Origin of the sequence: Gaiella sp. (assembly GCF_035710885.1) — a bacterium.
Lineage (GTDB): Bacteria > Actinomycetota > Thermoleophilia > Gaiellales > Gaiellaceae > Gaiella.
Genome location: NZ_DASTCS010000076.1, coordinates 55,769 through 113,439, shown reverse-complemented (window position 1 = coordinate 113,439; position 57,671 = coordinate 55,769). Strand labels below are relative to the sequence as shown.

The window sequence follows — 57,671 nt, the reverse complement described above, 5'->3', positions numbered from 1 at the left end:
TTGCGCGTGCCGCGCGGCTGGGACGAGTTCAGCCTGGTCGCGCAGTTCATCACCGACCAGATGGCACCGCGCGTCTACGGCACCGGCCTCGGCCGCACCGTCGGCAATCCGGGCAACCAGTTCTACTTCTACCAGCAGTTCCGCTCGAACGGCGGTGAGTTCTTCAACCCGCGGACGATGAAGGCGCTGATCAACAACGCGATCGGCGTGCGGACGATGAACCAGATCCTCGCGCAGAACAAGGCGTCGCCCCCGGGCGTGGAGAAGCTGGACGTCGTCTCGGCGTGGGTGCAGTGGCTCGAGGGCAAGACGGCGATGATCTTCTCCTGGCCGCCGACGGGGCGGATGTCGGAGAACTACGCGCAGCGCGACAAGGCGTTCGCGTTCATCCCGAGGTCGAAGATCGCGGGCAAGGTCGGCTACGCGGTCGTGCCCGGCCAGAACGGCGAGCACGCCGGCTCGTTCATCAAGGGCGTCATGGCGACGTCGAAGCAGCAGGAGCTGGCGTACCTCTTCAACCAGTGGGCGACGAGCCCGTCGGTGTCGCTGCAGCGGGTGCAGCTGCCCTACACGTTGCGTGACCCGTACCGGATCTCCCACTACCGCTCCAAGCAGTTCGCGCGCCGTTGGCCCGCGGCCAGCCAGTACCTGGCGAAGCTGGCCGAGGGCGCGAACTTCTCCGTGCTCGACCCGATCTACACCGGCTCCCAGGACTACGCCAACGCGCTCGACCGCGGCATGTCCAAGATCTACGCGGGCGGGAACGTGCAGCAGACCCTCAACGACGTCGCGAAGGAGTGGGACACGATCACGGAAAGGCTCGGCGTCGACAAGCAGCGCGCCGGGTACCAGAACTTCCTCAACAACTACCTCGGCTCGACCAAGAACAACACGCCTGCGCGGAAGGGCCAGGCAGTCAAGATCTGACGCAAGCCGTCTCGGTGGCGTCGACGACTGCCGCACAGACCACGAGGAGGCGGCCACGGGCCGCCTCCTCCTGGGTGGACCGGAACATCAAGTGGATCCTCGTCGCGCCCGCGATCTTCGTGATCCTCGCGCTGACCGTCTTCCCGCTCGTGTTCTCGATCTGGACGAGCTTCGTCCAGTACGACTTCTCGCTCGGCGAGGAGCATCCGTGGGTCGGCCTCGACAACTTCCGGATCAACTGGGAGGATCCGGTCTGGCGCCGCTCCCTCTACATCACGGGGGCTCTCGCAGCCGGTGCGACCCTGATCGAGCTCGCCCTCGGCCTGATCCTGGCCCTCGCGATGCTGCGGCCGTTCCGCGGACGGCGTGTGCTGATGGTGCTGTTCGTGATCCCGTTGTTCGTGAGCCCGGTCATCGTCGGGATGTTCTTCGACCTCTTCCTGCGCAGGCCGCAGGGACCCGCCAACCAGATCGTCAGCTGGCTCGTCCCGGGCCAGACCTCGATCGACTTCACCTTCGACTCGCCATGGACCTACGTCTCGATCCTCGTCGCGGACGCGTGGCAGTGGACGCCGTTCATGTTCGTGATCCTCCTCGCAGGCCTCGCCTCGATCCCGGACGAGATGTACGAGGCCGCCGACCTCGACGGTGCCAGGCCGCGGCAGGCCTTCTTCTTCGTGACGCTGCCCCTGCTGGCGCCGATCATCCTCGTGGCGGTCACCTTCCGCTTCATCGACGCCGCCAAGCTGTTCGACATCATCTTCACGCTGACGCGGGGCGGGCCGGGGACGGACACGTACACGACGACGTACTACCTGTATCAACAGGGGTTCCAGCTGTTCCACCTCAGCCAGGGCACCGCCGGCTCGTGGATGTTCATGCTGATGCTGACGTTCATTGCGTTCTGGCTCGTCAGGCGCCTGCTCAAGCCGGTGACGGCGTGAGCTCGCAAGCATCGACCAGGCGGTCGGACGACTCGGCGAAGGTCATCCTCGGCTGGAGGCTGCGGGTCGGGTGGCTCCGCTTCCTGGTCATCGGGGTCTGGCTCGTCTTCCTGCTCGTGCCGCTCTACTGGGTGGCCGTCGCGTCGATCAAGCCCCAGGGCGACCTGCTCGCGTCGCCGCCGGTGTGGTGGCCGGACGAGCCGACCGACCTGCACTACGCCGAGGCGCTCAACAAGTTCAACGGCTGGAAGGGGCTCAAGAACTCGCTGATCATCGCGAGCGTCACCACCGTGCTCGCCGTTCTGATCGGGACGGCGGCCGCGTACTCGATGGCCCGCTTCCGGACCGGCGGGAAGCACCTCGCCTTCTGGTTCCTGTCCGGCCGCATGCTGCCGCCGATCGCGATCATCATCCCGATCTTCCTCCTCTACAGCCGCTACTCGGAGGAGTGGCTCGGGTACGCGCTGATCGACACGCGCACCGGACTCGTCCTCCTCTACACGGTCTTCGCGCTGCCCTTCACCGTCTGGATGATGTACACGTACTTCCGGCAGATGCCCCCCTCGCTGGAGGAGGCAGCGCTCGTCGACGGGTGCACGCGCATCCAGGCGCTGCGCAAGATCGCCTGGCCGCTCGCGGCGCCCGGCGTCGTCTCCGCGGCCGCCTTCGCCTTCATCTTCTCCTGGACGGAGTTCCTGTTCGCGGTCGTGCTCGGACGCGACAACGCGGTGACGCTCCCGGTCGCCCTCGCGGGGATGGCGACGTCCTTCCAGGGCAACCTCTACGGCGAGGCGAGCGCGCTGACGATGGTGTCGCTGATCCCGGCCCTGCTGCTCGGGATCCTCCTGCAGCGGCACCTCGTGCGCGGGCTCACCCTCGGGGCCGTCCAGGGCTGATCCAGACGAGGAGGGCCGGATGAGCGAGAACCGCTACCAGCAGGGCATGGGCAGGCCGGAGATCGACATCGGCGCCCGCGGCGCGGAGCGCAAGCCGGTCGGCGAGCGGACCACGCTCGTCACGGGCGGCGCCGGCTTCATCGGCGGAAACCTCGTGCGCGCGCTGCTCGACACGGGACGGAAAGTCGTGGTGCTCGACGTGCGCGACTTCATCCCGGAGGCGCGCTTCACGATCGGGGACACCGCCGCCGACGTGCCCTTCGAGCTCGCCTCGATCGGCGACCAGGCGCGGGTGCTCGACGTGTTCCGCGTCCACCGTCCGGACGAGGTGGTGCACGCGGGGATGATCCTCGACCCCGCGTACCTGGCCACGAACCGGACGACCGCGTTCCAGGTCAACGTCGGAGGCGTGATCAACCTCGTCGAGGCGATGATCGCCTTCGGTGTCCCCCGCATCGTCAACTTCTCGTCGATCGGCGTGCTCCCCCGGGTCATGTACGAGCCGATCGACGCCAACCACCCGATCCTGCTCGCAGACGCCGGGCCGGGAACCGACTTCTACGGATCGACGAAGGTCGCCGCCGAGGCGATGCTCTTCGCGTACAACCAGGCGCTCGGGCTCGACTTCCGCACGATCCGGCCCTCGGCGGTGTACGGGCTCGGCATGAACCAGTTCGTGGGGCCGATCAAGGCGATGGTGGAGAACGCGGTGCGCGGCGAGCCGGCGCACTTCGAGTTCGGCGGCGCCCACCCGCGCGCGTACACCCACGCCCGGGACATCGCGGGCCTCGTGGTCGCGATGCTCGACGCCCCCGGGGACGCGGACCGGATCTTCTACGGCTCCACGGGCGGGGAGATGGTGACCACGACGGAGGTGGCGCAGATCGTGCGCGAGCTCGTCCCCGGCGCCGACGTCGAGATCGGCGAGGAGCTCTCCGAGGCGGAGAAGCCGGTCGTCGCGCTGCGGGCGGAGCTCTCGATCGAGAACGCGCGGGCGCAGCTCGGCTGGGAGCCGCAGTACGCCTCGATCCGCGACGGCATCGCCCAGTACGTCGAGGACTATCGGGCCTTCGTCGAAGCGACCGGATGACGTTCGACATCGCCGTTCTCCCGGGCGACGGGATCGGCCCTGAGGTCGTCGGAGAGGCCGTACGGGTGCTCGAGCGCGTGGCAGAGCTCTCGGGCGGCGAGGTCGACCTCCGCCTCGAGGCGTTCACCGTCGGCGCGGGCGCATGGCGGCGCAGCGGCGAGGCGATCGCGGACGACGTCTACGCCTCCTGCGACGCGGCGGACGCGATCCTGATGGGCGCGGCGGGTCTCCCGGATGCGCGCCACCCGGACGGCAGGGAGGCCGGCACCGACGTCATCTTCCGGCTTCGCTTCGGACTCGACCTCTATGCGGGGATCCGGCCGGTGCGCCTCTACCCGGGCGCCCCCACGCCGCTGCGTGACGCGGGCGTCGGGATCGACTACGTGATCGTGCGCGAGAACGTCGAAGGGCTCTACGCCGGCAGGCACGGAGGCAGCCGCGTGGAGGGCGAGGTCGCCGCCGACACGAGCATCGTCACGCGGGCCGGCACGCGCCGGATCGCGGAGACGGCCTTCGGGCTCGCCGAGGCCCGCGCGGAGGACGGACGGGGGCGGCCGCCGCTGGTCACGTGCGTCGACAAGGCCAACGTGCTCGCTTCGTACGCCTTCTTCCGCGAGGTCGCGTCCGAGGTCGCCGCGCGGCACCCGGAGGTCGCCTTCGAGGCCGTCTACGTCGACGCGGCCGCCCTGTATCTGGTGCAGCGCCCCGCGACGTTCGACGTCCTCGTCGCCGAGAACATGTTCGGCGACATCCTCTCCGACCTCGGTGCGGGCACCGTCGGAGGGCTCGGCCTCGCGCCCTCCGCGGACGTCGGCGACGCACACGGGCTCTTCCAGGCCGCCCACGGCTCCGCCCCCGACATCGCCGGGAAGGGGATCGCGAACCCGCTCGCCACGATCCTCTCGGCCGGGATGATGCTCGACTGGCTCGGGCGGCGACGGGAGGACCATGCTGCCCTTCGCGCGTCGGTCTGGATCGAGGACGCGGTCGGAGCCGCGCTGCGTGACGGCTCGGGGCTGACGGGCGACCTCGGCGGCACGGCGGGCACGGTGGAGGCCGGGGACGCCGTCCTGCGCGCGCTCGACGCCGTCTCAGCGGCCGCATGACCGACGACGAGATCCGGGCGCTCGTCGACGACCCCGAGCTGCGGCCGGGCGTGCCGGCAGTCGAGCTCGCCGCGGCGTGCCTGGGCCGGCTCGAGGAAGCGCACTCCATGCACGCGATGATCACGATCACTCCGGAGCTCGCGCTCGCGCAGGCTCGGGAGGCGGACGACCGGCGCAGCCGTGGAGACCCGCTACCCCTCGACGGCATGCCGATCGTGCTCAAGGACAACATCGACGTCGCCGGCGTACCCACGACGGTCGGCTCCCGGCTGTTCGCCGACCGGGTGGCGACGGAGGACGCCGGGGTCACCCGCCGCCTGCGCGCCGCCGGCGCAGTGATCCTCGGCAAGGCGAACATGCACGAGCTCGCGTTCGGCGCGACGTCCGCGAACGAGGCGTTCGGCCCGGTCGTCAACCCCGCTGCGCCGGACCGGATCCCCGGCGGCTCGAGCGGCGGGTCGGGCGCGGCGGTCGCCGCGGACCTCTGCGTCGGCGCGATCGGGACGGACACGGGCGGCTCCGTCCGGCTGCCGGCGTCGCTCTGCGGGGTGTCCGGAATTCGGCCGACCTACGGCGCCGTCTCGAACCGGGGCGTGCAGCCGATGGCGGCCTCGCTCGACACGGTGGGACCGCTGGCGCGCGCGGTCACGGACGTACGCTCGTTGCTGGCCGTCGTTGCCGGATTCGATCCCGAGGAGCCGGCGTCGAGCGACCGTCCGCTCGCGCTCGACGGCACCGCCGAGCTGAGCGGCGTGCGCGTCGGCGTCGTCGAGGCGTTTCTCGCGGCGGCCGACCCGGGGGTGGCGTCGTGCGTCCGGTCGCTCGCCGTGGTGCTCGAGGAGCTCGGCGCGTCGCTCTCCGAGGTCGAGCTCCCGGGCTGGGAGGACGCGGTCGACGCCTGCTCCCGTCTGATCCGGGGCGAGGCGCTGACCCTCTACGGAGAGGCGCTTGCGAGCCGTCCGGAGGCGCTCGAGGGAGGCACCAGGCGGCGCCTCGCGCTGGCGGCCGACCTGAGGAGCGCAGACCTCGAGCGACTACGCGACGCCCAGGTGCGCTGGACAGACCATCTCGACGACGTCTTCTGCGCGGTCGACCTGCTCCTGACGCCGACGATCCCGGTCGAGGCGCCTTTCGCCGCCGGCGCGGACACGGTGGAGACGACCAACGCCGTCGTCCCCTACACCTTCGTCTTCGCGTTCGCGCACGTCCCGGCGCTGTCGCTCCCGTGCGGGACGAGCGCGGGTGGGGCGCCCGTCGGCGCCCAGCTCGCCGCGGCGCGCGGGCGCGACGGGCTCGTCCTGCGGGCGGGGGCCGCCGTGCAGGCGGTGACGGACTGGCATCGCAGCCGTGCGCCGTGGCCGTTCGCCGGGGTCACAGTGGCCGACTGAGGTGGAAGACGGCGACGGGAGCTACGCCGGGTCGACCCGGACGACCTCGTACGGGGCGAGCGTGAGCTCGAGCTCCCCTGCCGCCTCGACGCTCTCGGCGGGGCGCCTGAACGCCGCCGGGTCGGACGAGGCCTCTGCCGCGGTCGACTCGTTCAGCCTTCGTAGCGCCAGCCTCCCCTCGGTGGGGGCGACGACGACCTCCTGCTCGCGGGGCTGCAGGTTGGCGACGAGCAGGCGCGTGCCGCCGTCCTCCGGCCGGACCGCGAGGCCCACGGCCGCGAGCACGTCGCTCGACTCGCACGCCAGCACCTCGGCGCCCTCCCACTCGGTTGCGTCGGCGAGGGGGTGGTAGAGCGGGAACACCTCGCCCGGGGCCGATCGGAACGCGTCGGGCAGCTCGGTGCCGACAGCGCGCTCGAGCACGCCGCGCCAACCGGTGGTCTCGTAGTAGGTCACCGACGACGCCCCCGCCTCGGCGACGTACTTGATGCTCCCCGCCGTCCATGCCGCGCCGAGGAGCGAGGACTGACGGACGTCGACGGAGTCGGGAAGCTCGCCGGGGACGTCCGGCGGCGGGGCGCCCGCCGCGTGGAAGTTGAGGCGGCGGCGCATGGTGATCGGCGAGACGACGACCGCCTTGTCGCCTGCGATGGCACGCGCGCTTCGCACGGTCTCCGCCTGCGCGTCGAGGTTCTCGACGATGTCGACGTCGGTGAAGGCATGGATCTGCGGCGTCAGCGAGTAGCAGATCCCGTCCCACGTCCCGTGCCGGGGCCGCGTGCGGTTGATCTCGGTGAAGTAGATCTCCGTGCCGCCGACGAACGCGGCGTCCGGAAGCGCCTCGCCGAGCGCGGCTCTGACCGTGTCCATCAGGGCAGGGCGCGTGGTCTCTGCGGGCGTCGCCGTGCGCGAGTCTGCGTTGATCACGAGCACCCGCGCCACCGGCGGCCCGCCGTCGAGCGCGCCCGTCAGAGCCTGGAGCTCGGCCGAGTGCGTTTCGAGCGCGTGCAGCGAGACCTCGAGCCTGGATCCGGTCGCCGCAGCGGTCTCCTGTGCGGCCGCGAGCGCGTCTCCCCAGTCGCCGCGGTCGAGATGCACCTCCGCACGCACGTGTGCCGGCGCCAGCGCGCCCAGGAGCTCCCGCTCACCGGCGTCGGGCCGGTGGTGATCCCGGTCCTGGCCGAGGCCGATCGCGGGGACGCGGGTGCCGGTCGGCTCGCCGACCGACAGCCGGACGGGGCCTTCGCTGCCCGCGCCCGCGGGGACGTCGACGGGGGTGATCACGAGGCGCTGACGCCGCTGCTGGCCGGCCTCGAGCGGTGCGGGCCGGCCCAGGGCGATCGGCGTCGAGTACGTCTTGAAGTTCGCATCGGTCCAGTTGCGGTGGTCCTCCGTCTCCCACAGGTCGCCCTCGAGCTCGAGCAGGAGCCGCCCGCCCCCCGGGAGCTCCATCTCGAGCCGGTCGTAGGCGGGGAAGAGCGCGCGGTAGGCGCCGTCCACGAACGCCTGCGCGCCGATCTCGTCGGGGAAGGCCCCGTCGAGCTCGCCGTCCGGGGTCCTGGCGCGAAAGCGGGCGCCCTTCGTCTCGCGCCACGGGTGATGGACGCAGATCCCGATCCGGTTGTACGGGAGAACCTTCTCGGCGCGCCCGTCGAAGACGACCTCGACGCGGCCGTTCTCGTCGCCGGTGATCCTCCCGTGCCAGCTGAAGTCGATCTCCCGACGTGCATGGCGGGCGTCGAACTCGACGCGGAAGCTCGCGTCGGCCTGCTCCACCTCGAGGCCCGAGACGGCGGCCGGCACGGTGTCCCAGTCGACGTCGCGCACCGCTGCGTAGACGCGGCGCACGAGCTCGGTGTCGCCGATGCGCAGGTAGCGGAGGTCGATGCCGTCGAGCAGCGCGGTCACGGGCCCGGCGTGCAAGGTGCGCATCTCGGCGATCGGGGCGGCGGAGCCGTGCAGGAGCCTGAGGCGCTCGGCGGTCGTGGTCATGGCTGTCCTCCTCGGGCGTCGAATCGGGCGAGCTTCTCGATGAAGAGCGGGTTGTCGACGACGGCCGGGTTGGCGAGGTCGGCGGGAACGCGCCCGGCCGCGGCGGAGAGGAGCGCCGCGCAGGCGGACTCGACGCAGCCGCGGACGAGCTGGTCGGTGTACCCGAGCGAGTGCGGCGCCCCGACGACGTTCGGCAGCTCGAGCAGCGGGTCCTCCGCGGGCAGCGGCTCGGGGTCGACGACGTCGAGGCCCGCGCCCGCGAGGCGTCCTTCGCGAAGCGCCTCGACGAGGGCGCGCTGGTCGACGATCGCGCCGCGCGCGACGTTGACGAGGAACGCGGTCGGCTTCATCAGTCCGAGCCGCCGCGCGTCGAGCAGGCCGCGTGTCTCCTCGGTCAACGGGCAGGCGACGACGACCACGTCGGACTCGGCCAGCAGGGTCTCGAGCGGAACCTGCCGCACGCCTTCCTCCACCACCGGCGTCCGCTGCGTGACGAGGACGTCCATCTCCCACGGCGCCATCAGGCGCACGACCTCGCGCCCGATCCGTCCGTAGCCGATCACGCCGAGCGCCCGGCCGGTGAGGCCGAAGCCCTGCGGGAGGAAGCGCCCGGGGCCCCAGTCACCCTCGTGCAGCGTCCGGTCGCGCTCGTGCAGGCGGTGGCTGCACGCGAGCACGAGCGCGACGGCAGCGGAGGCCATGGGCCGGGTGGTGCCCTGCGGGGTGATCGTGACGGCGATGCCTCTCCTCGTGCACGCCTGGAGGTCGACGAAGTCGAGGCCGACGCCGTGGCGCGCGAGCAGCACGAGCCGGTCGACCCCGTCGAGGCTGCCCTCGGTCACCGGCGCGGAGTAGTGGTAGAGGCCGTCGAGCCCCTCGAGGAGACCCGGCGTCAGCGGACGGGCGTCCTCGGCGAGGAACGCCCAGCGGATGCCGTCGACCTCGAGCGGGGACAGGTCGTACGGTGCGAAGACGAAGCTGCCGTCGGGCGTGCGGGTGCCGCGCTCGACCCCGATCAGGAACGTGCTCCGGTCGTCAGGCATGCCGTATGATCGATTCTCGCAAAACGACCAGGAGGTGCGTGGAATGACCGGGCGTGTCGTCGTCGGCGAGCTCCCCGTCGGCGGTTCGGAGCCGCTCATCTCGAGCGCGGTCAGGTGGGGCGACCTCCTCTTCCTGTCCGGCCGCGCCCCGATCGACACGACCACGATGGAGGTCGTCTCCACGGACTTCGGCGTTCAGGCGCGGAACGTGATGGACCAGATCATGGATTCCCTCGCCGAGGCGGGCACGGGGCCCGAGCACGTGCTGCGCGTGCAGTGCTACCTCCTCGACCCGGCTCACTTCGACGAGTGGAACACCGTCTGGGCCGAGTACTTCGCGGCCCCGCGGCCCGTGCGGACGACGATCGTCACCGGCTTCACGGTCCCGGGGATGCTGATCGAGGTCGAGGCGACCGCCGGCATCCCGTGAAGGCGGTCGTCATCGGAGGCGGGATCTCCGGGCTCTGCTGCGCCTACTACCTGCGCCGACGCGACGTCGACGTCACGGTCGTCGACCGTGCGCGGGTCGGGGCGCGCACAGCCTCCTCATGGGGCAACGGCGGCTGGATCGCGCCCGCGCAGGCGGGCCCGCTGCCGGAGCCGGGGCTCACGGTCTACGGCCTGCGGGCCCTCGTGCGGGCCGACTCGGCCCTCTACTTCCGGCCGAGCTACCTGCCCCGGCTCACACCGTGGCTGCTCCGCTTCTGGACGTACTGCAACGAGCGTGACTACGACCGCGGCACGGCCGCCCTGGCCGCCCTCGGCCAGCCCTGCTTCGAGCTCGTCGACGGGATGGTCGCCGACGGCATCGAGTTCGAGCTCTGGAAGCTCGGCATGGTCTGCGCCACGGAGAAGGAGGAGGACGCCCGGAAGGTGCTGCGCAGCCTCGAGGGGATGCGGCGCTACGGCTACGACCTCCCGGACGACGTGCTCGGCGAGGACGAGATCCACGAGCTCGAGCCGTCCCTCAACGACCGCGTGAAGGCGGGCTTCCACCTGGCCGAGCAGTGGAACGTGAAGGCGGACACGCTCGTGGAGGGGCTCGCGACGCGGCTGCGGGAGATGGGCGTCGAGTTCCTGGAGGGCGCCGAGGTGATCGAGTTCGACGGCACGGGCACCGTCGTCCGCTCGGTGCGCACGGGCGCGGGCGACGTCGGCGGTGACCAGTTCGTGCTCGCCGCGGGCTCGTGGACGACACCGCTCGCCGCCAGGCTCGGGGTGAAGATCCCGATGGAGCCCGGCAAGGGCTACTCCTTCCTGCTCGCCCCGAAGCAGATGCCCAGGCACGGGATCCTCTTCGCGGACATCCACGCGGGGGTGACGCCGCTCGGCGACCGCGTCCGCATCGGGGGCACGATGGAGTTCTCCGGATACGACCTCGCGATCGACGAGCGGCGCATCTCGAACCTGTTCGACCTCGCCCGGGGCTACATCGACCTCGAGAAGCCCGACTACGAGGAGCCGTGGGCCGGTCTCCGCCCGATGACCGTCGACGGGTTGCCGATCCTCGACTGGGCGCAGCCGTACCGGAACGCCTACCTTGCGACGGGCTACTCGATGCTCGGCATGACGGTCTCGGCGCCCGCGGGCGAGGCGATGGCCGAGATGATCGTCACCGGAGCGCGGCCCGGGGTCTTCGAGCCGTTCCGGGTCGACCGCTTTCCGCGCGCGATCGCTCGCCGCCCCGGCGGCTGACGGCGCGCTCAGGCTCCGGGCGGGCCGAGGATCCGGCCGCCGTCGACCGTGAGCACCGTGCCCGTTACCCAGTCGGCGTCGCGGTCGACGAGATGACCGACCCAGCGGGCGATCTCGTCGGGTTGGCCCACGCGCCCCAGCGGGACGAGCTTCTCGAGCTCGCGCAGCCTCGCCTCGGGGTCCGAGACGGCGGTGTGGATCTCGGTCGCGACCGGGCCCGGCCGCACGCAGACGACGCGGACGCGGTCGGGCGCGAGCTCCGCCGCCATGTTCATCGTCATGTGCTCGAGGGCCGCCTTCGTGAGCCCGTACACGGTCTGTCCGCGCCGGTACATGCCGGCTGCCGCGGAGGAGACGTTGACGACCACCGCGGCGGGTGACGAGCGCAGCGCCGGGAGTGCGGCCCGGACGAGGAAGTACGGCGCGCGCACGTTGACCGCGACGTGGTCGTCGAACTCCTCGAGCGTGAACTCGTCGACGGTCTTGAGCCGGAAGCTCGCCGCGTTGTTGACGATCACGTCGACGCGCCCGCGCTCCGCCAGCACGCGCTCCACGAGCTCCTGCGGCGCCTCGGGGCGTGCGAGGTCGGCCGGGAGGGGGAACGAGCGCCCGCCGGCCTCGGCGATCGCGGCCGCCACGTCGTCGAGACGGTTGCGCCGCCTGCCGACGAGCCCGACGTCGAGCCCCCGCTCCGCCAGGTGCCGGGCCGTGGACTCGCCGATGCCGGAGCCCGCTCCCGTGACGATGGCGACGCGCTCGTCCAAGCTGTACGACGATACTACGACCCGTGCGCGTGGCGATCGTCGGTGCGGGCCTGATGGGAGCCCAGATCGGGTGCGAGTACGCGCTCGGGGGTCACGAGGTGCGGCTGCACGCGCGGGATCTCCGGCGCGCGCAGCAGCGCGTCGACGAGGGATTCGCGCTGGTCGACAGGCACGCGCTCTTCACCGCGGACGAGGTGCGCGCCGCCGCCGCTCGCGTCTCGACCGCCGCCGACCCGGGCGACGCGGCTAGCGGCGCGGACCTCCTGGTCGAGTCGCTCCCGGAGGACCTCGAGCTGAAAACGGCTGTCCTCCGCGCAGCGCTCGCAGAGGCGCCGGAGGCCCACGTCGCGACGAACACCTCGTCGCTCTCGATCGCGGCGATCGGCGAGGCGATCGGCTCGCCCGAGCGCACGGTCGGGACGCACTACCTCAACCCGCCGCTCCTGATGCCGCCCGTGGAGGTGATCGGCGGGGAGCGAACCGCCCCGGAGACGGTCGAGCTGGCACGGAAGACCCTGATCGCGCTCGGCAAGCTGCCGGTCGTCGTGCGGCGGGACGTGCCCGGGTTCGTGTGGAACCGGCTGCAGTTCGCGCTCGTGCGCGAGTGCGCGTGGCTCGTCGAGCACGGGGTGGCGAGCGCCGAGGACGTGGACGTGGTGATGCGCGAAGGGCTCGCGCGGCGCTGGCGCCGCGTGGGTCCGCTCCGAGCGGTGGCGCTCGGGGGCATCGACACCTGGAACCGCTCGGGCCGAGGCATCGTCCCCGACCTCTCGAACGCACGAGAGCTGCCGGATCTCGCGACCGTGGCGATCACCGAGGGGAACGTCTCCGACGATGCCGGCGCGCGAGACGCCGCCCTCGCGCGAGAGCTGCGCGAGGAGCGCGCCCTGGGAGCGGCGCGATGAACGCCGACCATCCCGCGGGCGTCGTCACCGACGTCCGCTGCCGGCTCTTCGAGGCGCCGACCGAGGGCGCGGGCGTCCGCTACGCGAACCCCCTGCGGGGATGGGACGCCGCCCGGGACGAGCGCAGCTTCGCGTTCCCCCGCTGGCTCGTCGTCGAGGTCGAGACGTCGACGGGGATCGTCGGCATCGGCGACGCCGCGCTCGCCGCCGACCTCGTCCCGCCGATCGTCGAGACGCGGCTGGCGCCGCTGATCCGCGGCCGGGCGGTGGCGGAGATCCAGGAGACGTGGCAGCTGATGTACCGCGCGACCATGGCCTGGGGCCGCAAGGGGCTCGGCATGGTGGCGATCAGCGCCGTCGACCTCGCGCTCTGGGACGCACTCGGCAAGGCGCTCGCCGCGCCCGTTCACGACCTGCTCGGCGGACGCCGCGCCGAGACGATCCGCGTCTACGCGAGCCGCCTCTACGGCTCGGACTCGCTCGACGACCTCGCCGCGGAGGCGCAGCGCTACGTCGACGAAGGCTTCACCGCCTTCAAGCAACGGTTCCTCTGGGGCCCACCGGACGGACGGCGCGGGATGCGTGCCAACGTCGACCTCGTGCGCACGGTGCGCGAGGTCGTCGGCGACGACGCCGACCTCATGGCGGACGCGTACATGGGCTGGAACCTCGACTACGCCCGCGCCATGGTGCGCCTGCTCGAGCCCTACGACCTACGGTGGCTCGAGGAGGCCCTGATCCCCGACGACCTCGACGGATACGCGGCGCTCACCCGCGAGAGCCCCATCCCGATCGCCCACGGCGAGCACGAGTTCACGCTCGCCGGCTTCGCGGAGATCGCGCGGCGCGGCGCGGCGCGCGTCCTGCAGTTCGACACGAACCGGGTGGGGGGGATCACCCAGGCGGTGAAGGTCTGCGCGCTCGCGGAGGCGTTCGGGCTGGAGGTCGTCCCTCACGCCGGCCAGGCGCACAACTACCACGTCGTCGCCAGCCAGCCCGCATGCCCGATGGCGGAGTACTTCCCGCCCCACGCGATCGAGGTCGGCAACGAGCTCCCGCACTGGCTCTTCGCGGGCGAGCCCCTCGCAGAGGGAGGCCGCGTGCGGCTGAACGGCAAGCCCGGCCTCGGGATCGAGGTGCAGCCGCGTAGCCCGGTCCGCGAGATCACCCGTTAGCCGGGTCCGGCGCGTCCGGGCGGACGAGGCCCTCCGCCTTCAGCTCCGCCCAGAGGCTCCCCGGGATCGGCGCCTCGAGCCGCTCGACGTTCTCGTGCACCTGCTCCGGCCGCACGGCGCCGGGGATCACCGAAGCGACGAGCGGGTGGCCGAGCGGGAACCGCAGCGCGGCCGTGCCCAGCGGCACTCCGTGACGCCCGCACACCGCCCGCAGCCTCTCGACGCGCTCGGCGACCTCCGGCGGGGGGACGTCGTAGCCGTACGTCGCTCCGGCGAGGGGCGGCGCCGCGAGGATTCCCGACGCGAAGACCGCCCCCACGATCACGCCGACGCCCCGGTCGCCGCAGAGCGGCAGCTCCTCGTCCAACGCCTCCTGGTCGAGCAGCGTGTACGGCATGGCCAGGATCACGTAGTCGAGCTCCACGCGATCGAGCAGGACGGGGACCATCCCGAGCTCGTTGACACCGGCGCCGACGGCCCTGATCGCGCCCGCGGCTCGGAGCGCGTCGAGCGCCTTGGCGCCGCCCGTCGCGAGGTCGTCGAGATGACGGGCCAGCACCGGCGGGTCGGGGTGGTGGCGGAGGTCGAGGTCGTGGATCGCGACGAGCTCGACCCGCGAGCGGCCGAGCCGTTGCAGCGAGCCCTCGAGGGCGCGGTGGACGCCGTCGTAGCCGTAGTCGAACTCCTGCTCGAAGGGGAGCCCTCCCACGAAGGGGCCGCGCCCTGCGGGATCGGGCGCGTCCGAGGGCCGCAGCACCCGCCCGACCTTCGTCGAGACGATCACGTCGCCGGGAGGCACGCCACGCAGAGCGCGCCCGAGACGGTGCTCGCTGAGCCCGGCGCCGTAGTGCGGCGCCGTGTCGAAGAAGCGGATCCCCGACTCCCACGCCGCGCGGAGGGTGGCGTCCGCGACGTCCTCGCACAGCTTCTCGAAGAGGTCGCCGAGCGGAGCGCAGCCGAGCCCGAGCTCGGGGAGCTCCACGTCGGTTCGGCCGAGGCGCCGCGTCAACCCTCGACCCGCCGGTAGTCCCCCCGTACCGGTCGGATGAGCGCGCGCATCCTCACTCCGCGCGCGAGCGCGTTGCTCCCTCCGACGCGCACAGCACGACGACCCGCCCCGCGCTCAGGCGTCATCGCCGATCTCCGCGAGCAGCGCCTCGTACTCCACGTCGTCCATCGCGAAGCTGTGCTCCGCGGACGGGAAGACGCCGTCGCGGACCTCCTGTTGAAACTCGCGGAGCGCACCGTCGATCGTCTCGCCGACGTTCACGTAGCGCTTGGCGAAGCGGGGGAGGAAGCGGTCGAACAGGCCGACGAGGTCGTGCAGCACGAGGTTCTGGCCGTCGCAGCCCGGCCCGGCCCCGATCCCGATCGTGGGGATCTGCAGCCGCTCGGTGATAAGCGTGGCGACCCGGTCGGGGATGGCCTCGAGCACCACCGCGAAGCAGCCGGCCCGCTCGAGCGCGTCGGCGTCGCGGACGAGCTGCGCTCCCGCCGCCGCGCTCTTCCCCTGCACCCGCCAGCCGCCGAGCTTCGAGATCAGCTGCGGGGTGAGCCCCATGTGGCCCATCACCGGGATCCCGGCCCGCACCACCGCCTCGATCATCGGCACGACGTCCTCGCCGCCCTCCATCTTCACGACGTCCGCCCCGCCCTCCTTCACCATCCGCATGGCGCTCGTCACCGCGTCCGCAGTCGACGCGTGGTAGGCGCCGAGCGGAAGGTCGCCGACCAGGATCGACCGCTTCGCAGCCCGGCTGATCGCCTTCGCGTGGTGGATCATCTCGTCCATCGTCACCGGCACGGTGCTCGGGTAGCCGAGTGCGGTCATGCCGAGCGAGTCGCCGATGAGGATGAAGTCGATCCCGGCGCGGTCGACGAGCAGCGCCGTCGGGAAGTCGGTCGCCGTGACCTGGAAGACCTTCTCGCCCGCGGCCACCGTCGCCTGGACGTCGAAGATCGTGAGCTTCTTCGGTTCGCCTGCCATGGCCTTCCTTTCACTCTGTGGTCGTCGCCCAGCGCTCTCGGAGCGCCGCGAGCTTCGCCCGGAACCCGGGCCGGTCGAGGACGCCCGGGTTGGCAACGTGGCGCGGCACCTCGCCGCGCAGCACGGCGAGAGCGCTCTCGCACGCGCCGGAGCCGTTCAGCGCCACGAGCTCGTCGGTCCACGCGATCGCGTGCGGCGAGAGCACGACGTTCCCGAGACCGCTGAGCGGCGAGCCCGCGGGCAGGGGCTCCTCCTCGAACACGTCGAGCGCCGCACCGGCGATGCTCCCCTCGGCGAGCGCGCGGGCGAGCGCCGCCTCGTCGACGATCGGCCCGCGGGCCGTGTTGACGAGGTAGGCGGTCGGCTTCATGAGGCCGAGCTCGGCGGAGCCGATCAGGTGGCGAGTCTCCGGTGTGAGGGGGCAGTTGACGCACACGAAGTCCGCCTCGCGGAGGAGCTCGACGAGGTCGACGTGCTCGATGCCGAGCCGCGCCGCCTCGTCCTCCCCCACGTACGGGTCGAAGGCGAGGATCCGCGCGAAGCCGAGCGGCCGCACGAGCTCCACCAGCTCCGCGCCGATGTTCCCGACCCCGATCGTCCCGAGCACCTTCCCGCGCAGCCCGAGGCGGGGCGCATCCTTCTCGTCCCATCGCCCGGTGCGCACCAGCCGGTCGCCGACCAGCACGCGCTTCGCGAGCACGAGCACGTACGTGAGGATCGCCTCGGCCACCGGCCGCCGCACCGCGTCGCGTGTGATGGACACCAGCACGTCGCGCTCGGTGCAGGCGTCGAGGTCGATCATGTCGACGCCCACGCCCCAGCGGGCGATCGTCGCCAGCCGCTCGACGGACGCGAGCGTCCGCGGCGTGACGGGCTGCCACAGCGTGATCGCGGCGTCGCAGTCGCCCACGTCCGAGGCGGTCAGCTCGGCCCGCGGCTCGCCGATGGTCGTGAGCTCGAGGCCCGGCACCGGCTCGAGCAGGTCGCGCACCGCCTCGGCAAGCACCGAGGAGCCGTCGGCCTCGGTGAGATCGCTGCCGATGCCGACGCGGAAGCGAGGGCTCAAGCCCCTCGGGCGCGGCGCACGGCGCCCCGCGTGACAGGCGTCACGCAGCCGCCTCCTCGAGCGTCCAGTCCGACCCGTCGACCACGAGGGTCTGGCCGACCTCGGGCGCGACCACCTGGCGCCGGCCGGTCGTGTCGTACTTCGGCACGAGCTCGAGGAAGCGGTCGACCTCCGCGTCCTTTGCCAGGTAGTGGCACGCGACCGCGATCTCGAGGCCGAGCATCTCGGCGGTCCGCGCGGCCTCGTCGGCGTCCATCTCGCCGGTCAGGAACGTCGCCGGGCCGGGGATCAGATGCGAGAGCTCGCGCGGGAGGGTGCAGCCGAGCAGGCCCACGGTCGGCCGGTACAGCTCCCCGATCAGCCGCATGTCGAAGATGCACGTGTCGCCGTAGTGGTAGATGCGCACGCCCGGCTCGGTCTCGACGATGAACGCGATCGGGTTGCCGACGACCTGGCGGCCGTCCGACAGCGTCCCCGACGACCAGTGGTGGCACTCCACGGGCCGGATCGGCAGGCCCGCCGCCTCGACGACGATCCCCCAGGTCGTCGCCGAGACCTGGTCGGGCGAGACACCCTCGTCGATCAGCATCGCGCGTACAGCCGCGTCGCACACGACGGGCGCGCCGGTCCGCTTCGCGATCGCCGCAGTGTCGCCGTAGTGGTCGAAGGCGGCATGGCTGACGAGGATCACGTCGGGTGTCTCGAGCTCGTCGGGCGCGCAGGGGGCCAGCGGGTTCTGCGAGAGGAACGGGTCGATCAGGATGCGGTGCGTCGGGCCGACGATCTCGAAGCTGGCCGCGCCGTGGTAGGTCAGCCGCGTGCTCACTCGAGGCCCCGCAGGGACTCCCAGCCCTTCACGAGTTGCACGAACGCGCGGTTCAACGGCACCTCGATGCCCTGCTCGTCGGCCGCGCGCACCACGGCGCCGTTGATCACGTCGATCTCCGTCTTTCGCCCCGCCTCGAAGTCCTGCAGCATCGACGCCTTGGAAGGCCCCGCCTTCTCGAGCAGCGCGTGGATCGAGTCGACGCGCTCCTGCGCGTCGATGTCGTAGCCCAGGCCGCGCGCGACGCCCACCGCCTCGCGCGCCGTGTCGCTGACGAGGTCGTGCATCGGGGCGTGCGCGGTGAGCGCGCCCGCGTGCATCCCCGTCAGCGCGGCGGTCGGCAGCGTCGCGGCGTTGAGGATCAGCTTCTTCCAGATCTCGGGCCGCACCGGCGCCGCAACGCTCACCTCGAGCCCACCGTCGGCGAGCGCCTCCGCCAGCCTGGCGGGCCGGGCGTCGTCGGCCTGGCCGTCCGCGAAGGAGCCCACGATCGTCGGCTGGTCGGCCGGGTGCACGACCCGGGCCGGGGCCTGCACGAGGCCGCTGTTGTAGGTGACGCCGACGACGATCTGCTCCTCCGGGTAGACGCCTGCCAGCACGTCGCCGTTGCCCCATCCGTTCTGGAGCGACGCGACGACCGTGTCGGGACCGACGAGCGGCCGGGCGGACTCGGCCGCGGCCGCTGTGTGGTAGCACTTCGTGAAGAAGACAACGAGGTCGACGGCTCCGACGGAGGCCGGGTCGGTGGTCGCCGGCACGCGCGTCGTCGTCTCCTCCTCGCCGCGGACGACGGTGACGCCGTCGGCGTTGATCGTCTCGACGAGCGGGGCGACCACGTCCACGAGCACGGTGTCGTGGCCGCCGCGCGCGAACCGGGCTCCCAGGATCGAGCCCATCGCGCCCGCGCCGACGACGGCGATCTTCATGGAACCTCCTCTGCTGCCAGACCGGTGGAATGCGATCCTACAGGTCTACCGATCGGGGTGGAACCAGCGCCCGCCCGCGCTCGCGCCGCCGTCCACGTGCAGCGTCTGCCCGGTGAGGAACGAGCCGGCGTCGGAGGCGAGGAGGAGGCAGGCGCCGACGAGCTCGCGCGGGAGCCCCGGCCGCTCGGCAGGGACGCGGTTCAGGATCCAGCGGCGCATGTCGTCGTCCGCCCAGACGGGGGCCGCCAGCGGCGTGTCCATGAACCCGGGCGCGATCGCGTTCGCGCGGATCCCGTGCTCGGCCCACTCGAGCGCCATCACCTTCGTCAGCTGGCTGAGCCCCGCCTTCGCCGGCCCGTAGACGGAGATCTGCTCGAGCGCATACAGGGCGTTCAGGGAGGAGATCGACACGATCGAGCCGCCCTCGCCCTGCGCGATCATCCGTCGGGCGGCGGCCTGCGAGAGGAAGTACGGCAGGCGCAGGTCGATGCGGGTGATCCAGTCCCAGCTGTCGCGGTCCATCTCGAGCATCGGCATGCGCCGGTTGACCGCCGCGTTGTTCACCAGCACGTGCACCCCACCGAGCTCGTCGACCGCCGCCGCGACGAGCCGTTCGGGGGCGTCCTCGTCGGCGAGGTCGACCTCGACTCCCGCCGCCTCGACCCCGGCTCCGGCGAGGAGCGTCACCAGCTCGTCGACGGGCTCCTGCTCGAGGTCGGTCACGAGCACCCGCGCCCCCGCGGCACCGAGTCCCGCGGCGAACCACCGGCCTAGCCCGCCCGCCGCCCCCGTCACGATCGCCACGCGGCCGGCGAGCGAGTACAGCTCGCCCGGGGCGAGCGCGCGGACGGCGTCGGCGTCGAGCGGCGCGCTCATCCCCCTGCGCACGACATGCCGCTCACGAGGCGACCCTACAACACGCGGACCGGCGGATTCGCGCCTCGTATCATCACCGCATGGCGCCGACGATCCACTCCCTCGTCCCCGCCGTGGCCGGGTGGCACGCGCTGTACCGCGGCGAGTACGAGGAGGACGCGGAGAGCGCGCGGGTGGTCGCCTGGGCGCTGGTGGACGGGGAGGACGGCGGGCACGAGGTCGTGGGCCTCGTCGTCGCGCCCGACGACCCCACGAAGATCGTCCCGGCCCCCGAGGCCGCGTCCGCGATCGCGCCCGAGTTCGACCGCTACGGCTTCCGGCGCGAGTGAGCCGGGCGGCGCGCCTTCCGTCGCCGCCGGGCTGAGCGCGCGCGAGGCTCTGGCCCTCGCGCCGACTGGTCGGAGACATCCGGGCGGGCACGAGTGTCGTATGCTCGAACGTCCACTCGTTGGCGTCCCCCAGGAGAGGAGGGAACGGTGTACCCGCCGCGCTTCGACTACCTCGCACCGTCGTCGGTCGAGGAGGTGGTTGCGGCTCTCGGCGAGCACGAGGGGGCGAAGGTGATGGCCGGCGGCCAGAGCCTGATCCCGGTGCTCAAGCTCCGGATCGCCTCCGTCGACACCGTCGTCGACATCAACGGCGTCCCGGGACTGGACGGCATCGAGGAGGAGGCCGGAGAGCTGCGGATCGGGGCTCTCGTGCGGCATGCGGATGCGGAGCGCTCGCCGCTGCTCGCGAGCAGATACGGCCTGCTCGGCAGCACCGCGCCCCTCGTCTCCGACCCGCTCGTCCGCAACCGCGGCACGATCTGCGGATCGCTCGCGCACGCCGATCCGCAGGGCGACTGGGGCTCGGCGATGATCGCCGCCCGTGCGACCGTCGTGGCGCGCGGCCCGAGCGGTGAGCGGACGATCCCGGTCGAGGAGCTCGCGGTCGGCCCGTTCATGACGACGCTCGCCCCCGACGAAGTGATCACCGAGGTACGCGTGCCCGACCCGGGGCCACGGACGGGCGGTACCTACCTGAAGCTCGAGCGCAGGGTCGGCGACTACGCGACTGCGGCCGTCGCGGTGCAGGTGACGCTCGAGAACGGGCACGTCCGCGAGGCAGGGATCGCGCTGACAGGCGTCGGCGCGACCAACCTGCGCGCGGCAGCCGCCGAGGACGCCTTGCGGGGCAGCGAGCCGGGCGAGGCGGCGATCCGGGAAGCGGCCTCGCTCGCCGCCGCGGCGGCGGACCCGCAATCCGACCACCGGGGAAGCGCGGAATACAAGAGGAACGTCGTGCGCGTCTTCTGCGAGCGCGGCCTTCGCACTGCGATCTCGGCCGCGCAGGCCGGCCAGGAGTGACGGACATGACCCAGCTCGAATCAACCACCACCCCCGGGCTCCACCCGGTCGAGGTCACGGTCAACGGCCAGGCGCGCGAGGCCGAGGTCGAGGCGCGCCTCCTGCTCGTGCACTTCCTCCGTCAGACCCTCGGGCTCACCGGGACGCACCTCGGCTGCGACACCACGAGCTGCGGCGCGTGCGCCGTGCTCGTCGACGGGACGCCGGTGAAGTCCTGCACGATGCTCGCAGTCCAGGCGACGGGCAACGAGATCACCACCGTCGAGGGGCTCGCGCAGGGCGGCCAGCTGCACCCCGTGCAGCAGGCGTTCCACGAGGAGCACGGCCTGCAGTGCGGGTTCTGCACGCCGGGGATGATGCTCACCTCGGTCGCGCTCCTCGAGGCGAACCCGAGCCCGACGGACGAGGAGATCCGCTGGGCGCTCTCCGGGCAGATCTGCCGGTGCACGGGCTACCAGAACATCGTCCACGCCGTGCAGAGCGCGGCCACGACCATGAGGGAGGCGTAGGCGATGTCGGCAACGCACGAGGTCCGCGGCGTCGGCCACTCCGTCAGGCGCAAGGAGGACGCGCGCTTCCTCCGCGGCAGGGGCCAGTACTTCGACGACATCACCCTTCCCGGGATGCTCCACATGGAGATCCTCCGCAGCCCGTACGCCCACGCGCGCCTGGGCTCGATCGACACCTCCGCCGCCGAGGCGCTGCCGGGCGTCGTCGCCGTCGTGACGGGCGAGCTGATGGCGCAGCACAACCTCGCCTGGATGCCGACGCTGTCGGGCGACACGCAGGCCGTGCTCGTCACCGACAAGGTGCGCTACCAGGGGCAGGAGGTCGCGTGCGTGATCGCCGAGTCGGCGTACGTCGCGAAGGACGCACTCGAGCTGATCGAGGTGGAGTACGAGCCACTGTCCGCGGTCACCAGCCCGCAGCAGTCCTCGTCGAGCGATGCGCCCCTGATCCGCGACGAGAAGGAGGGGCAGGACTCCAACCACGTCTACCACTGGGAGGCCGGCGACAAGGACGCGACCGACCATGCCTTCGCCGAGGCCGATCATGTCGTCAGCCTGGACACCTTCTATCCGCGCTCGCATCCGGCGCCGCTCGAGTGCTGCGGCTGCATCGCCGACGTCGACCCGGCGACCGGCAAGGCGACGATCTACCTCACGTCGCAGGCGCCGCACGCACACCGGACGCTGTTCGCGATCGTGGCGGGGCTGCCGGAGCAGTCGATACGGATCATCAGCCCCGACCTCGGCGGCGGCTTCGGCAACAAGGTGCCGATCTACCCCGGGTACGTCGTGGCGACGGCGGCGTCGCTCCTGATCGGCCGTCCGGTGAAGTGGGTCGAGGACCGCACCGGGAACCTGATCTCGACCGGCTTCGCACGCGACTACCACATGCGCGGCGAGCTGGCGGTGAAGGGCGGCAGGATGACCGGGCTGCGAGCGTCGCTTCTCTCCGACCAGGGCGCCTTCTACGCGGACGCGCAGCCGACGAAGTTCCGCGCGGGGCTGTTCCACATCGTCACCGGCTCGTACGACATCCCGGCGGCGCACGTCGTCGCCGACGGGTGGTACACGAACAAGGCGCCCGGCGGCGTCGCGTACCGCTGCTCGTTCCGCGTCACCGAGGCCTCGTACCTGATCGAGCGACTCGTCGACAACGCCGCCCACGAGCTGGGCGTCGACCCCACGCGGTTCCGGCTCGACAACTTCATCCAGCCGGAGCAGTTCCCGTACCACTCTGCGACCGGGTTCGTCTACGACTCCGGCAACTACCCCGAGGCGATGCGGATCGCGCTCGAGAAGCTCGGCTACGAGGAGCTGCGCCGCGAGCAGGTGGAGGCCAGGGCCCAGGGGCGGCTGCTCGGCATCGGGATCGCGTCGTTCACCGAGGTGGTCGGGGCGGGGCACGGCAAGGAGTACGACATCGCCGGCCTGAGGATGTTCGACTCGGCCGAGCTGAGGGTGCACCCGACCGGGAAGGCGATCCTCAAGCTCGGCGTCAAGTCGCAGGGCCAGGGACACGAGACGACCTTCGGCCAGATCGTCGCGCAGGAGCTCGGGATCCCGACCGAGGACATCGAGGTGCAGGAGGGCGACACCGACAACACGCCGTACGGTCTCGGCACCTACGCGAGCCGCTCCACGCCGGTGGCGGGCGCGGCGACGACGGTCATCGCGCGCAAGCTGCGCGACAAGGGGAGGGAGATCGCCGCGCACCTGCTGGAGGCCTCCGCCGACGACATCGAGTTCGACGCCGGCCGCTTCTTCGTGAAGGGCTCCCCGGAGCGGTCGAAGACCATCCAGGACGTCGCCTTCGCCGCGTACACGGATCTCCCCGACGGCATGGAGCCGGGCCTGGAGGGCGTCACCTACTACGACCCGCCGAACATGACCTTTCCGTTCGGCACGTACCTCGTCGTTGTGGAGGTCGACCGCGGGACGGGCCAGTGGAAGCCGCTGAAGGTCGTCGCGGTGGACGACTGCGGCGTGCGGATCAACCCGATGATCGTCGCGGGGCAGATCATGGGCGGCCTCACGGAGGGGTACGCGACGGCCGCGATGCAGAAGATCGACTTCGACGAGGACGGCAACTGCATCGGCTCGAACTTCACGGACTACCTGATCCCGACCGCTTGGGAGACGCCGGAGTTCGACCTCGGCGAGCTCACGACGCCATCGCCGCACCACCCTCTCGGCGCGAAGGGCGTCGGCGAGTCGGCCACGGTGGGGTCGCCCGCGGCGTACGTGAACGCGGTGATCGACGCGCTCTGGCATGCGGGGGTGCGGAACATCGACATGCCGCTCACGCCGGACAAGGTGTGGGAGGCGATGAGCGAGGCGGGCATCGCGGAGTGAGCGACCCGCGCCCGGGAGCGGATCGCGGGACGGTGCTCGTCGAGGCGGGACGGCTCGCCGCGGAGGGCACGCCGTTCGCGCTCGCGACGGTCGTCTCCGTCAGGCGACCGGCCTCGGCCCGGCGCGGCGACCGCGGCATCGTGACGGCGGACGGTCGGCTGGTCGGCTGGGTCGGGGGCGCCTGCTCCGAGCCGGCGGTCGTGCGCGAGGCTCTCCACGCGCTCGCGGAGGGCACCACGCGCCTGCTCCGGATCTGCCCGCCCGGCAGCTCCGAGGGAGAGGAGGGCGTGGTCGTGGCGGAGAGCTCCTGCGCATCCGAGGGGACGGTCGAGGTGCTGATCGAACCGCAGTTGCCGCAGCCCCTGCTCGCGGTCGTCGGGGACAGCCCGGCGGCCGTGACCCTGCGTGAGCTGGCCGCCGCGATCGGCTGGAGGGTGACCGCGGACCTCGGCGCCGGAGCCGAGGCGATCGTCGTCGCGACGATGGGCCGGGGCGACACCGAGGCGCTCGACGCCGCCCTCGCCACGCCTGCCGGCTACGTCGGGCTGGTGGCGAGCGCCAGGCGGGCGGGCGTCGAGCTCGCCGCCCTGCGAGACCGAGGGCTCGACGAGGCGACGCTCGCACGGGTGCGGAGCCCGGCCGGGCTCGATCTCGGCCCGCTGACCCAGCCGGAGATCGCGGTAGCCGTGCTCGCGGAGCTGGTCGCGTGGCACCACGACCGCGGGCCGCTCGGCGAGCTGCCGGTCGAGGCTGTCGACCCGGTGTGCGGGATGACGGTCGCGGTGGGCGCCGACACGCCCTCGGCCGAGCACGAGGGATCGACCTACTGGTTCTGCTGCCCCGGCTGCCGGGGCCGGTTCGCACGGAACCCGGCGAAGTACCTCGCCTCCGCCTGAGATCCTTGACGGCGATGACCGCCGTCGAGCACCCGGAAGCATCGACGGCCGCCACGGGGCTGACGGCGGAGGAGGCCGCGCGGCGGCTGGCCGAGCGCGGCCCGCTCGCGCCCCCGAGGTCGAGCCGCTCCTACGCGAGCATCGTCCGGGCCAACGTCTTCACGGTCTTCAACCTGATCCTGGCCGTGTTCGGCGTCCTGATGCTCTCCTTCGGGTCCTGGCAGGACGCGCTCTTCCTCGGCGTCCTCGTCTCGAACTCGTCGATCGGGATCGTGCAGGAGGTGCGGGCGAAGCGTGCGCTCGACCGCCTGTCGGCCCTCGTCGTCCCCACCGCGACCGTGCTGCGTGACGGCGAGCCCGTCAACCTGCCCCGCGGGGACGTGGTCGTCGGGGACCTCGTCGTGCTGCAGCCCGGCGACCAGCTGGTCGCGGACGGCCACCTCGAGACGAGCGAAAGCCTCCTCCTCGACGAGTCGATCCTGACCGGTGAGTCCGACCCCGTCGCCCGTGTGCCCGGAGACGAGCTGCGTTCGGGGGCGTTCGTCGCCGAGGGCACCGGCCGCTACACCGTGACCGCGGTGGGAGACGCGAGCTACGCCGCACGCGTCACCGGCGAGGCTCGCACGTTCCGGCATCCGCGCTCGCCGCTCGAGCGGGCGATGAACCGTCTCCTCTACCTTCTCGTGGCCGCGATGATCCCGCTCGGCGCGCTCCTGGGCTACGCGCTCTGGGAGCGGCAGGAGCCGGTCTCCGACGCGGTCACGACCGCTGTCGCAGCGGTCGTGACGCTCGTGCCCGAGGGCCTGATTCTGCTCGTCAGCCTGACGTTCGCCGTCGCGGCGATACGCATGGCGCGCCGGGGCGCTCTGACCCAGCAGCTGAACGCGCTCGAGTCGCTCGCCTCGGTCGATGTTGTCTGTTTGGACAAGACAGGGACGCTGACCGAGGCCGACCTGCGGGTGGTGGAGGTCGTTCCGGCCGGCGCCGACCCGGACCCGGGCAAGGCGCTGGCGATGTTCGCAGCGAGCGCCGGCGTGAGGAACACGACGCTGCGCGCGATCGCCGCCGGGCTTCCCGGGGAGTCGCGCTCTCCCGAGCAGGAGGTCTCGTTCTCGTCGCGCCGGCGCTGGAGCGCCCTGCGTCTCGACGGGACGTCCTATGTCCTGGGCGCGCCGGAGATCCTGCCGCTCGGCGACCTCGTGGCCCGCGCCGAGGAGGAGTCCCGGGCGGGTAGACGTGTCCTGGCGTTCGCGCGGACGACCGAGCGGCTCGCGGACGGCCCAACGGAGCGCGTGCTCCCCTCGCGCCTCGAGCCCGTCGCGCTGGTCGTCCTCGCCGAGCGGCTGCGGCCCCACGCGGTGGAGACGGTCGAGTTCTTCCGCTCTGAAGGTGTGAGGCTCAAGGTGCTCTCGGGCGACCGTCCCGAGACCGTCGCCGCGATCGCAGCGGACGTCGGTATCCCCGTTGGCGAGGGCGCGCTCGACGGCCGGGAGCTTCCCGCAGACGCGGTCGAGCTGCAGGCGCTCCTGCGGGAGCGGAACGTGATCGGCCGCATCTCGCCAGACGGCAAGCGCCGCGTGATCGAGGCGCTCCGTGACGACGGGCACTACGTCGCGATGGTCGGCGACGGCGTCAACGACGTGCCGGGCCTGAAGGCCGCCCGGCTCGCGATCGCGCAGGGGAGCGGTGTGCAGATGGCGCGCAGCGTCGCCGACCTGGTGCTCGTCGAGAGCGACTTCGAGGCAGTTCCTTCGCTCGTCGCCGAGGGCCGGCGGATCCTCCGGAACCTGCAGCGGGTGACGAAGCTGTTCGTCGCGAAGGCCGCGTTCGCGGCGTTCCTGATCCTCTCGATCGGGATCACGCCGACGGCGTATCCGCTGCTCCCGCGGCATCTGACCCTGGGGGCGTCACTCGCGGTGGGCATCCCCGGCTTCTTCCTCGCGCTGGCGCCGAGCACGGGGCCGTTCACCCTTCGCGGCTTCCTGCGCGGTGTCTTCCAGTTCGCGGCGCCCGCCGGAGCCGCCGTCGGCTTCGGCGTCCTGTCGAGCTACCTGGCCGCGCTCGAGGTGTTCGACCTCGAGTTGATCGAGGCGCGGACGGTCGCGACCACCGTGATGGTGGTGGTTGGCTGGTACCTCATCCTCGCGCTCGAGGGGTCGGGCACGCTCCGCGGCGCGGCGGTCGTGACCCTGTGCCTCGTGCTCGCGGGCCTCTATGTCGCAGTGCTGCTCGTCCCGTTCGCGCGCGACTTCTTCGCGCTCGCGCAGCCAACGCTTGGAATCGTCCTGATCGCTTCCGGCGGCGTCTTCGTCGCAATCGGGGGGCTCGTCATGACCTCGGACGACTTCATCCCGGGCCGTGGGACGGATCGACCCCTCGTGGCTCGCGGGTGACGAGGACCGAGCAGGGCGCCTCGTGCGCGACCTGCTCCGAGACGCTTCCGAGCGCGCGGGCACCGTGCAGCCCGCGGCTGCCGACCACGAGCAGGTCGAGTCCGCTCGCAGCCTCGACGAGCGCTCGCGCCGGCCGGCGGTGGTCGACGGTCAGGACCGTGAGCGTGGCCTCGAATCGCGCCTCCAGCGCGCGCGCCGCCTCGAGCGCAGCGTCGGCCTCGGGCGAGCCGTCGACCCCGACGAGTATCGACCGCGGCGCCCACGTGCCGGACGAGGGCGCTCGGGCGACCAGCACCGAGCAGGGGGCCCGGTGGAGCACGAGCGTCGCGACGCTGCCCAGGACGATGCCCGCCATCCGGCCGACGCCGTGCGTGCCGACCGCGACGACGCCCGCCGCCTGGGTGGCCGCGGTCTCGAGCAGGCTGGTGGCCGGGGCGCCGGACACCTCGAGCACCGCGACGTCGGCGGCGTGGGTCACCCCGGTCCGGGCGTGCTCGAGCGCGCCCGACGCTCCCCGGTCGAGCTCCTCCACTTCCTCCAGCGCGCGCCGCGCGGCGTGAACCGGGGTTCTGGCGATCTGGAAGTGGATCGCGTCGGTCAGGTCGACGGCGGCGACCAGCACCAGCCTCCCGCCTGCCTCGAGCAGCACGTCGGCCTGGCGCACGGCCTCGACGCTCTCGGGCGATCCGTCGACCCCGCAGACGATCCGCTCGAACATCTCGCGTCGACTGTAGTACGCCGAGAGGGTGGGGATGTGTCGCGCGTGGCGTGCCGTCGTCCGCGGTCAGCGTGCTGCGGCAGGTGGCCCGGCTCGCGCCCGAGCGTCCCGCCCGACACGCCCCGCCTCCTCCTCGTCCCGTGACAGCTGCTCGTGCCGCCACGGCACCACCACCTCGCGGATCACGATGTCGAGGACCGCCACCGCGGGGACCGCGACGAACGCGCCGGCAGGCCCGGCGAGTGACGCGCCCACGAGGACGCCGAGGAACACCAGGAGCGGGTGGATGTCGAGCTGGTCGCCCTCGACGACCGGCGAGATCACGTACCCCTTGGCGTTCTGGATCACGATCGAGGCGACGAAGGTGAGGATCAGGGCACGCGGCCCCTCGAGCGCCGCGATCGAGAGAAGCGGGACGCGCGCGAGCCACGGGCCGATGCGGGGGATGAGCTCGCCGAACGCGACGACCAGCGCGAGCGGGACCGCGAAGGGCACGCCGATCGCGAGGAGCGAGGCGTACGTGAGCGACCCCACGATCGCCATCACGATGAGCTTCGCGCGCAGGTAGACGCCCATCCGCTCCCAGCTGCGGTCGAGCACCATGGCGACTCTGCCCCGATGATCCACGGAGACGAGGGAGAGGATGAAGCGGCGGATCCTCGCGCGGCTGGTCACGAGCAGCAGCGAGATGACGAACACGCTCACGAGGTCGAGGAGGATCGAGAAGAGGTTGCCGGGCAGCGCGGTCGCGCGCTCCCCGGCGCGCTCGAGGATCACGTTCCCCAGCCGCGACATCTGCTCCTCGAAGGGCGGCAGGGCCGGGTAGTCGTTGCGGAGCTCGGCGTACGCCTCCTTGACGCCCTCGAACCGGTCGGCGTACTCGGGTGCCCTGTCCGCGAACTCGGCCACCTGTCCGAGGAGCGGAGGCACGACGAGCCACCCCACCCCGATCAGCACGCCGAACGAGACGAGGTAGATGAGCGCCGCCGCGAGCCCGCGCGGCACGCGGAGCCGGTCGTGGAGCCATTCGCTGGGACCGCTGAGCGTGGCCGCGAAGAGCATGCTCACGAACAGGATGAGCAGCACGTGCCGCAGCCAGAAGAGCAGGAGGATCCCGACGGCAGTGAGGAGGGCGAACAGGAGGCCGAGGTAGATCGGCATCGCCCGCCTCACGAGCGACTCCCCGGAGCCGGCGTGCGTGGCCATGCCGTGGGCTACCCGTCTTGCGCGATGCCGAAAACGACGGCGACGGCAACGTGCGCGATTACGGGATTTCCCCGATGCAGGCGACCCGCGCGGGCGCTGGACTGTGAGTGTGGCCGACGGCAACGGACCGTTGACGACGAGGGCGGCGGGGGTCTCGACTCTCGCCGCCGGCCTGTGGCTGATCGGCGTCGGAATCTGGGCTCGACGCGACGTGAGGCACGGGCTGGAGCGCGAGCGGATCAAGAGCACGTCGGACGCGACTCCCGGCGGCGCGCCCGTCGCCGATGCGGCGGCCGCGCGGTCGATGGCCGAGGTGATCAGGGACAACACGCTCGCGTCGACCGGCGGCAAGACCTACGGCGAGACCGCGGCGTACGTGGACGCCGAGGGGCACCCGACGGACGATCGGGAGTCGGCGGCCAAGGACCTGTTGACCGGGGCGCCGCGCGAGAACCCGGAGCACGCGCTCTGGATCCAGTCGACGGCGTTGCAGACGGCCCTCATGGAGGCGTACCTCGCGCAGCGGCTCGCCGAGCTGACGGTCGGCCTCGGCGCCGTGTTCGTCGGTGTCGGCGCAGGGCTCGCCGCCGCCGCGCGCCGCTGAAGGCTCTCCGGCGCCGGGGCGGACGGGACGGCGCCTGCGGTGCACGCCTGCGTGCGGCCGTCCGGGGAGGTAGGCGCCGGTGCCCGACGGAGGTCGGGCACCGGCAGTCATTCGCTCAGGTGAGCACGCCGCCGCGCCGGCGTCCGGCGAGCATGGACGCGACCCACAGGATCGCGACGGCACCGATGATCGCTGCCGCCCAGGTGCTCAGGTCGAAGAACTCGTCGATCGGGTCACCCACGCCGAGGGCCCACGCCAGCAGGCCGCCGAGCATTGCGCCGCCGATGCCGAGAATCGTGGTCATGATCACGCCGAGACTCTCTCCGCCCGGCACGATCTTCTTCGCGACGATCCCTGCGAGCAGGCCGAGCACGATCCAGCCGATGATCCCCATTCCGTCCTCCGTTTTCGAGATTGTCAGGCGGTCTGCGTGTTGCCGTCGCCCGTCGCCCGTCGCACGACGAAGGCACCGGCGACGACGGCAAGGCCCGCTGCCAACCCGGCCCTCACGGCGAATCGACGCCGCCGGCCTCCGCGGTGCCCGGCCAGTGCGTTCAACCGCCGCTCGAGGCGCTTGCGTGCGATCCGGGTGGCGACCCATCCGATCAACGCGTTTCGCTTGGTGAAGATGTGCATGGCCCGGGGATACCCCGGAGCCGGTCGGGAGAAACCGCGCGACTGACCGTCGGGGCGGCCGGGAGCCTCCGGCCTGGCCCCGACCCCCGTGATTGACTGGCCGGCGTGAAGGGCACGTCGGGGCTGGAGCGGCGCCGGTCCCGCGAGGGGCAGCTCGCGATCCTGGGCGCCGCCGTCGCATGGTCGACGGCGGGGCTGGCCCAGCGCGAGCTCGACGCCGACCCCGCGACGCAGGTCGCGGGGCGCTCCGTCTTCGCGGCGATCGCACTGTTCGCGCTCGTCCTCGCGACGGAGCGGCGCGGCACCGTTCGTGCCTTCCACTCGATGGGGCGGTGGGGGCTCGCGATGGCGGTCTTCCTCGCGATCTCGTCGGGCACGTTCCTGCTCGCGCTGAACTACACGACGGTCGCGAACGTCCTCTTCATGCAGGCGGCAGCGCCCATGATCGCCGCTCTCCTCGGCTGGGTCTTCCTCTCGGAGAAGGTCGACCGGAGGACCGCGATCGCGCTCGCCCTCGCGGGTGTGGGTGTCCTCCTGATGGCGGCGGGCTCGTTCGACGCGGGGGTCGCGGCTGTGCTGCTCCCGTTCGTGATGACCGCGTCGTTCGCGGTGGTGATCGTGATCGCACGCCACCGACGCGAGGTGTCGATGATGCCGGCCACGGCCACGTCGCAGGTTCTCGTCGTGCTCGCGTGCGCCCCTTTCGCCGCGTTCGGCTCCGTGAGCCGGGGCGACTGGGCGATTCTCGCCGCGCTGGGGGTCGGCCAGATGGGCCTCGGCCTCGCGCTCCTGACGATCGGCGCGCGCCTGATCCCCCCGGCCCAGGTCGCCGTGATCTCGCTGCTCGAGATCGTCCTCGGGCCGCTCTGGGTCTGGCTGGCCTACGAGGAACGTCCGACGACGGCGACGCTGATCGGCGGGCTCGTGGTGGTCGGCGCGGTGGTCGTGCAGTCATGGGGCCCGTCCACGAAGGGGGCCGCCTCCCGCGACGGCGCCGAGGCCCGCGAGCGTCGCAGGGAGCAGACCCCGGCGGAGTCAGTCCCCGAGGCTCACGTCTAGATGCGGCAGCACCTTGCCGGGGTTCATGATCCCGTTCGGGTCGAAGACCTGCTTGATGCCCCGCATCAGCGGGACGAGGTCGCCGTGCTCCTGCTCCAGCGCGTGCACCTTGCCGAGCCCGATCCCGTGCTCGCCGGTGCACGTGCCTCCCCGGGCGAGGGCGTCCGTCACGAGCAGCTCGATCAGCTCGTCGGACGAGCGGACCTCGTCGGCGTCGTCGGGGTCGACGTGGAGCGAGAGGTGGACGTTGCCGTCCCCCGCGTGGCCGACGATGCCCGCCACCAGGCCCCGACGCTCGAGCTCCTCGCGTGCGAACGAGACGGCCCCGGCGAGCTCGGAGAGCGGCACGCAGATGTCCGTCGAGCGGGACTGCTTCCCCGGTGCCGCGGCCGCGGCCGCGTAGGCGGAGGAGTGGCGGGCGGCCCACAGCCGGGTGCGCGCGGTGGGGTCGCGCTCCGAGACGACGTCGGTCGCCCCCTCGGACAGAGCGATCTCGCGCACGAGCTCCAGGTCGGAGGCAACCGTCGCCTCGCTCCCCGTCGCCTCGACGTAGAGCGACGGGCCGACGGGGAGCCCGGTCCCCTGGTGGGCGTTGATCGCCCGGATCGTCCAGGCGTCGAGCAGCTCGACCCGCGTGACGCCCGTCCCCGCCGCGACGGTGGTCGTCGCCGCGCGGCAGGCCGCCTCGACGTCGGGGAACGCGAGCCGGAGCACGACCGCGTGCTCGGGGATCCCGTGCAGGCGCACGGTCAGCTCGGTGATCACGCCGAGCGTGCCCTCGGAGCCGATCAGCAGGCCGAGCAGGTCGTACCCGGCCGAGGTCTTGGGCGCGCGGCTCCCGGCGCGGACGACGCGGCCGCCGGCGAGCACCGCCTCGAGCGCGAGCACGTTCGCCCGGATCTTCCCGTACCGCACGGTCGTCGTCCCGGCTGCGTTGGTCGCCGCCATCCCGCCGAGCGTCGCGTCTGCCCCGGGGTCGACGGGGAAGAAGAGGCCGTGCTCCGCCGTCGCGCGCTCCAGCGCGCTCCGCGTGACCCCGGCCTGCACCGTCGCGGTGAGGTCGGCCGGGGAGACGTCGAGGACGCGGTCCATGCGGGTCAGGTCGAGCGAGATCCCGCCCTCGACCGGGATCACGTGACCCTCGAGGCTCGATCCCGCGCCGAACGGCGTCACGGCGATCCGGCGCTCGTCGGCCAGCGCGAGAACGGCGGAGACATCCTCGGTCGTGGTCGCGTAGACGACGACGTCCGGCCGGCGTGGCCGGTGGAACGTGATGTCCCCCGCGTGGAGGTCGCGCTCGGACTCGCCGTCGGAGACCCTCCCCGGGTCGCCGAGCGCCTCGACGAGCGCGTCGCGGAGCTCGAGGACCGTCATGCGCTCTCCGTCTCCGACCGCAGAAGTGGGCCGACGCGGTCGACTGCCCACCCGATGCTCGCCTGCACGGCCTGCTCTGCCGCGACGGGGTCTCGAGCCTCGCACGCCTCGAGGAACGTCGCGTAGCGCGCGACGGACTCCCGGAAGCGCTCGGGGGTGGAGAGCACGAGGCGGTTGTACCGCTCGGAGCGCCTGAAGAGCCGTTCGACCTCGTCGACGAGGCGCTTGCGGCCGCTGGCCCGATAGCAGGTGGCGTAGAGCTCCCATCGCTTCTCGAGGTACTCGTCGACGTCCCGGGCGCGGGCGAGCCGGCGCAACTCGGTGAGGAGTCGGCGCATGGTCGCGATGTGCGCGTCGGTGAGCGCGACTGCGCCGACGCGTGCCGCGAGCCCTTCGAGCCCGGAGCGAGCAGCGTAGATCTCCTCGAAGTCCTCGCGGCTGACGCGGCTCACCGACGCCCGGCCGGTCGGGCCGACCTCGACGAGCCCTTCGCGCTCGAGCTGGGTGAGGGCGACCCGCACCGGCGTCGGCGAGACGCCGAGGCGCTGGGCCAGGTCGCGATGGACGAGCGGCGTCCCCTCGGGGAGCTGCCCGCTGACGATCAGCCGGCGGAGCGTCTGCGCGACGCGCTGCTCGACCGACTCGCGTTCCCGCAGGGAGGGGATCACCGCCATCTCTTCCATCGGGCTTCAGTTTGGTCTAGGCTCGGCCCCGACGCAATATGAAATTTCAAATTGCGAAGGACGCGGGAGGGGTCGTGGAGGCTCGATCGGCCTCGTCTCGGGTCGGCGTCGACGTCGGCGGGACCTTCACCGACGTGATCCTCCACACCTCCGACGGGCGGGCCGTCGTCCGCAAGCTGCTCTCGACGCCCCCCGACTACGACGTGGCCGTCGTCCGTGCGGTCGGCGACCTGACCGGGAGCGCGTCCCGTCCGCCGAGCGAGGTCGTGCACGGCACGACCGTCGCGACGAACGCCGTCCTCGAGCGGCTCGGCAGCCTCACGGCGCTCGTGACGACGAAGGGCTTCCGCGACGTGCTCGAGCTCCGGCGCCTGCGCGTCCCGCACATGTACGACCTCTTCTGGCGCAAGCCCGCGCCGCTCGTCGAGCGGCGGCTCCGGTTCGAGATCGACGAGCGCGTGCTGGCCGACGGGACCGTGCTCCGGGCGCTCGACGAGGGCGAGGCGCGGGCCCTCGCCGGCCGGCTGCGCGACGCGGGCATCGAGTCGATCGCGGTCTGCCTGCTCCATTCCTACGCCCACCCCGGGCACGAGCAAGCGCTCGGGCGGGTGCTCGGCGAGGAGCTCCCGGGGGTCACGCTCTCGCTGTCGAGCGACATCCTTCGCGACCAGCGCGAGTACGAGCGAAGCGCGACCACCGTCGTCAACGCATACGTACGGCCGCTGATGTCGTCGTACATCGACCGGATCCGCACGGGGCTCGACGAGCTCGGGCTCGAGAAGGCCCCTCTCTCGATCATGCAGAGCTCGGGCGGTGTGATGACGTCGGACGACGCGCGCGCGCGCCCGGTGCTGGCGCTCGAGTCGGGCCCGGCCGCGGGGGTCGTCGCCGCCGCGGGGCTCGCGCGACGACTCGGGCTCGAGGATGTGATCGCGTTCGACATGGGCGGGACGACGGCCAAGGCCTCGCTCGTCGAGGGAGGCGCGGTCTCGCGCGCCCGCGAGTACGAGGTCGGAGGCTCGCTCTCCGCGGGCAGCCGGCTGATCCGCGGCTCCGGCGAGCTGCTGCGCATCCCGACGATCGACATCGCCGAGGTCGGGGCCGGCGGCGGCAGTCTCGCCTGGCTCGACGCGGGCGGCGGGCTGCAGGTCGGCCCGCGCAGCGCGGGCGCGGACCCGGGACCGGCGTGCTACGGACGCGGCGGCGAGGAGCCGACGGTGACCGACGCCGACGTCGCGCTCGGCCTCCTTCCACCGGGCTCGGTCGCGGACGGGCAGATCGTCCTCTCCCCGCAGCTCGCGGCAGCCGCCCTCGAACGCATCGCGGCCCCGCTCGGGCTCGGCCTGCTCGAGGCGGCCGGCGGCATCCATCGCATCGCGAACGCGCGGATGACCCGTGCGCTGCGGTCGGTGTCGTCGGAGAAGGGACGCGATCCGAGGGAGTTCGCGCTCGTGGCGTACGGCGGCTCCGGCCCCGTGCACGCGGCGGGCCTGGCGGACGACCTCGGCGTGCGCACGGTCGTCGTGCCGGCCGTCGCGGGGCTCTTCAGCGCGGTCGGGCTGCTGTTCGCGCGGCCCGAGTTCCACGACGTGCGGACGTGCCACCTCGACGTGGACACGGTCGACCCGGCCCGCGTCGCGGCCCTTCTCGCCGAGCTGCGGGCGGGGCTCGTGGCGTCGTTTCCCGGCGTCCCCACCGAGTGGGCCGCGACCGCCGACCTACGCTACGGCGGCCAGAGCTGGGAGGTGGAGGTGCCCCTCACGGACAACGGTCGTGGTGATTCGACACATGAGCCGCTCGACCTCGTGGCGCTCCGCGCCCGGTTCGAGGACGAGCACGAGCGCCTCTACGGTGTCCGCGGGCAGGCCGGGTCGCCCGTCGAGCTTCGCGCACTCCGCCTCGCTGCTCTGGGGGACGCCCCGCGTGCCGACGGGTTCACCCCGGTCGGCGAGACGACGGGTGAGCGCTTTGCGAGCAGGGTGATCCACGTCGAGGGTGACCCGCTCGAGGCGCCGGTCCGGCCGCGGTCGTCCGTCGACACCTCGCCCCAGCCGGGGCCGCTGCTCGTCGACGAGTACGACACGACGGTCGTCGTCCCCCCGGGCTGGTCGGTGCGCCGGGACGAGGCAACAGCGAGCCTGATCCTGGAGCGGCGGTGAGCGCGTCGACGGAGCAGCGGGTCGATCCCGTCACCCTGCAGATCGTCGCGAACGCGCTCGCGTCGATCGCAGACGAGATGGCGACGACGATCTTCCGCACGGCGCACTCGACCGTCGTCCGCGACGGGATGGACTTCTCGGCCGCGATCCTCGACGCACGCGGCGAGACCGTCGCGCAGGCGGTCACCGTGCCGTTCCACCTCGGCTCGCTGCCCGCTGCGATCGAGCGCCTCCTGGAGCACTACGACGGCCGGATGGAGCCGGGCGACGTGTTCCTGATGAACGACCCGTTCGACGGCGGGATCCATCTGCAGGACATGTTCCTGTTCAAGCCCGTCTACCACGAAGGCGAGCTGATCGGGTTCACGACGACGACGGCTCACCACGGCGACGTCGGGGGCCGCCTCCCCGGCTCGAGCGCCTGCGACAACACCGAGATCTTCCAGGAGGGGATCCGGCTGCCGTGGCTCCGGCTGTACGCGGGAGGCAAGCCCGTGGAGGACGTCTTCAAGATCGTCGAGGCGAATGTCCGCATCCCGCGGATGACGCTCGGCGACCTGGGCGCGCAGGTCGCGGCGTGCGCTGTCGCCGAGCGCGCGCTCGTGGCGCTGGCCGAGCGGCACGGGCGCGAGGGCCTCGCGGCGCTGGCGGCCGAGCTGGTGGATCACACCGAGCGCGTCGTCCGGGCCGAGATCGCGTCCTGGCCCGACGGGACCGCGACGTTCACGGACTACCTCGGCTCCGACGGGATCGACGCGGTCGACGTACCGATCACCGCCACCGTCACGATCTCGGGCGACGAGATCACCGCCGACCTGCGCGAGTCGGCGCCGATGGTGCGAGGCTCGCTCAACTCGACGCGCTCGTTCGTCCAGGCCTGCGTCTACCAGGCCGTCCGCTGCGCGCTCGAGGCCGACGTGCCGAACACGTCGGGCGCCTTCCGGCCGATCCACGTGCTGACGAAGCCGGGCACGGTCTGCGAGGTGACGCTGCCCGGCGCGTCGTCGATGCGTGGCGTCACGGGCTTTCGGGTGCTCGACGCCGTCAACGGCGCGCTGGCGCAGCTCGTCCCCGACCGGGTGCCGGCGGCGGGGGAGGGCGGCAACACGCTCGCGATCTTCGGCGCCGAGCGGCCGGAGGGCGGCCGGTTCGTCTTCTACGAGCTCGTCGTGGGAACCTGGGGCGCGACGCCCGGCGACGACGGCAACGACGGCGTCACGAACCCCGCGAGCCTCGCGGCCAACATCCCGGTCGAGGTCGGGGAATCGGAGTTCCCGATCGTGGTGGAGCGCTACGGCCTCGTTCCCGACTCCGGCGGGCCGGGGCGCCGCAGAGGCGGGCTCGCGGTCGAGCGCGCGTGGCGCTGCCTGACGAGCGACACGTCGCTGATCGTCCGCTCCGACCGCGCCGTGCACCCGCCGTACGGGCTCGCGGGAGGCCTGCCCGGGGCGCCCTCGGAGAACGTGCTCGTGCGTCCCGACGGGACGGAGGAGGTACTGCCCGCGATGTTCTCCACCACGATCCAGGCGGGGGACACGTACGTCCACCGGATCGCGGGAGGCGGCGGCTTCGGCGATCCGCTCGAGCGCGAGCCCGAGCTCGTCGCCGCCGACGTCGCGAACGACAAGGTCAGCGTGCCCGCTGCGCGCGAGCGCTACGGGGTGGTGGTCGACGAGGACGGGGTGCTCGATCGCACGGCGACGGCGAATCTGAGAGCCCGGACCCGGCGGGAGGAGACCGGATGATCGCGAGGGCGGATGCGGTCGTGATCGGCGGTGGGATCATGGGCGTGAGCGTCGCCCACTTCCTGACGAAGCTCGGCTACGGCGACGTCGTGCTCGTCGAGAAGCGCCGCCTCGCGGGCGGATCCACCCAGTACTCGGCGGCCCACGTCCGGCAGCACTACACGAACGAGGTCGCGATCCGACTCGCGGTGCGGGCGGCGGCGATGTTCGGGAACGCCGAGGAGGATCTCGGCGGCGAGGTGGGCTTCGTCCGCGACGGCTACATGGTGCTGGCGACCGCCGAGGAGGCGCAGGCGATCCGAGACGTCGTCCCGCTCCAGCAACGTCTGGGAGTCGAGACGGCGCTCGTCGACCCCGACGAGGTAGTCGAGCGCTGGCCGGAGCTTTCGCTCGACGGAGTCGAGCTCGCGTGCTACGAGGAGACGTCCGGATATGCCGACCCGGTGCGGACCGTCGAGGCGCTGGCCGGGTCCGCCGCCCGGCTCGGGCTCGAGGTGCGCGAGGGCTGCGAGGTTCTCGGCATCTCCGTGTCGAGCGGACGGGTCACGGGTGTGGTCACCGGGGACGGGGAGATAGCGACCGGCGTCGTCGTGAACGCGACGGGGCCCTGGGGGAACACGATCGGGCGCATGGTCGGCATCGAGTATCCGCTCACCTGGAGCCGTGAGCACGAGGCGATCTTCGAGGCCCCGGAGGGCTTTCGCGGGCTCCCGGTGATGTCCGACTCCACCCAGCGGCTGTACTTCCGCTCGGTCGGGGGCGACAAGGTGCTCGTCGGCGAAGGCTGGCCCAAGGCTGTTGAGCCCGCCGATCCCGAGCGCTACGACGACGGCACAGATGCCGAGCACCTGGACCGCATGGTGCCGAGGCTCGTCCGCCGGGTGCCGGCGCTCGCAGCGAACCTCTCGCAGCCGGGCTACGGCGGCGCCTTCGTGACCGGCTACTCCGGCGTCTACGACATCACCGAGGACTGGTATCCGATCGTCGGAGCCGAGGCCGTCGAGGGGTACTACTCCGCCTTCGGCGGCTCGGGGCACTGCTTCAAGCTCGGTCCGACGATCGGCGAATCGCTCGCGCACCTGATTGCCGGCTCGGAGCCGCCAGTCGAGATCGCGGGCCTGTCCGGCTCACGGTTCGCCGCGGGCCGCTCCTTCACGTCCGTCTGGGGGCCGGGAAACCGCGCATGAGGATCACCGCCGTCACGACCACGCCGCTCGCGATCCCGTTCGAGCGGCCGTTCCACTGGCGCTCGGGTGTCCAGCGGGGGGCGAACCTCGTCCTCTTCGCGGTGGAGACGGACGAGGGCGTGACCGGCTTCGGCGAGTCGATCTGCGAGGATCCCGCCGCCGTCGAGGCGTACGGCCGCCTGATCGCCCGCTCGTTCGTCGGCCGCTCCCCCGGCGACGTCGAGGCGATCCTCGGCGACCTGTGGCGGGACGGCCGCTGGCGATTCCACCCCCGCTTCTCGCTCCAGATCGTCTCCGGGATCGAGGTCGCGTGCTGGGACGCGCTCGGCAAGGGCCTCGGCGTCCCCGCCTCGACGTTCCTCGGCGGCCGCGTGCGCGAGGACGTCGACGTGATGGGCTTCCCGCAGGGCGACACCGCCGAGGAGCTCGCGCGGGAGTCGGCCGCGCTCGCGGCGGCGGGCCACCGCGTGATCTACGTCAAGATCGGCCGGCCCGGACGCGCGGACGTGGAGGTCGTCGGCGCCGTTCGCGACGCGATCGGGCCGGATCCCCTGCTGCGGGTCGACGCGAACGAGGCGTGGGATGTCCCCGCCGCCGTGGACGCGATCCGCTCGCTCGAGGCGTTCACGCTCGACTGGGTGGAGCAGCCGGTGGCCGCCGACAACGTCGCGGGCCTGGCGCGCGTCCGCCGGTCGGTCGACGTGAAGGTCGCCGCCGACCAGGCCGTGCACACCGCCCCTGAGCTCCGCAACGTGCTGGAGCAGGAGGCGGCGGACGCGATCGTGGTCGGGAGCCACGAGGCGGGAGGGCTCTGGCGCTGGCGCCAGCTCGCCCACCTGGCGGAGGTGCACGGGATCCCGGTCAACCGGCACGCCTGTGTCGAGAGCGAGATCTCCACCTTCGCGGCCCTCCAGGCGCTCTCGAGCATCCCGAACCTCACACTCGGGAACCAGGTCATGCACCAGCTTCTCGCGGAGCCGCTCGTGACGACCCCGCTCGCCCAGGACGGCGGCACGGTGCGCGTGCCGGAGGGCCCGGGGCTCGGCTTCGAGCTCGACGACGACGCGGTCGCGCGCGCCCGTGAGCGGCACGCGAGCCAGGGCCCGTACCTGTCGGTGGACCGGTGAGCTTCGACCCGATCACGTTCGAGGTCGTCCGGAACGCCCTCGTCGCGGCCACCGACGAGATGGTGCTCGCGCTCCGCCGCAGCGCGTACTCGACGAACGTCAAGACGCGCGCGGACTTCTCGTGCGCGTTCTTCGACGCCGAGCTGCGTGCCGTCGCGCAGGGTTTCAACCAGCCCGTGCACCTCGGTTCGATGGTCGAGCAGGTGCCGCGAGCGGTGCTCGACTACGGCGCGGAGAACCTCGTCTCGGGGGACGTGGTCGTCACCAACGATCCCTACCCGAGCGGCGTGCACCTGAACGACGTCACCCTCGTGTCCCCCGTCCACGCGGACGGCGAGCTGATCGGCTACGTCGCGAACCTGGCGCACCACGTGGACGTCGGGGGAGGGGCGCCGGCGTCGATCGGCGCGTTCCGCGAGGTCTTCCAGGAGGGCGTGATCATCCCGCCCGTGAAGCTCGTGGAGCGCGGTGAGCTCGTCGAAGACGTGTTCGCGCTGGTGCTCGCGCAGATCCGCTCGAAGCACGAGACAGCGGGAGACCTTCGCGCCCAGGTTGCCGCCAACGCGACCGGCGCCCGGCGCGTTCAGGCACTCGTCGCGCGGCACGGTCGTGAGACGGTCGTCGGCGTGATGGGCGAGGTGCTCGCGTACACGGAGCGGCGCTCGCGGGCCGAGCTGGCCACGCTGCCGCACGGCCGGTTCGAGGCCGAGGGCCAGGTCGACACCGACGGGTACTCCGCCGACCCGGTGCGCCTTCGTGCACGCGTGGAGATCACGGGCGACGGCGTCGCCTTCGACCTCGAGGGCTGCGACCGCCAGCGCCGCGCCCCGGTCAACTCGACGTTCGCGCAGACGTTCTCGGCGTGTGCCTACGCGCTGAAGTGCCTCGTCGACCCGGACCTGCCGGTCAACGACGGCTTCTACCGCCTGCTCCGGGTCGACGCTCCGCGGGGCACGGTGGTCAACTGCACCTGGCCGTCGCCGGTGGTCGGAGGCTGGGAGACGCAGACGCGGCTCGTCGACGTGATCTTCCGTGCGCTCCTGCCTGCGCTGCCCGACCGGCTGCCCGCGGGGACGAAGGCGATGATGTGCCATGCCGGCTTCGGAGGCGTCGATCCGGCGACGGGGAACTACACCTGCTTCCTCGAGACGTTCGGCGGCGGCTACGGTGGCCGCGCGGGAAGCGACGGCCCGGACGCGGTTCAGGCACACGGCCAGAACACCGAGAACGCGCCCGTCGAGGAGACCGAGCTCGGCTACCCGGTGCGGATCGACCGGCTGGCGCTCGTCGACGACTCCGACGGCGCGGGGCGCTTCCGCGGTGGGCTCGGTCTGCGGAAGGACTACCGCTTCGACCGGCCGATGACGTTCACGGTGCTCGCCGACCGGACGAAGGAAGGCCCGTGGGGCGTCCTCGGCGGCCACCCGGGCGCGACCGCGCGCTTCGTGCTCGTCCGCGACGGCGAGGAGCGAGACCTCGATCCGAAGAGCACCGTCGACCTCCTCGCCGGGGACGTCGTGAGCTACCGGACCTGCGGCGGCGGCGGCTACGGCCCTCCCGAGGAACGCGACCCGCACCGCGTGCTGCGGGACGTGATGGAGGGCAAGGTGGGCGTCGAGCGCGCCCGCGACGTCTATCGCGTCGCGGTCGACGCGTCGAGGGGTGTGATCGACGACCGCGCCACGGCCGCCCTGCGTCGCGGCGTCGGGGGCGAGAGGGGATGAACGGTGTCAGACACCGGTTTTCGTCAAGGGCGAACGGGTGCCGATCTCGTGCCGATCCGTCCACAGGCGGCGCGACGAGAACCACGCACGATCGACGGACGGCAAAGCCGGGTTGTCCGCCGGGGACCCGACCGCGAGCCCGCGAGCTGTGGAGGAGCTGGCACAGAGTTGTGACAGCGGAAGGCTCGACAGAGAACGGTGTCTGACACCGCCCGCACGCCCACAGTCGACCCGATCACCTTCGAGGTGATCCGCAACGCGCTCGTCGCGGCGACCGACGAGATGGTGCTCTCGCTCAAGCGGAGCGCCTACTCCACGAACATCAAGACCCGCTCGGACTTCTCCTGCGCGTTCTTCGACGCGGGCCTGCGGCCCATCGCACAGGGCTTCGCGCAGCCGGTGCACCTGGGGTCGATGGTGCAACAGATCCCCCAGGCGATCCGGCGGTACGGGCCGGAGCGGCTCGAGCGCGGCGACATGCTGATCACCAACGACCCCTACCCGAGCGGCGTGCACCTCAACGACATGAGCCTGATCGCACCGGTGCACGTCGACGACGAGCTGATCGGCTACGTCGCGAACCTGGCGCACCACGTGGACGTCGGGGGAGGCGCGCCGGCGTCGATCGGGGCGTTCCGCGAGGTGTTCCAGGAGGGCGTGATCGTCCCGCCCGTGCGGCTCGTCCGCGACGGGTCGATCGTGGACGACGTGTTCCGGCTGCTGCTCGGGCAGATCCGCTCGAAGCACGAGACCGCTGGCGACCTGCGTGCCCAGGTCGCGGCGAACACGACGGGCGTGAGGCGCATCCAGTCGCTCGTCGGGAGGCACGGCCGCGGAACGGTGCTCCGGACGATGGACGAGCTGGTCGACTACACCGAGCGACGGGCGCGGGCAGAGCTCGAGGCGCTCCCGCACGGCACGTACGGGTCCGAGGGCTCGGTCGACACGGACGGCTACACGGACGAGCGGGTGCAGCTCCGGGCACGCGTCACGATCTCCCCCGAGGGAGTGCACTTCGACCTGGCCGGCTGCGACCCGCAGCGGCGCGCGCCGGTCAACTCGACCTACGCGCAGACGTTCTCGGCGTGCGCGTACGTCGTGAAGTGCCTGATCGACCCCGATCTGCCGGTCAACGAGGGCTTCTACCGGCTCGTGACCCTCGACGCGCCCGCGGGCACGGTCGTCAACTGCGCCTGGCCGGCCCCCGTGGTCGGCGGATGGGAGACGCAGACGCGCCTCACCGACGTCATGTTCCACGCGCTCCTGCCTGCCTTCCCGGACCGCCTGCCCGCGGGGACGAAGGCGATGATGGCGCAGGCGGGCTTCGGGAGCCTCGACGAGGTTGCCGGGAAGTACGTCTGCTTCTACGACACGTTCGCCGGCGGCTACGGCGGCCGCGCGGCGAGCGACGGCCCCGACGCCGTGCAGGCGCACGGGCAGAACACCGAGAACGCGCCGATCGAGGAGACGGAGCTCAACTACCCCGTGCGCATCCCGCGCCTCTCGCTCGTCGAGGACTCCGACGGCGCCGGGCGCCACCGCGGCGGCCTCGGTCTCCGGAAGGACTACCGCTTCGATCGCCCCACGACGTTCACGATCCTCGCCGACCGTGACAAGAGCGGCCCGCACGGGGTCTTCGGCGGCCTGGCAGGGCGGGAGGCCGAGTACGTCCTGATCCGTGGCGGGCAGGAGACGCGGCTCGGCTCGAAGGTGACCGTCGAGCTCGAGCCCGGCGACGTCGTCAGCTGCCGCACGTGCGGCGGCGGCGGCTACGGGCCGCCCGAGGAGCGCGATCCCGAGCTGGTGGCTCGCGACGTGCGCGAGGGCAAGGTCGGCGCGGAGCGCGCGCGGGACGTCTACCGGGTCGCCGTCGTCGCGGGCGCGGTGGACGAGGCGGAGACGAGCGTCCTCCGGGGATCCTCGTGAGCAGCCGCCTTGCGATCGACATCGGCGGCACGTTCACGGACGCGACGCTGATCGACGAGGAGACCGGCGCCGTCGCCATCGCCAAGGTCTCGTCCACGCCCGCCGACCCGTCGCTCGGGTTCATGGAAGCCGCGCAGCGGATCCTCGCGGAGTCGGGCGTCGCGGCGTCCGACGTCCGCTTCGTCGTCCACGGGACGACCGTCGCGACGAACGCGATCATCGAGGGGAACGTCGCCCGCAGCGGGTTCGTGACCACCGAGGGCTTCCGCGACCTGCTCGAGATCGCACGCCAGACCCGCCCCACCCTGTACGACACGCGCTTCGAGAAGCCCCCGCCGCTCGTCCCCCGGGACCGCGCGTTCGGCGTGCGGGAGCGGCTCGGCCCCGAGGGCGACGTGGTGACGCCGCTCGACGACGACTCGGTGCGTGCGGTCGGGGCAGCTCTCAGGGACGCCTCCGTCGAGTCGGTGGCCGTGTGCCTGCTCCACGCGTACGTCAACCCCGCGCACGAGCTGCGGGTCGGCGAGATCCTCGCGGAGATGCTGCCGGGCGTCCCGATCTCGCTCTCGTCGGAGGTGGCGCCCGAGTTCCGCGAGTACCTCCGCGCCTCCACGACCGTGATCAACGCAGCGATCCGCCCGGTGGTCGCTCGCTACCTGGAGAACATCGAGCGCCGCCTCGCCGATGCGGGCGTCTCGGCCGAGCTGCTGGTGATGCAGTCGAGCGGCGGCGTGTTCGGCTCCGGGGCAGCGGCCCGCAGGCCCGTCTTCATGGTGGAGTCCGGCCCCGCAGCGGGGGTGATCGCCTCGGCCAACCTCGGGAGCGTGCTCGGCCACGCGGACGTGCTCTCCTTCGACATGGGCGGCACGACGGCGAAGGTGGGGCTGATCCAGGACGGGGCGCCGTCGGTGACCAAGGACTACTCGGTCGGCTCGCACGCCGCACCCGGCCTCGGGGGGCAGTCGCTCTCCGGCTACCCGGTGCGCACACCCGTGATCGACCTCGTCGAGATCGGCGCGGGGGGAGGCTCGATCGCGTGGGTCGACTCCGGCGGGATGCTGCGGGTCGGGCCGCGGAGCGCGGGCGCCGATCCCGGGCCGGTCTGCTACCGGCGTGGGGGCGCGGAGCCGACCGTCACGGACGCGAACCTCGTCCTCGGCCGCCTCAATCCCGGCTACTTCCTCGGAGGCGAGATCGCGCTCGACGTCGACGGCGCGCGGGAGGCGATCGAGGAGCGGTGTGCGAAGCCCCTCGGCCTCGACCTCGTCGCAGCCGCCAACGGGATCGTCGAGATCGCGAACGCGGCGATGGTGAACGCACTCCACCTGATCTCCGTGCAGCGGGGCTACGACCCCCGGAACTTCGTTCTCGTCGGCTTCGGCGGCGCCGGGCCGCTGCACGCGAACGCGCTCGCGCGGGACACCGAGATGCCCACGCTTGTCGTCCCGGTCGCGCCCGGGATCTTCTCCGCCACCGGCCTCCTCGGGACCGACCTCGAGCGCGACTCGAGCATCACGCTCCTCCGTCCGCTCGACGAGCTCGACGAGAACGAGGTCGAGCGGGCCTTCGCCGAGCTCGAGGCCGGAGGCGCCGCGGAGCTCGCGCGCGAGGGAATCGCCGGAGAGCGCGTCACGTTCGTGCGCAGGATCGACATGCGCTACGTCGGCCAGAGCTTCGAGTTGACGATCCCCCTGCCTGAGGGCGCCGTGGACGCCGGCCGGGCGGAGGCGCTCCGCGGGCGCTTCCACGCCGAGCACGAGCGCGTGTACGGCTTCAGCGCCCCCGGCGAGCCGGCCGAGGTCGTCAGCCTCCGTCTCACGACCGTGGGACGCATCGACAAGCCGCCGCTGCGGCCGCTCGAGCGCGCCGCGGGCACGCCGGAGCCGAAGGAGCGCCGACAGGTCTTCTTCGCGGAGGCCGAGGGCTTCGTGGACTGCCCGATCCACGATCGCTACGCGCTCGGCGCGGGTGCGACGCTCGCAGGCCCCGTCGTGGTCGAGGAGCTCGACTCCACCGTCGTCGTCCACCCGGGCTACGGCCTCCGTGTCGACGACGTCGGCAACCTCGTCATCCGAAGGGAGAGCGCGTGAGCACGGCGTACGGGATCCTCCTCGCGAAGGACGTGATGGTCGCGATGCGGGACGGGATCAGGCTCGCCACCGATGTCTACCGTCCGGCGCGGGACGGCGAGCCCGTCGCCGGCCGGTTCCCGACGATCCTGCTCCGCACCCCGTACGACAAGACCGACCGCCGCTACAGCGAGATCGCGGACTTCTTCACGCCTCGTGGGTATGCCGTCGTCCTCCAGGACATGCGTGACCGGTACCGCTCGGAGGGGACGGGTGACTACTTCCACACGGTCACCGCCCACACGGGCGAGGACGGCTACGACACCGTCGAGTGGATCGCCGCGCAGCCGTGGTCGAACGGCCGCGTCGGCACGGTGGGGAGCTCGTACGCGGCGATCACTCAGGTGCGTGCCGCGCTCGAGCGGCCGCCGCACCTGACGGCGATCTGGCCGGACGTCGTGCCCACGAACAGCTTTCGGAACCAGTCGCGCGAGGGCGGCGCGATGCAGCAGCACATGTTCTGGGCGCTCTTCATCCACGCGCAGGACGCGCAGGAGATCGCCGACGACCCGGCCAGGCAGGCCGAGGTCTGGAGCGACCTCCGCGACCTGCGGCAGCTGTTTCGCTCGGGCCCACCGTGGGAGCGGGGACAGACCTCCCTCAGGCACGTGCCGCCGCTCGAGCAGGCGCTGATCGACTACTCGACCCGCGGGACCTACGACGAGTACTGGCAGCGGATCGAGAACGACTTCACCCGGTACTGGGACCGCCATGCGGACATCCCCGGCACGTTCTCGACGGGGTGGTACGACCCGTTCCCCGCCGCCGACTCGGAGTACTACGCCGCGATGGCGCGGCAGAGCACGGCTCCGCAGCGGCTCGTGATCGGGCCGTGGAGCCATGTCGGCATGCGCGGCGACGCCACGTTCTGCCACGACGTCGACTTCGGGCCCGACAGCGCGTGGGGCGTGCAGCGCTACTTCGAGGAGCAGCTCGCCTTCTTCTCCCGCTGGCTGCCCGACGACGCGGCGGGGCAGCCCGACGGCGAGGCGCCGGTGCGGATCTTCGTGATGGGGGGTGGCAGCGGCCGGAAGACGGCGGAGGGGAAGCTCGACCACGGGGGCCTTTGGCGCGAGGAACGGGAGTGGCCGCTCGCCCGTGCGGTCGCCACGCCGTACTTCCTCCAGCCCGACGGGTCACTGTCCGCCGAGCCTCCCCCGGGCGAGACCGAGCCGCGCCGCTTCACGTTCGACCCGGAGCGTCCCGTACCCACGATCGGCGGGCTCTACTGCTCGATCGGCGAGCTGCCGGCCGAGGGGGCCGGCATGGAGCAGGCCTGGGCGAGGCTCCTGAACCCGGTCCTGCGGCTGCGCGACCTCCTCACGCCCGGCCCCGCCGACCAGAAGGAGTCGCCGGCCTACTTCGGCTCGGCCGAGCCGTACCCACGGCTCTCGGAGCGGCAGGACGTCCTCGTCTTCCAGACCGAGCCGCTGGCCGATGCCGTCGAGGTGACGGGGCCGATGGAGGTCCGCCTGTGGGTCTCCACGAGCGCGCTCGACACCGACTTCACGGCCAAGCTCGTCGACGTGCACCCCGCGAACGACGACTACCCCGACGGCTACGACATGCTCCTCAACGACTCGGTCATCCGCTGCCGCTACAGGGAGGGCTTCGATCGCGAGGTGCCGATGGAGCCGGGTCGCGTCGTCCCGGTCACGATCACGCTGCCGCCGACGAGCAACCTCTTCGACGTGGGTCACCGGATCAGGCTCGACGTCTCCTCCTCGAACTGGCCCCGCCTCGACGTGAACCCGAACACGGGCGAGCCGATCGGGCGGCACACGCACACGGTCGTCGCCGAGCAGTCCGTCTACGCGGACGCCGAGCACCCGTCCCACGTCGTCCTGCCGGTGATCCCGCGCTGACCGGGGCGCCGCTCGCCCTCGACTGGCGGCTCGTCCCCGCGGGGCCGTTCACCATGGGGAGCGACCCCGCCGCCGAGCACGCTCCCGACGCCGACGAGGCGCCCCGGCACACGGTCTACCTCGACACGTTCCGGCTGGGCCGCACGCCGGTGACGAACGCGCAGTACCGGTCGTTCGTCGCTGCGACGGGCCGTCGACCGCCCGCCTGCTGGCCCGACGGCGTCGTTCCGAAGGGGCGCGAGCTCCATCCGGTGACCTACGTCTCGTGGCACGACGCAGATGCCTTCTGCGGCTGGGCGGGCGGCGCGCTGCCGACCGAGGCGCAGTGGGAGCGCGCGGCGCGCGGCGATGACGCGCGGACTTGGCCGTGGGGCGATCGGCCGCCGACGTCGGGCCACGCCGTGACCGGCGTGGAAGACACACGGCCGGTCGGCGGCCGTCGGGAGGGAGCGGGGCCGTTCGGCCACCTGGACCTCGCCGGCAACGCGTGGGAGTGGACGTCGAGCCTCCGCCACGCCTACCCGTACGACTCGAACGACGGCCGCGAGGCTGAGGGGGACGCTGCGCGCGTCCTGCGCGGCGGCGCATTCATCCACGGGCCGGGAGACGTGCGCTCCTCCTCGCGCTTCGGGATGCTGCCCGGCGCGATCGACCACTACGTCGGCTTCCGTCTCGCGGCGCCGGCCGGGCTCGACGTCGACGGGATCGACCTGCTCGACGTGCCCGCCGGACGGGTCGTGCTGGGGAACGATCCGCGCCCGGCGGGCGGCCCGACACGTCCCGACGAAGCTCCACAGGCCGCCGTCGACGTCGCGGCCTTCGAGTTGACGGCGACGCCGGTCACGAACGAGCAGTACGGCGCGTTCGTCCGCGCGACGGGCGGCGCTGCGCCGACCCACTGGAACGGGGGCGGCGTCCCGGACGGCCTCGCGCACCACCCCGTCACCCATGTCGATCGCGACGAGGCGGCTGCCTTCTGCGCCTGGGCCGGGGGGCGCCTGCCCACGGAGGCCGAGTGGGAGAAGGGCGCGCGCGGCCTCGACGCCCGGCGCTACCCGTGGGGCGAGGACGAGCCGGGCGCCGGCCGGGCGAACGCAGGAAGGGGCGCCAGGCATGGAGGGACGGCGCCGGTCGGCGCCTCGCCCTCGGGCGCGTCCCCGTACGGTCTCCTCGACATGGCCGGGAACGTCTGGGAATGGGTCTCCACCGCATACCGGCCGTACCCGTACCGCTCCGACGACGGGCGTGAGGACGGGTCGGCCGCCGAGCCGGGCGTGCTGCGCGGCGGATCCTTCGCCAGCCTGACTGCCTCCCACCTGCGCTGCGCGCGCCGAAGCGCGAGCTGGCCGGGCCGGCGAAGCGCCCACATCGGCTTCCGGGTCGCGAGAGATGCGACACGACGAGAGAAGATCGCCGCATGACCGCCCGCGTGGACCCCGACCGCCTCCGCGACCTGACGCTCGAGCTCGTCGAGATCGAGAGCCCCACCGGCGACACCGCGGCCGTCGCGCGGCGGTACGCCGAGCGCCTGCGCGAGTTCGGCCTCGAGGTCGAGGTGCTGGACGAGCGGTTCCCCGAGACCCCGATCGTGATCGGCACGCTCCGCGGCGGCGCGCCGGGGCCGACGATCGTCCTCAACGGCCACCTCGACACCGTCCCGATCCCGCACGAGCCACCCCGTGTCGAGGCCGGTCGCGTCTGGGGCCGGGGCAGCGCGGACATGAAGGGCCCCGTGGCGGCGGCCACCGAGGCTGTCCGGGCCGTCGCCGAGTCCGGCCGCAGGTTCCCGGGAGAGCTCGTGCTCGTGGCGATCGGCCTCCACGAGGCCCCCGGCGGGCGCGGCGAGGACCTCACGTGGCTCCTCGGCGAGCACGGCCTCGAAGCGGACTACGCGATCGTCTGCGAGCTGGCCGGCGACCGGCTCGTCGTGGCGCACATGGGCCAGGCGACGGTCGAGATCGAGATCGCACGGGAGGGGATGGCGACGCACGAGCTCCAGACCCCCACCGGCACGCCGCACCCGATCCTCGTCGCCGCGCGCGTGATCGAGGCGATCCGCGAGCGGAACGAGGAGCTCGCGGCGACCGAGCACCCGTGGGTCGGCGCCGAGACGTACTTCCTGGGCGAGGTGCACGGCGGCGACTTCTACAACCGCCATCCGGCGACGTGCCGCCTGGTGGGGACGCGGCGCTGGGCGCCAGGCAACACCCTCGAGGCCGTGCAGGCCGAGTACGACGCGCTGGTCGAGCCGATCGCCGCCGCGACGGGCTGCGCGATCGACGTGCGGCTGAAGCTGGTTCGCGACGCGTACTCGATCGACCCCGGGCACCCGCTGGCGCTCGCCCTGCGCGGCGGGTACGAGGAGGTGACCGGCGAGGCGCTGGCGGCCACCGGTGTCAAGGTCGTGGCCGACGCGGCGATCTTCCAGGCGGTCGGCGCGATCCCGACCGTGTACCACGGCCCGCGGGGCGAGGGCGCCCACGCGGACATCGAGTCGATCGCGGTCGACGAGCTCGTCCGCTCCGCGCGGATCTACCTCGCGACCCTCGAGCGCCTGTGGGCGACGTGAGCACGCCGTCGTACGAAGAGCTTCGGTCGACCTTCCACTGGGAGCTGCCCGCCGCCTTCAACCTCGGCGTCCAGGCGTGCGAGCGGCACCCGCGGGCCGATCCGGCGATCCTCGTGACCGACGGGCGCATCGTCACGCGGACGGTGTCCTTCGGCGACCTCTCGGACGACTCGAACCGGCTCGCGAATGTCCTGCGCGGGCTCGGCGTGGTCGAGCGCGACCGCGTCGGGATCGTCCTCCCGCAGCGACCGGAGACGGCCGTCGCCCACATCGCGATCGCCAAGCTGGGCGCGATCGCCCTGCCGCTCAGCATCCTCTTCGGGCCGGATGCGCTCGAGACGAGGCTCCGCGACGCCGACGTGCGCGCCGTGCTCGGGGAGGGCGATCCTCTCGAACGCATCGGCGCGCTCGGGGTCGACGCGCCTCTCGTCGACGTCGACCGCGACCTGCCACGGCTGCTGGAGTCTGCCTCGCCGAGCTTCGTGCCCGTCGAGACCGGCCCGGACACGCCCGCGCTGCTCGTCTACACGTCGGGCACGACAGGGCCGCCGAAGGGCGCCCTCCACGGCCATCGCGTGCTCGCGGGCCATCTGCCCGGGTTCGAGCTCTCGCACGACTTCTTCCCGCGGCCCGACGACCGCATCTGGACGCCCGCGGACTGGGCCTGGATCGGCGGTCTCTACGACGTGCTGATGCCCTCGCTCCACCACGGCCGCCCGGTCGTCGCCTACAGCGGCGGCAAGTTCGACCCCGAGCGCGCGTTCGACCTGATCGGGCGTCTCGACATACGGAACGTCTTCATGCCTGCGACCGCGCTCCGGCTGATGCGACGCCACGACGGCGGCGCGCCCGTGGAGCTGAGGACGGTCGGGAGCGGCGGCGAGACGGTCGGAGCCGAGACGGCGTCCTGGTGCGAGGAGCGTCTCGGCGCGCGCCTGAACGAGTTCTACGGCCAGACCGAGGCGAACCTCCTCGTCGGCAACTCGTGTGCCTGGGAGGCCAGGCAGGGCTCGATGGGGCTGCCCTACCCGGGTCACGACGTTCGGCTGATCGACGGCGAGGTGTGCGTGCGGGTCGAGGGCGACCCCGTGGTCTTCCTCGGCTACTGGCGCGACGAGGAGGCCACCGCCGGCAAGGTGCGGGACGGGTGGCTGCACACCGGCGACCAGGCCGTCGAGGACGGCGACGGCTACCTCTTCTTCGTGGGGCGGGACGACGACGTGATCTCGAGCGCCGGCCATCGCATCGGGCCGGGAGAGGTCGAGGAGTGCCTGATCCGCCACCCGGCAGTCGCGTTGGCGGCCGTGATCGGCTCCCCCGACGCCGAGCGCGGGGAGGTCGTGAAGGCGTTCGTCGTCACGACGCCGGGCGTCGAGCGCGGCGAGGCGCTCGCGACCGAGCTGCAGGCCTTCGTGCGCGAGCGGCTCGCCGCGTACGAGTACCCACGGTCGGTCGCCTTCGTCGACGCGCTCCCGATGACGGTGACCGGGAAGATCCGAAGGGGCGAGCTGCGGCGGCTGGACCGCGCCGACCAGGGCTAGCGCACCACGCCGCCGGGGCGAGCGCCTGTCGGAGCGCCGTCCTTCCACACGCGCTCACCCGCGACCCAGACGCCGACGACGCCGTCCGGCGCGCGGCACGGATCGTCGTACGTCGCCGTGTCGACGAAGCGCTCCGGGTCGAGCAGCACGAGGTCTGCGCGCAGTCCCTCCGCGATCCGGCCGCGGTCGCCGAGCCCGAGCAGGGCGGCGGGACGGGAGGTCAGCCGCGCGATCCCCTCCTCGGCGGTCAGCACCCCTTCGAGGAGCGAGAGCCTGCCGAGGAACCGCGCGGCGGTGCCCCAGAGCCGCGGGTGGGGACGGCCGCCGAAGATGCCGTCCGACCCGACGAGCTGCCGTGGATGCCGTGCGATCTCCCGGACGGCCGCCTCGCCCGCGTAGTGCAGCACCATCGTCACGTCGAGGCCCGTGCCGCCGAGGAGGTCGAGCGCGACGTCGACCGCCGCGCCGAGGGAGCGGTCGCCCGCGAGGTCGGCGAGCGTCCGCCCGATCGCCTCCTCGTGCGGCGGCGCCGCGTCCGCGATCGTGATCCGCCCGGGGCCGAGCGTTCCCAGGAGGTTCTCCCAGCCCGGAAGCCCGTCGGCGACGTCGCGCGCGATCCGCGTCCGCTCCTCGGTCCGGGCGAGCCTCGCGAGTGTCGCGTCCGCGCCGCCCTCCTGCGCCCAGCGCGGGAGGATGCTCGCGAGCAACGTGCTGCCCGCTCCGTACGGGTACTGGTCGAAGCTCAGCGAGACGTCGTCGCCCGCCTCGTCGAGGAGCTCCAGGAGCGGACCGATCATCCGCTCGTCCGCCATCGCCTTCAGGTGAGAGACGTGCAGGGCCGCGCCCGATGCCCGGGCGACGTCGACCATCTCCTCGACCGCCTCGAGCAGGCCGAGCCCCTCGTTGCGGACGTGCGGGACGATCGGAATCCCCGCGGCCGCCGCCTCCTCCGCCAGCGCGACGAGCTCCTCCCTCGCGGCGTGAGCACCGGGCAGGTAGACGAGGCCGAAGGAGAGCATGCGCGCTCCCGCCTCGATCCCGGCCCGCACCTCCGCGCGCATCGCCCGGAGCTCGCCCCCGGTCGGTCGCCTGTCGGCAGGCCCGATGACGAGGTCGCGCACCGCTCCGTGGCCGACCGACGGCACGAGCGACGTCGCGGGCCGGGTCTCGTCGAGCGCGTCCAGGAAGCCGGCGAAGGTCGTCCACTCCCAGACCTCCGGGCCGTTCCCCTCGAGCGGCCGCAGGTAGTCGCGTCGCCGGCGCCAGTGCTCCGACGCCACGGGCGCGGGGGCGAGCCCATCGGGGCAGATCACCTCGGTGGTGAAGCCCTGCGCGAGCTTCGGGCACTGCAGCGGGTCGTCGAACGGTGCGAGCGCAGAGTGCGCATGGAGGTCGACGAAGCCGGGGCAGAGCATCAGCCCGCTCCCGTCGACGACCTCCCGCGCAGCCGCCGCCTCGTCTCTGTGCCGATCCGACCGGAGCGGCCCGAGCGCCACGATGCGGCCGTCGGCGACGGCCACGTCGGCGTGACCCGGCGGCCCGTCTCCCGGATAGACCATCGCCCCGCGGATCAGGAGGTCGATGGTCACGTGGCGAAGAGCCGTCGGGTCTCCGCCCAGCGGCCGAGCGCGGCAGCGAGAGCGTCCGCCGCCGCCGACGCCCCGCCGAACGGGACACGGGCCCAGGAGGGCGCCTGAAAGTGCCGCCCGTCGACGGCCCGGATCCCGGCCACGACGAGCTCGTCGGCGAGCCCTTCACGTCCAGCCGAGACGAAGAGGAACGGCCCGCCGTCCGGCGGCACGAGCCTGAGACCGCCAGACGCCTCGACGGCCGCGACGGCGGCGTCGCGATCCGCGGCAAGCTGTGCGTACACCGCCTCCAGCCAGTCGCGCGGCCCGTCGAGCGCGGCGAGCGCCGCGGCCTGCGGCGCGATCCCGACGCGCAGCACGTCCCACTCGAGCGCGGCGGCCACACCGTCGACGAGGGCCGCGGGCCCCGCGACGAGCCCGAGGCGCAGGTGGGGGAGCAGGAGGCTCTTGCCGAGGCTGCGGATCAGCACCACGCGCTCGGCGCCGGGGAACGCCGACGCGAGGCCGACGCCCCAGAGGGCCGCCTCGTACGCCTCGTCGGTGACGACCACGAGGCCGTGGCGGTCTGCGACCGTGAGGACGGCCGCGACCTCGTCGGCCGACGGGACCCGTCCGGTCGGGTTGACCGGGTTGCAGAGGAGCAGCGCCCGCGTCCTCGGCCCGACCGCGCGCGCAAGCGCCTCCGCGTCCCAGGCCCACCCGTCCTCCGGCGAGCCCAGGACGTACACCGGGACACCGCCCGCGGAGCGGATCGGCCCCTCGAAGAAGAAGCAGGGGGCCGGGACGACCACCTCGTCGCCCGGGCCGAGCAGGCTGCGGAAGCACAGCCCGAGTGCGTGCATCGCGCCGTTGGTGACGACGAGCTCGCGCTCGGGGTCGACGGGGCGTCCCGTGGCGGCGACGACACTCGCGAGCCGCTCGCGCAGCCGCGGCAGCCCGCGGGGGTGCGGCGCCGGCGACGCCGCCCCGAGCGCGGCCGCGACCGCCTCGACGACGTGCGGAGGAAGCGCGGGAGCCGGTGTCCCGTGCAGCGGCACGACCTCGTTGCCCGAGGCGGCGACCGCGCTCAGCCGTTCGTCGGCCTCGTTCGTCGGGAAGCGGCCGCCGTTCACGCCGGCACGACGGGGAGCAGCACGTGCGAGGGATACCGGGCGGTGTGGAGGACGCTCTGACGCGCGACCTTCATGCGCGTCCCGGTGGCGACGTCCTCGCCCGTGTTGAGGTTGCGCGAGAAGCGCGGGAAGCTCGAGCTCGTGACGTCGACCCGGATGCGGTGCCCGCGCCCGAAGACGTTCGCGACGGGGTAGAGGCGGATCCGGTACTCGGCGACCTCGCCCGGCTCCAGGAGCTCCACGGACTCCCCCTCCAGGCTGTCGCGATACCGCGCGCGGATGACCCCCTCCGTGAGGACGATCGACCGGCCGTCCGGGTACACGTCGCAGAGCCGAACGAGGAAGTCCGTGTCCCTCGCCGACGAGGCTGCGTAGAGCGTCATCTCGACGGGGCCGATCACCTCGAGCTGGTCGTGGAGCGGCGCGGTCGTGTAGGTGAGCACGTCGTCGCGTCCCTCGAGCACGCGCTGGTCGAGGGGCCCCGGGCGGACCGGCGTCTCGGCCCCCTGGGTCATCGTCAGCACCGAGTTGACGCCGCCGATCGTGGGCACCGGGTCGGCGGGGTCGTACTCGTACCGGTCCGCGGGCTCGTCAGACCGAGGCTCGTCGATCGAGAGCTCGCCGCCCCGACGGAGGTGGAAGCGCGTGAACGACGTCCGCGCGAGCGGCCACTCGCGCTCGCCTCGCCACTCGTCGGCCCCGAGGACGTAGAGCTCGGCCGGGGGCCGCTCGTCCCAGCCATTCGACTCCTCGCGGAGGAACCGGTCGTAGAAGACGAGCTCGTGGTCGCGGATCACCGTCAACGCCGGTGAGAGGTCGATGTCGCCCGTGAAGGCCTCGACCTCCTCCTCGTGCGACCACGGCCCCATCAGCACCCGGTTCGGCAGACGGTCGCCGATCGCCGCGAACGAGCGCATGTGCGAGCCGGAGTACGGGTCGAACCAGCCGCCCTGCTGGAAGATCGGGACGTCCACCTTCTCCGGCCGGTGGCGGAACGACTGCCAGTACTCGTCGTTCACCTGGTGCTCCCACCACAGGCGCCAGTAGTCGACCCTGCGCCCGATCGTCACCTCGTCGAGCTCGACCAGCGGGAGGTGGCCGAGGATCCGGTCGCTGAGCACGAGGTCACGCGCGCCGGAGCCCGTGATCAGCGAGAGCGCGCTCGACCAGAGCGCCGCCGCGCCGAGGGTCAGCGCCAGCTGGAACGCGCCGCCCGTCCAGTAGCCGTCCCAGAAGTAGTCGTCGTGGATCACCTGCGGCGCGATGCACTCGAGGTTGGGATGGCCGAGATGGGCGAGCTGCCACTGGACGAGCCCGCCGTAGCTCCGGCCCCACGTGCCGATCCGCCCGTTCGACCACTGTTCCGCGGCGGCCCAGGTCAGCGTGTCGTGGGCATCCCGCCCGTCGTGCTCCCATGCGGTGAAGCGGCCCTCCGACTCGTAGCGGCCGCGGACGTCCACCACGACCGCCGCGTACCCATGCCGCGCGAACCAGACCCCCCACGAGACGAACCGCTCCCGCGTCGACTCGTAGGGCGTCCACTGCACGATCGTGGGCAGGCCCTGCGCGCGGAGCGGCAGGTACACGTCCGCCGAGAGCGAGATCCCGTCCCGCATCGGCACCCGGCGGTCGTGGAGGAGCCGGACCTCCCGGAAGCGCTCGGCTGGTCGTTCGCTCACGCCGCCGTCGAGGGGGCGGGCGCGCCGATCGGCGTGCCGGCGAAGTGGCAGGCGGCCAGGTGCGCTCCACCGTGCTCGACGAGCGGGGGCTCGACCTCGGCGCAGATCTCCTGCGCCAGCGGGCAGCGTGTGCGGAACCGGCAGCCGGAGGGCGGGTCGATCGGGCTGGGCACGTCTCCGGTGAGGACGATTCGGCGCTGCTTGCGGCCGGGGATCGGCTCGGGATTGGCGGAGAGCAGCGCCTGGGTGTACGGGTGCAGGGGCCGCTCGAAGAGATCCTCGGACGTGGCGAGCTCGACGACCTTGCCGAGGTACATCACCGCGATCCGGTCCGAGATGTAGCCGACGACCGCGAGATCGTGGGCGACGAACAGGTACGTCAGGTCGAACTCCTGCTTGAGCTCGACGAGGAGATTCAGCACCTGGGACTGGATCGACACGTCGAGGGCCGAGACGGGCTCGTCGGCCACGATGAACTTCGGCTGCAGGACGAGCGACCGGGCGAGACCGATCCGCTGACGCTGGCCGCCGGAGAACTGGTGCGGATAGCGGTCGGCCGCCTCGGGCGCGAGCCCGACCCGCTCGAGCATGTCGAGCACGGCCGCCTCGCGCGCCTGCCGGTTCCCGAGCCCGTGGATCTTGAGCCCTTCGCCCACGAGCTGCTTGACGGTCATGCGCGGATCCAGCGATCCGACGGAGTCCTGGAACACGATCTGCATGTGACGGCGCGCCGCCTTGAGATCGGCTCCGGACAGGCTCGTCACGTCGACCCCGTCGAAGCGGACCGTGCCGGCCGTCGGCTCGAGGAGGCGCAGGAGCGTCCGCCCGAGCGTGGACTTGCCGCACCCGGACTCGCCCACGAGGCCCACCGTCTCGCCGCGGTAGACGTCGAGATCGACCCCGTCGACGGCCTTCAGGTGGCCCACCGTTCGCTTGAGGATGCCCTTGCGGACGGGGAAGTGCTTCACGACGCCGCGTGCCTCGAGGAGCACCTCCGACGCGACGCGGCCGGGCACCGTGGCGTCCTCCAACGCGGTCACCCGGCCACCTGCGCGGCACCGGGGACGCGCCTGCCGCTCTCGCACAGCCAGCACGCCGACTCCTGCGGCGGGACCGCGAGGAGGGGCGGATCCTCTGTCACGCACCGGTCGAAGGCATACTCGCAGCGCGGCGCGAAACGGCAGCCCGTCGGCCAGTCGAGCGGGCTCGGCACCATCCCCTTGATCGCCTCGAGCGGCTGGGAGTACCGCATCCCGACGATCGGGATCGAGCGCAGCAGCGCCTCGGTGTAGGGGTGCTGCGGGCTCTCGAAGACCTCCGCCACGGGCCCGCGCTCCACGATGCGGCCGGCGTACATCACGGCCACCTCGTCGACCATCTCCGCGACCACGCCGAGGTCGTGCGTGATCAGGAGGATCGCCATCCCGAGCCTCTCCCTCAGGTCCTTCATCAGCTCGAGGATCTGCGCCTGCACGGTCACGTCGAGCGCGGTGGTCGGCTCGTCGGCGATCAGAAGCTTGGGATTGCAGGAGAGAGCCATCGCGATCATCACGCGCTGGCGCATCCCACCCGAGAGCTGGTGCGGGTAGTCCTCGACGCGCTTCTCGGCCGAGGGGATGCCGACGAGGCGCATCATCTCGACCGCGCGCGCGATCGCGTTCCGCTTGTTCAGCCCCTGGTGGAGCTGCACGGCCTCGGCGATCTGGTCGCCCACCGTGAACACCGGGTTGAGGGAGGTCATCGGCTCCTGGAAGATCATCGACATCTCGTTGCCGCGGATGTCGGACATGCGACGCTCGTCGAGCGAGGCCAGGTCCCGCCCCTCGAACACGATCCTCGACCCGGGGTCGACCCGTCCGGGCCGGTCGACGAGCTTCATGATCGACAGCGCGGTGACGGACTTGCCGCTGCCCGACTCGCCGACGATGCCGAGC

49 protein-coding genes (2 of these 49 running past the window's edge) are annotated in these 57,671 nt (G+C 72.5%); 29 read left to right on the top strand and 20 right to left on the bottom strand.

Annotated elements, in window-relative coordinates; translation table 11 throughout:
- The 6 genes from VFO26_RS17450 to VFO26_RS17425 form a co-directional block, all read left to right on the top strand.
- Nucleotides 1–927: the 3' portion of an extracellular solute-binding protein gene (locus VFO26_RS17450; RefSeq protein ID WP_325116361.1), read on the top strand. 672 nt of this gene lie to the left of the window's left edge; only the last 927 of its 1,599 coding nucleotides appear in the window; its start codon lies off the left edge, out of view; the stop codon is at nucleotides 925–927.
- A gap of 74 nt (nucleotides 928–1,001) precedes the next feature.
- Nucleotides 1,002–1,871: a sugar ABC transporter permease gene (locus VFO26_RS17445; protein ID WP_325116360.1), complete on the top strand. Its 870-nt coding sequence runs from the start codon at nucleotides 1,002–1,004 to the stop codon at nucleotides 1,869–1,871.
- On the top strand, nucleotides 1,868–2,767 hold the full coding sequence (locus tag VFO26_RS17440) for a carbohydrate ABC transporter permease (protein ID WP_325116359.1): 900 nt from the start codon (nucleotides 1,868–1,870) through the stop codon (nucleotides 2,765–2,767). The genes VFO26_RS17445 and VFO26_RS17440 overlap by 4 nt, the downstream gene beginning before the upstream one ends.
- 19 nt (nucleotides 2,768–2,786) lie before the next feature.
- A complete protein-coding gene (locus tag VFO26_RS17435; RefSeq protein ID WP_325116358.1) occupies nucleotides 2,787–3,857 on the top strand; it encodes an NAD(P)-dependent oxidoreductase in 1,071 nt (356 codons plus the stop codon).
- A complete protein-coding gene (locus VFO26_RS17430) occupies nucleotides 3,854–4,963 on the top strand; it encodes an isocitrate/isopropylmalate dehydrogenase family protein (RefSeq protein WP_325116357.1) in 1,110 nt (369 codons plus the stop codon). The genes VFO26_RS17435 and VFO26_RS17430 overlap by 4 nt, the downstream gene beginning before the upstream one ends.
- Nucleotides 4,960–6,351, top strand: a complete 1,392-nt coding sequence (locus VFO26_RS17425) for an amidase (protein ID WP_325116356.1) — start codon at nucleotides 4,960–4,962, stop codon at nucleotides 6,349–6,351. The genes VFO26_RS17430 and VFO26_RS17425 overlap by 4 nt, the downstream gene beginning before the upstream one ends.
- A gap of 21 nt (nucleotides 6,352–6,372) precedes the next feature.
- Here VFO26_RS17425 and VFO26_RS17420 read toward each other — a convergent pair whose 3' ends face one another.
- Both VFO26_RS17420 and VFO26_RS17415 read right to left on the bottom strand, forming a co-directional pair.
- Entirely contained in the window at nucleotides 6,373–8,343 is a 1,971-nt protein-coding gene (locus tag VFO26_RS17420) for a hypothetical protein (protein WP_325116355.1), read from the bottom strand.
- Entirely contained in the window at nucleotides 8,340–9,386 is a 1,047-nt protein-coding gene (locus VFO26_RS17415) for an NAD(P)-dependent oxidoreductase (RefSeq protein ID WP_325116354.1), read from the bottom strand. Before VFO26_RS17415 ends, VFO26_RS17420 begins: the two co-directional genes overlap by 4 nt.
- A 43-nt stretch (nucleotides 9,387–9,429) precedes the next feature.
- On the opposite strand from VFO26_RS17415, the gene VFO26_RS17410 reads away from it, so the two are divergent.
- Complete coding sequence (locus VFO26_RS17410) at nucleotides 9,430–9,816, top strand: RidA family protein (protein ID WP_325116353.1); 387 nt, start codon at nucleotides 9,430–9,432, stop codon at nucleotides 9,814–9,816.
- Nucleotides 9,813–11,081, top strand: coding sequence for an NAD(P)/FAD-dependent oxidoreductase (locus tag VFO26_RS17405; protein WP_325116352.1), 1,269 nt, complete (start codon nucleotides 9,813–9,815; stop codon nucleotides 11,079–11,081). The genes VFO26_RS17410 and VFO26_RS17405 overlap by 4 nt, the downstream gene beginning before the upstream one ends.
- 8 nt (nucleotides 11,082–11,089) lie before the next feature.
- On the opposite strand, the gene VFO26_RS17400 is transcribed toward VFO26_RS17405, so the two are convergent.
- Nucleotides 11,090–11,845 carry an SDR family oxidoreductase gene (locus VFO26_RS17400; protein WP_325116351.1) on the bottom strand — a complete coding sequence of 252 codons (756 nt, stop codon included), beginning with the start codon at nucleotides 11,843–11,845 and terminating at the stop codon, nucleotides 11,090–11,092.
- A 23-nt stretch (nucleotides 11,846–11,868) separates the two neighbouring features.
- Here VFO26_RS17400 and VFO26_RS17395 point away from each other — a divergent pair, with 23 nt between their 5' ends.
- Complete coding sequence (locus VFO26_RS17395; RefSeq protein WP_325116350.1) at nucleotides 11,869–12,750, top strand: 3-hydroxyacyl-CoA dehydrogenase family protein; 882 nt, start codon at nucleotides 11,869–11,871, stop codon at nucleotides 12,748–12,750.
- Nucleotides 12,747–13,925: an enolase C-terminal domain-like protein gene (locus VFO26_RS17390; protein WP_325116349.1), complete on the top strand. Its 1,179-nt coding sequence runs from the start codon at nucleotides 12,747–12,749 to the stop codon at nucleotides 13,923–13,925. Before VFO26_RS17395 ends, VFO26_RS17390 begins: the two co-directional genes overlap by 4 nt.
- On the opposite strand, the gene VFO26_RS17385 is transcribed toward VFO26_RS17390, so the two are convergent.
- The 6 genes from VFO26_RS17385 to VFO26_RS17360 form a co-directional block, all read right to left on the bottom strand.
- Nucleotides 13,915–14,934, bottom strand: coding sequence for an aldo/keto reductase (locus VFO26_RS17385; protein ID WP_325116348.1), 1,020 nt, complete (start codon nucleotides 14,932–14,934; stop codon nucleotides 13,915–13,917). The two genes, VFO26_RS17390 and VFO26_RS17385, sit on opposite strands and share 11 nt — an antisense overlap.
- 114 nt (nucleotides 14,935–15,048) lie before the next feature.
- Entirely contained in the window at nucleotides 15,049–15,912 is an 864-nt protein-coding gene (gene panB, locus VFO26_RS17380) for a 3-methyl-2-oxobutanoate hydroxymethyltransferase (RefSeq protein WP_325116347.1), read from the bottom strand.
- A gap of 10 nt (nucleotides 15,913–15,922) precedes the next feature.
- Nucleotides 15,923–16,978, bottom strand: coding sequence for an NAD(P)-dependent oxidoreductase (locus tag VFO26_RS17375; RefSeq protein WP_325116346.1), 1,056 nt, complete (start codon nucleotides 16,976–16,978; stop codon nucleotides 15,923–15,925).
- Between the two features lie 40 nt (nucleotides 16,979–17,018).
- Nucleotides 17,019–17,804 (bottom strand): MBL fold metallo-hydrolase, encoded by a 786-nt coding sequence (locus tag VFO26_RS17370; protein ID WP_325116345.1) that lies wholly within the window; start codon nucleotides 17,802–17,804, stop codon nucleotides 17,019–17,021.
- Entirely contained in the window at nucleotides 17,801–18,730 is a 930-nt protein-coding gene (locus tag VFO26_RS17365) for a 2-dehydropantoate 2-reductase (RefSeq protein ID WP_325116344.1), read from the bottom strand. The genes VFO26_RS17370 and VFO26_RS17365 overlap by 4 nt, the downstream gene beginning before the upstream one ends.
- Nucleotides 18,731–18,775: 45 nt before the next feature.
- Entirely contained in the window at nucleotides 18,776–19,606 is an 831-nt protein-coding gene (locus VFO26_RS17360) for an SDR family NAD(P)-dependent oxidoreductase (RefSeq protein WP_325116343.1), read from the bottom strand.
- An 80-nt stretch (nucleotides 19,607–19,686) separates the two neighbouring features.
- Between VFO26_RS17360 and VFO26_RS17355 the strand changes: the two genes are divergently transcribed.
- From VFO26_RS17355 to VFO26_RS17330, 6 genes are all read left to right on the top strand, one after another.
- Entirely contained in the window at nucleotides 19,687–19,935 is a 249-nt protein-coding gene (locus VFO26_RS17355; RefSeq protein WP_325116342.1) for a hypothetical protein, read from the top strand.
- 147 nt (nucleotides 19,936–20,082) lie between these two features.
- A complete protein-coding gene (locus tag VFO26_RS17350; protein ID WP_325116341.1) occupies nucleotides 20,083–20,955 on the top strand; it encodes a xanthine dehydrogenase family protein subunit M in 873 nt (290 codons plus the stop codon).
- Nucleotides 20,956–20,960: 5 nt separating this feature from the next.
- Nucleotides 20,961–21,464 (top strand): (2Fe-2S)-binding protein, encoded by a 504-nt coding sequence (locus VFO26_RS17345; RefSeq protein WP_325116340.1) that lies wholly within the window; start codon nucleotides 20,961–20,963, stop codon nucleotides 21,462–21,464.
- Between the two features lie 3 nt (nucleotides 21,465–21,467).
- A complete protein-coding gene (locus VFO26_RS17340) occupies nucleotides 21,468–23,816 on the top strand; it encodes an aerobic carbon-monoxide dehydrogenase large subunit (protein WP_325116339.1) in 2,349 nt (782 codons plus the stop codon).
- A complete protein-coding gene (locus VFO26_RS17335) occupies nucleotides 23,813–24,712 on the top strand; it encodes an XdhC family protein (RefSeq protein ID WP_325116338.1) in 900 nt (299 codons plus the stop codon). The genes VFO26_RS17340 and VFO26_RS17335 overlap by 4 nt, the downstream gene beginning before the upstream one ends.
- A 14-nt stretch (nucleotides 24,713–24,726) precedes the next feature.
- Nucleotides 24,727–27,105: an HAD-IC family P-type ATPase gene (locus VFO26_RS17330; protein WP_325116337.1), complete on the top strand. Its 2,379-nt coding sequence runs from the start codon at nucleotides 24,727–24,729 to the stop codon at nucleotides 27,103–27,105.
- On the opposite strand, the gene VFO26_RS17325 is transcribed toward VFO26_RS17330, so the two are convergent.
- Nucleotides 27,059–27,823 (bottom strand): universal stress protein, encoded by a 765-nt coding sequence (locus VFO26_RS17325; RefSeq protein ID WP_325116336.1) that lies wholly within the window; start codon nucleotides 27,821–27,823, stop codon nucleotides 27,059–27,061. The genes VFO26_RS17330 and VFO26_RS17325 overlap by 47 nt on opposite strands.
- A gap of 66 nt (nucleotides 27,824–27,889) precedes the next feature.
- Nucleotides 27,890–29,029: an AI-2E family transporter gene (locus tag VFO26_RS17320; RefSeq protein ID WP_325116335.1), complete on the bottom strand. Its 1,140-nt coding sequence runs from the start codon at nucleotides 29,027–29,029 to the stop codon at nucleotides 27,890–27,892.
- Between the two features lie 109 nt (nucleotides 29,030–29,138).
- On the opposite strand from VFO26_RS17320, the gene VFO26_RS17315 reads away from it, so the two are divergent.
- A complete protein-coding gene (locus VFO26_RS17315) occupies nucleotides 29,139–29,633 on the top strand; it encodes a hypothetical protein (RefSeq protein WP_325116334.1) in 495 nt (164 codons plus the stop codon).
- Nucleotides 29,634–29,748: 115 nt separating this feature from the next.
- Here the strand turns inward: VFO26_RS17315 and VFO26_RS17310 are convergent, their stop codons facing one another.
- Both VFO26_RS17310 and VFO26_RS17305 read right to left on the bottom strand, forming a co-directional pair.
- Nucleotides 29,749–30,027 (bottom strand): GlsB/YeaQ/YmgE family stress response membrane protein, encoded by a 279-nt coding sequence (locus VFO26_RS17310; RefSeq protein WP_325116333.1) that lies wholly within the window; start codon nucleotides 30,025–30,027, stop codon nucleotides 29,749–29,751.
- 23 nt (nucleotides 30,028–30,050) lie between these two features.
- On the bottom strand, nucleotides 30,051–30,269 hold the full coding sequence (locus VFO26_RS17305) for a hypothetical protein (RefSeq protein ID WP_325116332.1): 219 nt from the start codon (nucleotides 30,267–30,269) through the stop codon (nucleotides 30,051–30,053).
- A 105-nt stretch (nucleotides 30,270–30,374) separates the two neighbouring features.
- Here VFO26_RS17305 and VFO26_RS17300 point away from each other — a divergent pair, with 105 nt between their 5' ends.
- Nucleotides 30,375–31,328 (top strand): DMT family transporter, encoded by a 954-nt coding sequence (locus VFO26_RS17300; RefSeq protein ID WP_325116331.1) that lies wholly within the window; start codon nucleotides 30,375–30,377, stop codon nucleotides 31,326–31,328.
- Here the strand turns inward: VFO26_RS17300 and VFO26_RS17295 are convergent.
- A complete protein-coding gene (locus VFO26_RS17295; protein ID WP_325116330.1) occupies nucleotides 31,305–32,702 on the bottom strand; it encodes an FAD-binding oxidoreductase in 1,398 nt (465 codons plus the stop codon). The two genes, VFO26_RS17300 and VFO26_RS17295, sit on opposite strands and share 24 nt — an antisense overlap.
- The gene (locus VFO26_RS17290; protein ID WP_325116329.1) at nucleotides 32,699–33,385 is read right to left on the bottom strand and encodes a GntR family transcriptional regulator; all 687 of its coding nucleotides are present in this window, start codon (nucleotides 33,383–33,385) and stop codon (nucleotides 32,699–32,701) included. The genes VFO26_RS17295 and VFO26_RS17290 overlap by 4 nt, the downstream gene beginning before the upstream one ends.
- A 74-nt stretch (nucleotides 33,386–33,459) precedes the next feature.
- On the opposite strand from VFO26_RS17290, the gene VFO26_RS17285 reads away from it, so the two are divergent.
- From VFO26_RS17285 to VFO26_RS17235, 11 genes are all read left to right on the top strand, one after another.
- Nucleotides 33,460–35,544: a hydantoinase/oxoprolinase family protein gene (locus VFO26_RS17285; protein WP_325116328.1), complete on the top strand. Its 2,085-nt coding sequence runs from the start codon at nucleotides 33,460–33,462 to the stop codon at nucleotides 35,542–35,544.
- Entirely contained in the window at nucleotides 35,541–37,289 is a 1,749-nt protein-coding gene (locus VFO26_RS17280; RefSeq protein WP_325116327.1) for a hydantoinase B/oxoprolinase family protein, read from the top strand. The genes VFO26_RS17285 and VFO26_RS17280 overlap by 4 nt, the downstream gene beginning before the upstream one ends.
- Nucleotides 37,286–38,476 carry an FAD-binding oxidoreductase gene (locus tag VFO26_RS17275; protein WP_325116326.1) on the top strand — a complete coding sequence of 397 codons (1,191 nt, stop codon included), beginning with the start codon at nucleotides 37,286–37,288 and terminating at the stop codon, nucleotides 38,474–38,476. The genes VFO26_RS17280 and VFO26_RS17275 overlap by 4 nt, the downstream gene beginning before the upstream one ends.
- Nucleotides 38,473–39,603 carry a mandelate racemase/muconate lactonizing enzyme family protein gene (locus VFO26_RS17270; protein WP_325116325.1) on the top strand — a complete coding sequence of 377 codons (1,131 nt, stop codon included), beginning with the start codon at nucleotides 38,473–38,475 and terminating at the stop codon, nucleotides 39,601–39,603. The genes VFO26_RS17275 and VFO26_RS17270 overlap by 4 nt, the downstream gene beginning before the upstream one ends.
- Nucleotides 39,600–41,327, top strand: a complete 1,728-nt coding sequence (locus VFO26_RS17265) for a hydantoinase B/oxoprolinase family protein (protein ID WP_325116324.1) — start codon at nucleotides 39,600–39,602, stop codon at nucleotides 41,325–41,327. Before VFO26_RS17270 ends, VFO26_RS17265 begins: the two co-directional genes overlap by 4 nt.
- A 198-nt stretch (nucleotides 41,328–41,525) precedes the next feature.
- Nucleotides 41,526–43,253, top strand: a complete 1,728-nt coding sequence (locus tag VFO26_RS17260) for a hydantoinase B/oxoprolinase family protein (protein WP_325116323.1) — start codon at nucleotides 41,526–41,528, stop codon at nucleotides 43,251–43,253.
- A complete protein-coding gene (locus VFO26_RS17255; RefSeq protein ID WP_325116322.1) occupies nucleotides 43,250–45,343 on the top strand; it encodes a hydantoinase/oxoprolinase family protein in 2,094 nt (697 codons plus the stop codon). The genes VFO26_RS17260 and VFO26_RS17255 overlap by 4 nt, the downstream gene beginning before the upstream one ends.
- Complete coding sequence (locus VFO26_RS17250) at nucleotides 45,340–47,247, top strand: CocE/NonD family hydrolase (RefSeq protein WP_325116321.1); 1,908 nt, start codon at nucleotides 45,340–45,342, stop codon at nucleotides 47,245–47,247. The genes VFO26_RS17255 and VFO26_RS17250 overlap by 4 nt, the downstream gene beginning before the upstream one ends.
- Nucleotides 47,244–48,668, top strand: a complete 1,425-nt coding sequence (locus VFO26_RS17245) for a formylglycine-generating enzyme family protein (RefSeq protein WP_325116452.1) — start codon at nucleotides 47,244–47,246, stop codon at nucleotides 48,666–48,668. Before VFO26_RS17250 ends, VFO26_RS17245 begins: the two co-directional genes overlap by 4 nt.
- Nucleotides 48,665–49,816: a M20 family metallopeptidase gene (locus tag VFO26_RS17240; RefSeq protein ID WP_325116320.1), complete on the top strand. Its 1,152-nt coding sequence runs from the start codon at nucleotides 48,665–48,667 to the stop codon at nucleotides 49,814–49,816. The genes VFO26_RS17245 and VFO26_RS17240 overlap by 4 nt, the downstream gene beginning before the upstream one ends.
- On the top strand, nucleotides 49,804–51,357 hold the full coding sequence (locus VFO26_RS17235; RefSeq protein WP_325116319.1) for an AMP-binding protein: 1,554 nt from the start codon (nucleotides 49,804–49,806) through the stop codon (nucleotides 51,355–51,357). Before VFO26_RS17240 ends, VFO26_RS17235 begins: the two co-directional genes overlap by 13 nt.
- On the opposite strand, the gene VFO26_RS17230 is transcribed toward VFO26_RS17235, so the two are convergent.
- The 5 genes in view from VFO26_RS17230 to VFO26_RS17210 are tightly spaced (each overlapping or abutting the next) and all read right to left on the bottom strand, a layout consistent with a single transcriptional unit that may run on beyond the window.
- Complete coding sequence (locus tag VFO26_RS17230) at nucleotides 51,354–52,946, bottom strand: N-acyl-D-amino-acid deacylase family protein (RefSeq protein ID WP_325116318.1); 1,593 nt, start codon at nucleotides 52,944–52,946, stop codon at nucleotides 51,354–51,356. The two genes, VFO26_RS17235 and VFO26_RS17230, sit on opposite strands and share 4 nt — an antisense overlap.
- Nucleotides 52,943–54,058 (bottom strand): pyridoxal phosphate-dependent aminotransferase, encoded by a 1,116-nt coding sequence (locus VFO26_RS17225; protein WP_325116317.1) that lies wholly within the window; start codon nucleotides 54,056–54,058, stop codon nucleotides 52,943–52,945. Before VFO26_RS17225 ends, VFO26_RS17230 begins: the two co-directional genes overlap by 4 nt.
- Nucleotides 54,055–55,737, bottom strand: a complete 1,683-nt coding sequence (locus VFO26_RS17220; RefSeq protein WP_325116316.1) for a CocE/NonD family hydrolase — start codon at nucleotides 55,735–55,737, stop codon at nucleotides 54,055–54,057. The genes VFO26_RS17225 and VFO26_RS17220 overlap by 4 nt, the downstream gene beginning before the upstream one ends.
- Entirely contained in the window at nucleotides 55,734–56,777 is a 1,044-nt protein-coding gene (locus tag VFO26_RS17215; protein WP_325116315.1) for an oligopeptide/dipeptide ABC transporter ATP-binding protein, read from the bottom strand. Before VFO26_RS17215 ends, VFO26_RS17220 begins: the two co-directional genes overlap by 4 nt.
- Nucleotides 56,774–57,671: the 3' portion of an ABC transporter ATP-binding protein gene (locus tag VFO26_RS17210; protein ID WP_325116314.1), read on the bottom strand. 107 nt of this gene lie beyond the right edge of the window; 898 of the gene's 1,005 nt are visible here — the last part of the coding sequence; the start codon falls outside the window, past its right edge — the gene reads right to left on this strand; the stop codon is at nucleotides 56,774–56,776. The genes VFO26_RS17215 and VFO26_RS17210 overlap by 4 nt, the downstream gene beginning before the upstream one ends.

What these genes read in the sequence shown, in the direction of transcription:
- VFO26_RS17345 (WP_325116340.1), top strand. Translation starts at nt 20,961, where the DNA reads ATGACCCAGCTCGAATCAACCACCACCCCCGGGCTCCACCCGGTCGAG.
- VFO26_RS17270 (WP_325116325.1), top strand. Translation starts at nt 38,473, where the DNA reads ATGAGGATCACCGCCGTCACGACCACGCCGCTCGCGATCCCGTTCGAG.
- VFO26_RS17325 (WP_325116336.1), bottom strand. Translation starts at nt 27,823, where the DNA reads ATGTTCGAGCGGATCGTCTGCGGGGTCGACGGATCGCCCGAGAGCGTC.
- VFO26_RS17330 (WP_325116337.1), top strand. Translation starts at nt 24,727, where the DNA reads ATGACCGCCGTCGAGCACCCGGAAGCATCGACGGCCGCCACGGGGCTG.
- VFO26_RS17410 (WP_325116353.1), top strand. Translation starts at nt 9,430, where the DNA reads ATGACCGGGCGTGTCGTCGTCGGCGAGCTCCCCGTCGGCGGTTCGGAG.
- VFO26_RS17415 (WP_325116354.1), bottom strand. Translation starts at nt 9,386, where the DNA reads ATGCCTGACGACCGGAGCACGTTCCTGATCGGGGTCGAGCGCGGCACC.
- VFO26_RS17365 (WP_325116344.1), bottom strand. Translation starts at nt 18,730, where the DNA reads ATGAAGATCGCCGTCGTCGGCGCGGGCGCGATGGGCTCGATCCTGGGA.
- panB (WP_325116347.1), bottom strand. Translation starts at nt 15,912, where the DNA reads ATGGCAGGCGAACCGAAGAAGCTCACGATCTTCGACGTCCAGGCGACG.
- VFO26_RS17355 (WP_325116342.1), top strand. Translation starts at nt 19,687, where the DNA reads ATGGCGCCGACGATCCACTCCCTCGTCCCCGCCGTGGCCGGGTGGCAC.
- VFO26_RS17275 (WP_325116326.1), top strand. Translation starts at nt 37,286, where the DNA reads ATGATCGCGAGGGCGGATGCGGTCGTGATCGGCGGTGGGATCATGGGC.
- VFO26_RS17310 (WP_325116333.1), bottom strand. Translation starts at nt 30,027, where the DNA reads ATGGGGATCATCGGCTGGATCGTGCTCGGCCTGCTCGCAGGGATCGTC.
- VFO26_RS17435 (WP_325116358.1), top strand. Translation starts at nt 2,787, where the DNA reads ATGAGCGAGAACCGCTACCAGCAGGGCATGGGCAGGCCGGAGATCGAC.
- VFO26_RS17240 (WP_325116320.1), top strand. Translation starts at nt 48,665, where the DNA reads ATGACCGCCCGCGTGGACCCCGACCGCCTCCGCGACCTGACGCTCGAG.
- VFO26_RS17430 (WP_325116357.1), top strand. Translation starts at nt 3,854, where the DNA reads ATGACGTTCGACATCGCCGTTCTCCCGGGCGACGGGATCGGCCCTGAG.
- VFO26_RS17360 (WP_325116343.1), bottom strand. Translation starts at nt 19,606, where the DNA reads ATGAGCGCGCCGCTCGACGCCGACGCCGTCCGCGCGCTCGCCCCGGGC.
- VFO26_RS17390 (WP_325116349.1), top strand. Translation starts at nt 12,747, where the DNA reads ATGAACGCCGACCATCCCGCGGGCGTCGTCACCGACGTCCGCTGCCGG.
- VFO26_RS17420 (WP_325116355.1), bottom strand. Translation starts at nt 8,343, where the DNA reads ATGACCACGACCGCCGAGCGCCTCAGGCTCCTGCACGGCTCCGCCGCC.
- VFO26_RS17295 (WP_325116330.1), bottom strand. Translation starts at nt 32,702, where the DNA reads ATGACGGTCCTCGAGCTCCGCGACGCGCTCGTCGAGGCGCTCGGCGAC.
- VFO26_RS17290 (WP_325116329.1), bottom strand. Translation starts at nt 33,385, where the DNA reads ATGGAAGAGATGGCGGTGATCCCCTCCCTGCGGGAACGCGAGTCGGTC.
- VFO26_RS17305 (WP_325116332.1), bottom strand. Translation starts at nt 30,269, where the DNA reads ATGCACATCTTCACCAAGCGAAACGCGTTGATCGGATGGGTCGCCACC.
- VFO26_RS17340 (WP_325116339.1), top strand. Translation starts at nt 21,468, where the DNA reads ATGTCGGCAACGCACGAGGTCCGCGGCGTCGGCCACTCCGTCAGGCGC.
- VFO26_RS17425 (WP_325116356.1), top strand. Translation starts at nt 4,960, where the DNA reads ATGACCGACGACGAGATCCGGGCGCTCGTCGACGACCCCGAGCTGCGG.
- VFO26_RS17320 (WP_325116335.1), bottom strand. Translation starts at nt 29,029, where the DNA reads ATGGCCACGCACGCCGGCTCCGGGGAGTCGCTCGTGAGGCGGGCGATG.